Source organism: Methylocystis sp. (assembly GCF_051062815.1).
GTDB lineage: Bacteria > Pseudomonadota > Alphaproteobacteria > Rhizobiales > Beijerinckiaceae > Methylocystis.
In genome coordinates this window covers 1-56,345 of record NZ_JBPFDU010000080.1, presented here as the reverse complement: position 1 = coordinate 56,345, position 56,345 = coordinate 1, and the positions used below count along the sequence as shown (strand labels likewise).

55 protein-coding genes (1 of these 55 running past the window's edge) are annotated in these 56,345 nt (G+C 63.8%); 25 read left to right on the top strand and 30 right to left on the bottom strand.

Annotated elements, in window-relative coordinates; all coding sequences use genetic code 11:
- The 5 genes from ACR65W_RS17075 to ACR65W_RS17055 form a co-directional block, all read right to left on the bottom strand.
- Positions 1–889: the 5' portion of an MFS transporter gene (locus ACR65W_RS17075; RefSeq protein WP_434497922.1), read on the bottom strand. The gene continues 410 nt to the left of window position 1, outside the view; only the first 889 of its 1,299 coding nucleotides appear in the window; it begins with the start codon at positions 887–889; the stop codon falls past the left edge of the window.
- Between the two features lie 59 nt (positions 890–948).
- Positions 949–2,298 (bottom strand): peptide MFS transporter, encoded by a 1,350-nt coding sequence (locus tag ACR65W_RS17070; RefSeq protein ID WP_434497921.1) that lies wholly within the window; start codon positions 2,296–2,298, stop codon positions 949–951.
- 71 nt (positions 2,299–2,369) lie between these two features.
- On the bottom strand, positions 2,370–2,834 hold the full coding sequence (locus tag ACR65W_RS17065; protein WP_434497920.1) for a flavodoxin family protein: 465 nt from the start codon (positions 2,832–2,834) through the stop codon (positions 2,370–2,372).
- An 11-nt stretch (positions 2,835–2,845) separates the two neighbouring features.
- Positions 2,846–3,031 (bottom strand): hypothetical protein, encoded by a 186-nt coding sequence (locus ACR65W_RS17060; RefSeq protein ID WP_123175537.1) that lies wholly within the window; start codon positions 3,029–3,031, stop codon positions 2,846–2,848.
- Positions 3,032–3,108: 77 nt separating this feature from the next.
- Positions 3,109–3,318, bottom strand: coding sequence for a DUF1289 domain-containing protein (locus ACR65W_RS17055; RefSeq protein ID WP_434497919.1), 210 nt, complete (start codon positions 3,316–3,318; stop codon positions 3,109–3,111).
- A gap of 148 nt (positions 3,319–3,466) precedes the next feature.
- Here ACR65W_RS17055 and argC point away from each other — a divergent pair, with 148 nt between their 5' ends.
- Positions 3,467–4,402, top strand: a complete 936-nt coding sequence (gene argC, locus ACR65W_RS17050) for an N-acetyl-gamma-glutamyl-phosphate reductase (RefSeq protein WP_434497918.1) — start codon at positions 3,467–3,469, stop codon at positions 4,400–4,402.
- A gap of 128 nt (positions 4,403–4,530) precedes the next feature.
- Here argC and ACR65W_RS17045 read toward each other — a convergent pair whose 3' ends face one another.
- A complete protein-coding gene (locus ACR65W_RS17045; protein WP_434497917.1) occupies positions 4,531–5,598 on the bottom strand; it encodes a transglycosylase SLT domain-containing protein in 1,068 nt (355 codons plus the stop codon).
- Between the two features lie 249 nt (positions 5,599–5,847).
- Positions 5,848–6,294, bottom strand: a complete 447-nt coding sequence (locus ACR65W_RS17040) for an outer membrane protein assembly factor BamE (RefSeq protein ID WP_434497916.1) — start codon at positions 6,292–6,294, stop codon at positions 5,848–5,850.
- A gap of 177 nt (positions 6,295–6,471) precedes the next feature.
- Between ACR65W_RS17040 and ACR65W_RS17035 the strand changes: the two genes are divergently transcribed.
- The 8 genes from ACR65W_RS17035 (at position 6,472) to ACR65W_RS17000 (ending at position 14,851) form a co-directional block, all read left to right on the top strand.
- Positions 6,472–7,029 (top strand): YceD family protein, encoded by a 558-nt coding sequence (locus ACR65W_RS17035; protein WP_434497915.1) that lies wholly within the window; start codon positions 6,472–6,474, stop codon positions 7,027–7,029.
- A 152-nt stretch (positions 7,030–7,181) separates the two neighbouring features.
- Positions 7,182–8,258, top strand: a complete 1,077-nt coding sequence (plsX, locus tag ACR65W_RS17030; protein WP_434497914.1) for a phosphate acyltransferase PlsX — start codon at positions 7,182–7,184, stop codon at positions 8,256–8,258.
- 8 nt (positions 8,259–8,266) lie between these two features.
- Entirely contained in the window at positions 8,267–9,244 is a 978-nt protein-coding gene (locus ACR65W_RS17025; protein ID WP_434497997.1) for a beta-ketoacyl-ACP synthase III, read from the top strand.
- Between the two features lie 247 nt (positions 9,245–9,491).
- Complete coding sequence (locus ACR65W_RS17020; protein ID WP_434497913.1) at positions 9,492–9,845, top strand: integration host factor subunit alpha; 354 nt, start codon at positions 9,492–9,494, stop codon at positions 9,843–9,845.
- 64 nt (positions 9,846–9,909) lie between these two features.
- The gene (gene radA / locus ACR65W_RS17015) at positions 9,910–11,310 is read left to right on the top strand and encodes a DNA repair protein RadA (protein WP_434497912.1); all 1,401 of its coding nucleotides are present in this window, start codon (positions 9,910–9,912) and stop codon (positions 11,308–11,310) included.
- A gap of 215 nt (positions 11,311–11,525) precedes the next feature.
- Positions 11,526–12,173 carry a CvpA family protein gene (locus ACR65W_RS17010; protein ID WP_434497911.1) on the top strand — a complete coding sequence of 216 codons (648 nt, stop codon included), beginning with the start codon at positions 11,526–11,528 and terminating at the stop codon, positions 12,171–12,173.
- Between the two features lie 96 nt (positions 12,174–12,269).
- Entirely contained in the window at positions 12,270–13,766 is a 1,497-nt protein-coding gene (purF, locus tag ACR65W_RS17005) for an amidophosphoribosyltransferase (protein WP_434497151.1), read from the top strand.
- A gap of 338 nt (positions 13,767–14,104) precedes the next feature.
- Positions 14,105–14,851, top strand: a complete 747-nt coding sequence (locus ACR65W_RS17000) for an SDR family NAD(P)-dependent oxidoreductase (protein WP_434497910.1) — start codon at positions 14,105–14,107, stop codon at positions 14,849–14,851.
- A 20-nt stretch (positions 14,852–14,871) separates the two neighbouring features.
- On the opposite strand, the gene ACR65W_RS16995 is transcribed toward ACR65W_RS17000, so the two are convergent.
- Entirely contained in the window at positions 14,872–15,450 is a 579-nt protein-coding gene (locus ACR65W_RS16995; RefSeq protein ID WP_434497909.1) for a DUF992 domain-containing protein, read from the bottom strand.
- 254 nt (positions 15,451–15,704) lie between these two features.
- Here ACR65W_RS16995 and ACR65W_RS16990 point away from each other — a divergent pair, with 254 nt between their 5' ends.
- Positions 15,705–16,559: an EcsC family protein gene (locus ACR65W_RS16990; protein WP_434497907.1), complete on the top strand. Its 855-nt coding sequence runs from the start codon at positions 15,705–15,707 to the stop codon at positions 16,557–16,559.
- A gap of 15 nt (positions 16,560–16,574) precedes the next feature.
- Here the strand turns inward: ACR65W_RS16990 and ACR65W_RS16985 are convergent, their stop codons facing one another.
- The 3 genes from ACR65W_RS16985 to ACR65W_RS16975 all read right to left on the bottom strand — a co-directional run bounded on the left by ACR65W_RS16985 (position 16,575) and on the right by ACR65W_RS16975 (position 20,012).
- The gene (locus ACR65W_RS16985) at positions 16,575–17,861 is read right to left on the bottom strand and encodes an alginate O-acetyltransferase AlgX-related protein (protein WP_434497906.1); all 1,287 of its coding nucleotides are present in this window, start codon (positions 17,859–17,861) and stop codon (positions 16,575–16,577) included.
- Between the two features lie 24 nt (positions 17,862–17,885).
- On the bottom strand, positions 17,886–19,307 hold the full coding sequence (locus tag ACR65W_RS16980; protein WP_434497905.1) for an MBOAT family O-acyltransferase: 1,422 nt from the start codon (positions 19,305–19,307) through the stop codon (positions 17,886–17,888).
- 324 nt (positions 19,308–19,631) lie between these two features.
- Positions 19,632–20,012 (bottom strand): hypothetical protein, encoded by a 381-nt coding sequence (locus ACR65W_RS16975; protein WP_434497904.1) that lies wholly within the window; start codon positions 20,010–20,012, stop codon positions 19,632–19,634.
- Between the two features lie 66 nt (positions 20,013–20,078).
- Between ACR65W_RS16975 and ACR65W_RS16970 the strand changes: the two genes are divergently transcribed.
- From ACR65W_RS16970 to tyrS, 3 genes are all read left to right on the top strand, one after another.
- Entirely contained in the window at positions 20,079–20,501 is a 423-nt protein-coding gene (locus ACR65W_RS16970) for a helix-turn-helix domain-containing protein (RefSeq protein ID WP_434497903.1), read from the top strand.
- On the top strand, positions 20,498–21,361 hold the full coding sequence (locus tag ACR65W_RS16965; protein WP_434497902.1) for an alpha/beta fold hydrolase: 864 nt from the start codon (positions 20,498–20,500) through the stop codon (positions 21,359–21,361). Before ACR65W_RS16970 ends, ACR65W_RS16965 begins: the two co-directional genes overlap by 4 nt.
- Positions 21,362–21,441: 80 nt before the next feature.
- Entirely contained in the window at positions 21,442–22,710 is a 1,269-nt protein-coding gene (gene tyrS, locus ACR65W_RS16960) for a tyrosine--tRNA ligase (protein ID WP_434497901.1), read from the top strand.
- A 9-nt stretch (positions 22,711–22,719) separates the two neighbouring features.
- Here the strand turns inward: tyrS and ACR65W_RS16955 are convergent, their stop codons facing one another.
- Positions 22,720–26,226 (bottom strand): AsmA-like C-terminal region-containing protein, encoded by a 3,507-nt coding sequence (locus ACR65W_RS16955; protein ID WP_434497900.1) that lies wholly within the window; start codon positions 26,224–26,226, stop codon positions 22,720–22,722.
- A 123-nt stretch (positions 26,227–26,349) separates the two neighbouring features.
- Here ACR65W_RS16955 and ACR65W_RS16950 point away from each other — a divergent pair, with 123 nt between their 5' ends.
- Positions 26,350–26,883, top strand: coding sequence for a peroxiredoxin (locus ACR65W_RS16950; protein WP_434497899.1), 534 nt, complete (start codon positions 26,350–26,352; stop codon positions 26,881–26,883).
- Between the two features lie 23 nt (positions 26,884–26,906).
- Here ACR65W_RS16950 and ACR65W_RS16945 read toward each other — a convergent pair whose 3' ends face one another.
- Positions 26,907–27,857 (bottom strand): tetratricopeptide repeat protein, encoded by a 951-nt coding sequence (locus ACR65W_RS16945; RefSeq protein ID WP_434497898.1) that lies wholly within the window; start codon positions 27,855–27,857, stop codon positions 26,907–26,909.
- A 333-nt stretch (positions 27,858–28,190) separates the two neighbouring features.
- Between ACR65W_RS16945 and rnd the strand changes: the two genes are divergently transcribed.
- Both rnd and ACR65W_RS16935 read left to right on the top strand, forming a co-directional pair.
- Complete coding sequence (gene rnd, locus ACR65W_RS16940) at positions 28,191–29,363, top strand: ribonuclease D (protein WP_434497897.1); 1,173 nt, start codon at positions 28,191–28,193, stop codon at positions 29,361–29,363.
- Between the two features lie 251 nt (positions 29,364–29,614).
- A complete protein-coding gene (locus tag ACR65W_RS16935) occupies positions 29,615–30,001 on the top strand; it encodes a hypothetical protein (protein ID WP_434497896.1) in 387 nt (128 codons plus the stop codon).
- 63 nt (positions 30,002–30,064) lie between these two features.
- Here the strand turns inward: ACR65W_RS16935 and ACR65W_RS16930 are convergent, their stop codons facing one another.
- The 14 genes from ACR65W_RS16930 to ACR65W_RS16865 form a co-directional block, all read right to left on the bottom strand.
- Complete coding sequence (locus ACR65W_RS16930; protein WP_434497136.1) at positions 30,065–31,111, bottom strand: linear amide C-N hydrolase; 1,047 nt, start codon at positions 31,109–31,111, stop codon at positions 30,065–30,067.
- Between the two features lie 50 nt (positions 31,112–31,161).
- Entirely contained in the window at positions 31,162–32,688 is a 1,527-nt protein-coding gene (ppx, locus tag ACR65W_RS16925; protein WP_434497895.1) for an exopolyphosphatase, read from the bottom strand.
- On the bottom strand, positions 32,681–34,915 hold the full coding sequence (locus ACR65W_RS16920; RefSeq protein ID WP_434497894.1) for an RNA degradosome polyphosphate kinase: 2,235 nt from the start codon (positions 34,913–34,915) through the stop codon (positions 32,681–32,683). The genes ppx and ACR65W_RS16920 overlap by 8 nt, the downstream gene beginning before the upstream one ends.
- A gap of 67 nt (positions 34,916–34,982) precedes the next feature.
- Positions 34,983–35,678 carry a hypothetical protein gene (locus ACR65W_RS16915; RefSeq protein WP_434497893.1) on the bottom strand — a complete coding sequence of 232 codons (696 nt, stop codon included), beginning with the start codon at positions 35,676–35,678 and terminating at the stop codon, positions 34,983–34,985.
- Positions 35,675–36,892 (bottom strand): AI-2E family transporter, encoded by a 1,218-nt coding sequence (locus ACR65W_RS16910; RefSeq protein ID WP_434497892.1) that lies wholly within the window; start codon positions 36,890–36,892, stop codon positions 35,675–35,677. Before ACR65W_RS16910 ends, ACR65W_RS16915 begins: the two co-directional genes overlap by 4 nt.
- Position 36,893: 1 nt before the next feature.
- Positions 36,894–37,442 (bottom strand): CDP-alcohol phosphatidyltransferase family protein, encoded by a 549-nt coding sequence (locus ACR65W_RS16905; RefSeq protein WP_434497891.1) that lies wholly within the window; start codon positions 37,440–37,442, stop codon positions 36,894–36,896.
- A complete protein-coding gene (locus ACR65W_RS16900) occupies positions 37,439–38,272 on the bottom strand; it encodes an ABC transporter permease (RefSeq protein WP_434497890.1) in 834 nt (277 codons plus the stop codon). The genes ACR65W_RS16905 and ACR65W_RS16900 overlap by 4 nt, the downstream gene beginning before the upstream one ends.
- Complete coding sequence (locus tag ACR65W_RS16895) at positions 38,269–39,183, bottom strand: ABC transporter permease (RefSeq protein ID WP_434497889.1); 915 nt, start codon at positions 39,181–39,183, stop codon at positions 38,269–38,271. Before ACR65W_RS16895 ends, ACR65W_RS16900 begins: the two co-directional genes overlap by 4 nt.
- A 177-nt stretch (positions 39,184–39,360) precedes the next feature.
- On the bottom strand, positions 39,361–40,413 hold the full coding sequence (locus ACR65W_RS16890) for an ABC transporter ATP-binding protein (RefSeq protein ID WP_434497888.1): 1,053 nt from the start codon (positions 40,411–40,413) through the stop codon (positions 39,361–39,363).
- Positions 40,410–41,183, bottom strand: a complete 774-nt coding sequence (locus ACR65W_RS16885; protein ID WP_434497887.1) for a class I SAM-dependent methyltransferase — start codon at positions 41,181–41,183, stop codon at positions 40,410–40,412. Before ACR65W_RS16885 ends, ACR65W_RS16890 begins: the two co-directional genes overlap by 4 nt.
- Positions 41,184–41,224: 41 nt before the next feature.
- On the bottom strand, positions 41,225–41,704 hold the full coding sequence (locus ACR65W_RS16880) for a DNA polymerase III subunit chi (protein ID WP_434497886.1): 480 nt from the start codon (positions 41,702–41,704) through the stop codon (positions 41,225–41,227).
- An 86-nt stretch (positions 41,705–41,790) separates the two neighbouring features.
- The gene (locus ACR65W_RS16875) at positions 41,791–42,096 is read right to left on the bottom strand and encodes a BON domain-containing protein (protein ID WP_434499031.1); all 306 of its coding nucleotides are present in this window, start codon (positions 42,094–42,096) and stop codon (positions 41,791–41,793) included.
- 58 nt (positions 42,097–42,154) lie between these two features.
- Positions 42,155–42,550, bottom strand: coding sequence for a DUF4383 domain-containing protein (locus ACR65W_RS16870; RefSeq protein WP_175094964.1), 396 nt, complete (start codon positions 42,548–42,550; stop codon positions 42,155–42,157).
- A 332-nt stretch (positions 42,551–42,882) separates the two neighbouring features.
- Positions 42,883–44,439, bottom strand: coding sequence for a leucyl aminopeptidase (locus ACR65W_RS16865; protein ID WP_434499032.1), 1,557 nt, complete (start codon positions 44,437–44,439; stop codon positions 42,883–42,885).
- 390 nt (positions 44,440–44,829) lie between these two features.
- Here ACR65W_RS16865 and lptG point away from each other — a divergent pair, with 390 nt between their 5' ends.
- The 8 genes from lptG (at position 44,830) to aat (ending at position 52,903) form a co-directional block, all read left to right on the top strand.
- Positions 44,830–45,915: an LPS export ABC transporter permease LptG gene (lptG, locus tag ACR65W_RS16860; RefSeq protein WP_434499033.1), complete on the top strand. Its 1,086-nt coding sequence runs from the start codon at positions 44,830–44,832 to the stop codon at positions 45,913–45,915.
- Entirely contained in the window at positions 45,915–48,491 is a 2,577-nt protein-coding gene (locus tag ACR65W_RS16855; protein WP_434499034.1) for an LPS-assembly protein LptD, read from the top strand. The genes lptG and ACR65W_RS16855 overlap by 1 nt, the downstream gene beginning before the upstream one ends.
- Positions 48,492–48,625: 134 nt before the next feature.
- Positions 48,626–49,387 (top strand): DsbA family protein, encoded by a 762-nt coding sequence (locus ACR65W_RS16850; RefSeq protein WP_434499035.1) that lies wholly within the window; start codon positions 48,626–48,628, stop codon positions 49,385–49,387.
- A gap of 91 nt (positions 49,388–49,478) precedes the next feature.
- Entirely contained in the window at positions 49,479–49,922 is a 444-nt protein-coding gene (aroQ, locus tag ACR65W_RS16845) for a type II 3-dehydroquinate dehydratase (protein WP_434499036.1), read from the top strand.
- Between the two features lie 7 nt (positions 49,923–49,929).
- Positions 49,930–50,454, top strand: a complete 525-nt coding sequence (gene accB / locus ACR65W_RS16840) for an acetyl-CoA carboxylase biotin carboxyl carrier protein (RefSeq protein ID WP_434499038.1) — start codon at positions 49,930–49,932, stop codon at positions 50,452–50,454.
- A 13-nt stretch (positions 50,455–50,467) separates the two neighbouring features.
- Positions 50,468–51,826, top strand: coding sequence for an acetyl-CoA carboxylase biotin carboxylase subunit (accC, locus tag ACR65W_RS16835; RefSeq protein ID WP_434499039.1), 1,359 nt, complete (start codon positions 50,468–50,470; stop codon positions 51,824–51,826).
- An 18-nt stretch (positions 51,827–51,844) separates the two neighbouring features.
- Complete coding sequence (locus tag ACR65W_RS16830) at positions 51,845–52,165, top strand: MliC family protein (RefSeq protein ID WP_434499040.1); 321 nt, start codon at positions 51,845–51,847, stop codon at positions 52,163–52,165.
- 69 nt (positions 52,166–52,234) lie between these two features.
- Positions 52,235–52,903 (top strand): leucyl/phenylalanyl-tRNA--protein transferase, encoded by a 669-nt coding sequence (aat, locus tag ACR65W_RS16825; protein ID WP_434499041.1) that lies wholly within the window; start codon positions 52,235–52,237, stop codon positions 52,901–52,903.
- On the opposite strand, the gene ACR65W_RS16820 is transcribed toward aat, so the two are convergent.
- Positions 52,900–53,658 (bottom strand): DUF2155 domain-containing protein, encoded by a 759-nt coding sequence (locus tag ACR65W_RS16820; protein ID WP_434499042.1) that lies wholly within the window; start codon positions 53,656–53,658, stop codon positions 52,900–52,902. The genes aat and ACR65W_RS16820 overlap by 4 nt on opposite strands.
- Before the next feature lie 85 nt (positions 53,659–53,743).
- Positions 53,744–54,151, bottom strand: coding sequence for an NADH:ubiquinone oxidoreductase subunit NDUFA12 (locus ACR65W_RS16815; RefSeq protein WP_123175493.1), 408 nt, complete (start codon positions 54,149–54,151; stop codon positions 53,744–53,746).
- A 134-nt stretch (positions 54,152–54,285) separates the two neighbouring features.
- Between ACR65W_RS16815 and ACR65W_RS16810 the strand changes: the two genes are divergently transcribed.
- Complete coding sequence (locus ACR65W_RS16810) at positions 54,286–55,494, top strand: FAD-dependent oxidoreductase (protein ID WP_434499043.1); 1,209 nt, start codon at positions 54,286–54,288, stop codon at positions 55,492–55,494.
- A 5-nt stretch (positions 55,495–55,499) separates the two neighbouring features.
- Here the strand turns inward: ACR65W_RS16810 and ACR65W_RS16805 are convergent.
- A partial coding sequence (locus ACR65W_RS16805) for a YncE family protein (protein WP_434502884.1) occupies positions 55,500–56,345 on the bottom strand: 846 nt, incomplete at its 5' end.

Genomic DNA, 56,345 nt, shown 5'->3' with positions numbered 1-56,345 from the left:
TCAACGGCGTCAGCGCCATCAGCAGCAGGAGCGCGGGCGCCTGGGCGAGGAAGGATTGTTCAAGCGTCAATCCCATCTCGGTCTTTGCGTAGGTCGGCATATAGACGAGGATCACGTAGAATGAGATGGTCGTGCCGATCGTGGCGACGAAACAGACGAGCAGCCTCTCGCCACGCCGGCGGATCAGATCGACAAACGCCTCCCGCGCGCCGCACGCCCTTGCCGTCGCCTTGAAAGCCGGCGTTTCGTCGAGCTGGCGTCGGACATAGAGTCCGACTGGACCAATCAGCAGGCCCGCGAAAAACGGCAGTCGCCACGCCCATTCATTCACCGCATCGACCGAGAAAACGCTCGTGACAATAATGCCTGCCAGCGTCGCGAGCAGGATCGAAAGCGCCTGCCCGAATACTTGCAGCGAGCCATAGAAACCACGCCGGCCTCGGGGCGCCATTTCGATGAGAAAGCAGGTCGAGCTGGAGTATTCTCCGCCGGTCGCAAATCCCTGCAGCAAGCGGCCGGCGACGATAAGCAGAGGGGCAGAAACCCCGATCTTCGCGTAGGTCGGCGTGAGCGCGATGACAGCCACCGCGGCGGTCATCGCGAACATGACGAGTTGTAGCGCCGCCTTACGGCCCTTGCGATCGGCATAAAATCCGAAGAAGAGCGCGCCGAGCGGCCGCGTGCAGAAGCCGGCGCCAAAGGTCGCGAGCGCCAGCAAGAGAGAAGCCGTGTCATCTCGGCTTGGAAAAAACGCCTGCGCCAGAACGGAAGCAAAAAAGCCATAGACGACGAAATCGTACCATTCCAGCGCATTCCCAATCACGGCGGCCGTGATCTGTTTGGGCGCTGGCGCTCCCGCTTGGCGCACATTTTTTTGGCGCATATCCATGCAAATTCTCGATTGTCCGCGTGTGGCGTCTTCGCGTTCGCAGTCGCACGCCACGGTCGCTAGCGGGAAGACAGGAGGCCGCCAAGCGGTCGCCGCGCAGCCTCAACGATCAGCGCGCCGACGACGCCGAGCGCGCCCATGAGCAGGAAGAAATACACGCTGGGCGCGCTCGACCACAAACTGCCGAGCCATCCCGCCAGGACATTGCCGAGAAACATCGATGTGAACCACACGCCCATCAGCGCCGAGCGCGATCCTTCCGGCGCGACATGCGACACGAGCGACAGGGCGATCGGCGAAAAGTGCAGTTCTGAAACGGTGATGACGCAGAAAAAGACGAGGAGCCAAAGCCAGCTCGCCTTACCGCCGTCGCTCGTCCAGGCCGCGAGCGCCATGACGCCGTAGCTCGCGGCGACGCCGAGACAGCCAAGCGACATTTTACTGATCGTCGAGGGCTCGCGCCCAGCCCGAGAGAGCCGGCTCCAAAAGGAAACGAGCGGCGGCGTGAAGAGAAAGATCATCAGCGGATTGAAGGCCTGAAACCAAGTCACCGGAATTTCGGCGCGCCATCCGAAAACATCGACGCCGCGGTCGGTGGATTGCGCCGCCCAGAGCGCGATCGTGTTGCCCTGCTGCTCAAAGGCCGCCCAGAACAGCGCGGAAGGCGCAAAGAGCAGCATGAGGATGACGAGCGACCGGCGAAACTGCGCGCGCATTTGCGCCGTCGGCGCGCGCCTGACGCCGCGCATCGGCTTGGGCGGCAGGCTCGGAAGGCCGATCACATACGTCGCGAGGCCGATCGCCATGCCGACGCCCGCGCAGGCGAAGCCATAATGCCAGCCGATCGTCTCCCCGACTGTTCCGCAAACCAGCGGCGCGAAGAATGCGCCGATATTGATGCCGACATAGAAAATCGAATAAGCGCGGTCGCGACGGGCATCCGCCCCCGCGTAAAGCTCCCCGACCTGGACGGAGATGTTCGGCTTGAAGCCGCCGCAGCCGAGCGCGATGCAAAGCAGCGCGATCAGAAAGAGGCGATCGTACGCCATCATGAAATGGCCGACGGCCATCAACGCCGCGCCGATCACGATCGTGCGCGCGCGCCCTAACCAGCGGTCTGCGATCGCTCCGCCGAGGATCGGCGCGAGATAAACGAGGCCGGTGTAGAGCCCATAGATTTGCGAGGCGAAAGGTTGCGGACCGAGCGGACCAAAAAGCGTCTCGAGCCCGCGCTTCAAGGCGTCAAGGCCGAGCGCCGTGCTCATGCGCTCCGGCGTCAGCAGGTAGTCGACCATGTAGAGGACGAGCAGCGCCCGCATGCCGTAATAGGAAAACCGCTCCCACATTTCCGAAGCGAAGAGAAAGGCGAGCCCGCGCGGATGGCCGAGAAAATCGTCGCTTCGCTGCATTCGCCCTGCCGGACCATCATTCGCGCCGGCCTGCGGCCCGCGCGGTTGCTATAGACGATGGCTTGATCGGCTCAAATGGCCCCCACGTCGAGGCCCGCCGCCACGAGCATCCCCAGTTCGCGGCATTCATCGACGAAGTCTTCCCGCCATTCGCCCCGGCAGATGAGCGGCTCGCGGATCGCCCGCCAGCGCAGCCCGGTCACGATCGTCTCGACTCCGCGCCGCGTTCCTGTTCCGTCGTGGCTGGCGCGAATGTAAAGCGCGTATGGCAGGCCCTGCGTGCGCTCCAACAAGGGATAGTAGCAACGATCGAAGAAGTCCTTGAGCGCCCCGCTCATGTAGCCGAGATTTTCGGTGGTTCCGAGAATGACCGCCTGCGCGGCGAGAACATGCTCGGGCGTCGCCGCGAAAGGGCTGAGCGTCTCGACGTCAACGCCCTCGATCTCGGGCGCGCGCGCGCCGGCGGCGACCGCGTCCCGCAATCGCTCGGTGTTACGCGAAGGCGCGTGCGCGACGATGAGCAGGCGCTTTGGCAAAATGAGCGCGGCTACCAGGGATGAAATTCTGGCACGTAAATAATTTTCATGAAGATCGCCAGGCCGACGATCGCGAGCAGGACCAGCAGCCCGCTGTAGGCGATCACCGCATAGACCGAGGCGTTGTAGACCGTGTCTAACAGCCGCAGCGCGTATGCTCTCAGCGCGCCGTCTGTTTCCGTTACCTGCTTCGCCATAAGCTCTCCTCCTCAAGGAGGCGGTCAAAACTCATTTCGTATAAATCGATATAGAGCGCGCAATGTCGCCGTCACCACTATTCGCTCGACGCGATAAGAGGTTGGGGTTTGCTTTTGTCGCTGGCGCTCATCGCGCGCTTGCGCTTGTCCGCCCGCTCGACGACCTGGGCCTTTTCCGCATCTGACATCGACATCCAGCCGGCGATCTCGGCGCGCGTGCGGCCGCAGCCGACGCACACGCCGTCCTGATCGAGTTCGCAGATCTTTACGCACGGACTGTCGACCATCGGCTCCCGCTTGCGACTGCGCTGCGCCCGGATTGCGGCGGACGCGTCCCGCCGCGCTATAGGATGGAGCGCCGCGCGCGTCAAAAACGCGTGAAGGTTCTTCGCGACAATCCTTTTTCTCCTTCGCCAAATCGACTAGATGCGGGCCATGACGACAAAAACCAGGATCTTCATCGACGGCGACGCCGGCACTACGGGGCTCGAAATTCGCGAACGGCTCGCCGGACGCGAGGACATTTCGCTCGTCTCGCTCCCACAGGAGACACGCAAGGATGTCGCCGCCAAGCGCGACATTCTCGCTTCCGTGGACATCGCGATTTTGTGTCTGCCGGACGATGCGGCCAGGGAAACCGTCGCGCTCTGCGACGCCCTCGGCGCGGGCGGCCCGCGGTTGCTCGACGCCTCCACGGCGCATCGCGTGGCGGATGGTTGGGTCTACGGCTTTGCGGAGCTTTGCAAGGGACAGGCGGCGGCGATCGCCCGCGGGCGCCGGATCGCGAACGTCGGCTGCTACGCCACGGGCGCGATCGCGCTCATCCGTCCGCTCGTCGACGCCGGGCTTATCCGGTCGGACCAGCCGCTGACGATCAACGCCATCTCGGGCTATTCGGGGGGCGGACGGCAGATGATCGAAGCCTATGAGCGCGACGAAGCGCCGGCGTTCGAGCTCTATGCGCTCAGCCTCGAACACAAACATGTGCCCGAGATCATGGCCTATTCGAAGCTTTCCGAGCGGCCGCTTTTCGTGCCCTCGGTCGGCAATTTCAGGCAGGGCATGCTTGTCTCGATGCCGCTCGCGCTGGACGCGCTGCCCGGCAAGCCCAGAGCCGAGGATTTCGAAGGCGTCTATGCCGGTCACTACGCGGAGGCGAAACATGTCCGGCTGGCGGCCGCGCCGACAAGCGGCAAGCTCGATCCGCTGGCGCTGAACGGAACCGATGACATGGAGGTCTTCGTCATCGCCAATGAGGCGCGCCGCCACGCCCTTCTCGTCGCCCGGCTCGACAATCTCGGCAAGGGCGCGGCCGGCGCGGCGGTGCAAAATCTCGACCTGATGATGGGGAAGACCGCCGTCTCAGGCTAGAGCGCATCCCGATCACATGGAATCATGTGATCGATAAGGAATCGCTCAAAATCAAAATGTTGAGCAGGTTCAAGTCTGTCAACTTTTTCGGAACCTGCTCGAGCGCCGGCGGCGAAGCTTCGGCGCGCCTATTCGGCATAGGCGGTGGCGCCTCCCGGCAGTTTCGCAGCGACGTCCTCATAGCGGCTGGTGCGCTTGTCCATCATCGTCTCGAAGGCTTCATGCACCTCCTGGACCGAGCGAACCTTGAGCCGGCGGCCCTGCTGCTCGTAGAAGATCGGCTTATTGGCGCGCGCCGGCCTCGGCAGTAGCGACGCCGCCGACGTGTGCGGCGCCTCGTCCACGGTCCGCATGAAGCGCTCGGCGTCGTCCGGACCCAGGAAGTGGATGAGGTAGGTTTCGCCGCGGGTCAGAGGACGGCCGATCTTCTCGGCGATCCGGGCGCTGTCCTTTTTAAGCATTTCGGCGGCGAGAACCGCGGAAAGATAGGGATCGTTGCGCAGGCCCAGGATTTGCGCCCGCTTCTGTCCGCTGACGCGCGCCGAATCGTCGCTCGCGATCGCCGCCGCCGTCTCGCCGTGCCCATGGCGCCAACCGAAGGTTTTCATCGCCTTAAGCCAGGTTTTCTCGACGAATTGGAAGAGCCCGCTGGCGGACGACGTCCGCGCCTTCGCGGTGGAGGAGAAATTCGACTCCTTGTCGGCGATGGCCATGAGCAGCGCCGGGTCCATTTCAGTCGTCTGCGCCGCCTTAACGACGCGCTCGACAATCGACTGCTGCACCTTGACGGACCCGAACCGCATCACGCCCGGCGTATCGAAGGCGTCGTCACTCCCCAGCCGATGCGACCAGGTGAGCGCCGCCTGCTCCAATGAAAAGTCCGAGTCGAGCGCCGTATCGTCATCGGCGGATTGCGTCAGCGTCGTCAGCGGAGATGCGGCGACGCGGGCGCGTGCAGCGCGCGCGGTCCGCTCCGGACGACGAGTCTCGTCGCGCTCGGCGGTCATCGCCAGGACAGCCAGCACCGAAAGCAGGGTCGCGACGCAAAGCGCCCGCAACAAAGGCGAACAGGATTGATCAAGCAGTAAGCCCGGCAGGGTCGCGCTGGGCGACGCCTTGGAGTGCCGGCCTGAGCGAGGCGACGCGACCTTCTCGTCTTTTGAAGGCGGCGGGGCGTTCGTCAGCGTGACGGTCATGCTTCGCGGTTTCTCCACAATTACGCAAAGTTTGCGTAAACAGAAGGTTACCTGCGAGGCGGGGCGAAAGATCGGCGGCCGGAGCCATGCTCGCGCCACAATTACGGCCGCGCCACAGACGCGCGGCAGCCGAAAACTCATTCCTTACAATGGCTTACGCAGACAGGCGCGTCGCCGTCGCCACAATGACGCCACTAGTCGAGACGCGAACTTGCTGCGGCCGGCGTCTCGAAACGAGAGCGGGTGTCTCTAAAAGAGATTCGACACCTTGGAGAGCATGCCTTGGAGCAGATGATATTCGGGGCCGGCGGTCGGCGTCGTGCGGGTGATGAAGTCGATCGGCTTGCCGTCCTCCATGCCGTAATCGGCCACGCGCTGAACTTTCTTCGACTTGTCGAAGTAAACCGCATAGACGCGCTGATCGGTAATATTCTGTGGCATGAAGGCGAATTGGCGCTCGATACGCTGGCTGACGTAATACCAGGCGTCGCCGCCGACCGTCGACGTCGTGGAGGGGGTGCCAAGGGTCGCCATCACCTGCTGCGCCGGCATGCCAGGCTTAATTTGCCCGGTGCTGCGCGAATCGAGCACGGCGCCGCGGGTGACGACGCCCTCATACCCGAGACAAGCGGAAAGCGAAGCAGCGAGGCCGGCCACGGCCGCTAAACGAGAAACGACGCGCAAAGCCTGCGCCATGAATGTCTCCGAAATCATCCGCCGCGGCGCGCCTGCGCCCGGTCGATAGTCCTCGCCAAATCCGTAATCTTCGAACGCAGCGAAAGCAAGACGCTCTTCTTGCGCTGCGCAGCGCTGGCGTCCGTGCGCCGACGCACATATTTGATTATCGAACGCGCGCGACCTGGAGACGACGCCATGAACAACACTTTCGACTCGCATCCGCCGCTTTCGCGCCGTCTCGCCCTCTCTGAAGTGCCAACCGAAGGTCTCGACGTCGACATCCGGGCGACGCCGCTCGAATGCGCCGCACTGGCGCAGCACAATGCGCTGCCCGCCGTCCATTCGCTCCAAGCAGAGCTGCGCGCGCGGCAGCGGCGCGGCGACGGATTGGAGATCGAAGGCGAGCTGCGCGCGAGCATTCGGCAAACCTGCGTCACGACGCTCGAGGAGTTCGACTCGGAGCTCATCGAACCCATCCAGATGCGCTTTGCGCCGCCGCCGGACGAGGCGCCGCGCAGCCGAGGGCGATACGAAGAGTTGACTGAAATTACGCTCGATGAGGATCCGCCCGATCCGTTGATCGGCGGCGGCGTCGATCTCGGCGCGATGGTTTCCGAGTTCTTCACGCTGGCGCTTGATCCCTATCCTCGCAAGCCAGGTGCGCATTTCGTCGAACCGCAGCCTGGCGACGGAGCTCAGGCCGTCTCGCCTTTCGCCGCCCTGGGACGGCTCAAGCCGCGCCGCGAGGCTTGAGGCGAGACAGAATAGGCACTTGCGCCTATGGCCAGCAAATGGCAAGTCGCCCGCAAGGGCGGGAGCGCGAACGCGCTTCTCGGACGCGTCACAAAGGCCGGCCAAGAGTTAAGACGGCGAATCCAGGCGCGCAGTCGGGGGAAACGAATTAAATGCCGCAAACTGTTCGGATCGCGCTCGACGCGATGGGCGGCGATTTTGGCCCGAAGGTGACCATCGCGGGCGCGGCCAGCGCGCTCGAACGGCGTCCCAACAGCCGCTTCCTGCTGATCGGCGACGAGCCGGCGATCCGCGCGCAGCTTCAACGCTATCCGCGCCTCGCCGAATGCGCCGACGTGCGCCACTCTTCGGTGTCGATCCGTATGGACGACAGGCCGAGTCAGGCGCTGCGCTACGGGCGGCGGGTCTCGTCGATGTGGCTTGCGATCGAGGCGGTCAAGAAAGGCGACGCGGACGTCGCCGTCTCGGCCGGCAACACCGGCGCGCTGATGGCCATGGCGAAAATTTGCCTGCATACGATGGCGCGCGTCGACCGGCCGGCCCTCGCCTGCCTTTGGCCGACGCTCAGGGGCCAGTCGGTGGTGCTCGACGTCGGCGCCTCGATGGGCGCCAACGCCAGCCACCTTGTCGATCTCGCGATCATGGGCGCGGCGATGGCGCGAGTGATGCTGGGAGTTGAGCGCCCGACCGTCGGCCTGCTCAATGTCGGCGCCGAAGAGATCAAGGGCATCGAAGAGGTGAAGGCCGCCTCGACCATGCTGCGCGATCTCGCCCTGCCCGGTTTCGATTATCGCGGCTTCGTTGAGGGCGACGGGATCGGACAGGGCGCCGTCGACGTTGTCGTCACCGAGGGCTTTACCGGCAATATCGCGCTCAAGACCGCTGAAGGAACCGCCGCGCAGATTACCGCCTATGTCAAAGAGGCGATGGGCGGCACGTTGCTCGCCAAGCTCGGCTATCTTCTCGCGCTCGGGGCCTTCCGCCAACTTCGCGCCAAGATGGACACCAGGGCGACGAATGGCGGCGTGTTTCTTGGGCTCCAGGGAATCGTCATCAAAAGCCACGGCGGCGCCGATTCGGTCGGCTTCGCGCGGGCCGTCGAGATCGGCCATGAGGTGGCCGGCAGCGACCTTCTCAATCGTATTCGCGACACTGTCGCGCTGGCGCACAGCCTCGAAGGCCAGGACGGCGCCGTTTCGACCAGTCCTCCCCGGGAAGCCGCTCAGTGACGACAAGCATGCCTCAACTGCGTTCCGTCGTCCTCGGCGTCGGCGCCTATCTCCCGCAAAAAACCCTCACCAATGACGAGCTCGCCAAGCTCGTCGACACGAGCGACGCGTGGATTGTGCAGCGAACTGGAATCAAGGAGCGCCATATCGCCGCGGAAGGCGAGACGACGTCGATGCTCGGGGAAATGGCCGCGCGCGATGCGCTCGCCAATGCGGGAATTACCGCCGACGACATCGACCTGATCGTCGTGGCGACATCGACGCCGGACTGGACCTTCCCGTCAACCGCGACGCAGATTCAAGCGGCCCTCGGCATTACGCACGGCGTGGCGTTTGATCTGCAGGCCGTCTGCTCGGGATTCGTTTTCGCCGTCGCCACGGCGGAGAAATTTCTACGTTCGGGCTCGCACAAGCGCGCGCTTGTGATCGGCGCCGAGACGTTCTCCCGGATCATCGATTGGACCGACCGCACCACCTGCGTGCTGTTTGGCGACGGCGCCGGCGCGATGGTGCTCGAGGCGCAACCGTCGCAGGGAGGGGCCGACGAGCGCGGCGTGCTGACGACTCATCTGCGCTCTGACGGACGCCATCGCGCGAAACTCCACGTCGACGGCGGCCCGTCCGCGACTCAAACCGTCGGTCATCTGCGTATGGAGGGGAAAGAGGTGTTCCGCTTCGCGGTCGGCCAAGTCACCGACGTCGTCAAGGACGCTTTCGCCGCGACGGGACTGACCCCCGAGGATCTTGATTGGTTCGTGCCGCATCAGGCCAATCGCCGAATCATCGACATGTCGGCGCAAAAACTCGGGATTGCGCCGGAAAAGATCATCGCCACCGTGCATTTACACGGCAACACCTCCGCCGCGTCAGTGCCCCTGGCTTTGGCGGTCGCCTCGGCGGACGGACGAATCAAACGGGGCGATCTCGTCATGCTTGAAGCCGTCGGGGGCGGCTTTACCTGGGGATCGGCGCTGATACGCTGGTAAGCTGGCGTAATACAACAACTATTTCAATGTAAGCAAATATTGGCACGAAATATTACACGCGCGATTACAACCTGCGCTTGATTTCCCGATTCAATTCTGAAAAATTCCGACAATAGCCGGTGGCGAATACCCGCTGTGGGCGGGTTTCGGAGCGATAACGCGCCGCCCCTGATAGCGCCCCGTCGTCCCTCCCGGCGCGCTCCGAACAGCCCACGACCGTCGTTTTTGATGAATTGTAAGGCAGAAGATGGCCAAGGGGGACGCGACCGCTAAGCCGAACGGCGAAGCGAAAGAAAAGCGCATGGCGAGGGGGGGCACCGTGACCCGCTCGGACCTTGCAGACGCAATCCATCGGAAAGTTGGAGTGCCGCGGGCGGAGTCCGCGAAATGCGTCGAAATGGTGCTCGAAGAGATCTTCGAGCGCATCGTCGCGCGCGAAGACGTCAAGCTCTCTTCCTTTGGCGCCTTTACGGTACGCTCCAAGAAGGAGCGGCAGGGACGCAATCCGAAGACTGGCGCAGGCGCCAAGATTTCGGCGCGGCTGGTCGTCTCCTTCAAGCCGTCCAACATCATGCGTGCGAGAATCAACGGCGACGAGTGACGCTTGCGGCTTCGCGCGCGCTTATCCGCTTGACAAGCGTCGGCGCGCCATGCGCCAAGCAGGCATGGCCAAAAGCCGCGCGGTCTACGTCTGTCAGAACTGCGGCGCCGTCGCGTCGCGGTGGCAAGGTCGCTGCGACTCCTGCGGCGAGTGGAACAGCCTCGTTGAAGAGTCGGAGGCCGGCGCGCCCGCCGTTTCCCGCCGCGCCGCGCGCGGCCGCGTCTTCGAACTCGAGGGGCTCGCTGGCGAAGGCCGGCCCGCGCCTAGAATTGCGACGGGAATCGACGAATTCGACCGCGTCACCGGCGGCGGCTTCGTGCCTGGCTCGGTGCTGCTGCTCGGCGGCGAGCCGGGCATCGGCAAATCCACTCTGCTCATCCAGGCCTGCGCAACTCTGGCGCGCCGCGGCGCGCGCGTCGTCTATATTTCGGGCGAGGAGGCCGTCGCCCAGGTGCGCCTGCGCGCGACCAGGCTCAATCTCACCGATGCGCGAGTGGAGCTCGCCGCCGCAACCCAGGTCGAAGACATTCTCGCCACCTGCGCGACAGGCGCCCGCCCGGCGTTGATCGTAATCGATTCGATACAGACGATGCACACCAACATGGCGGAGTCGGCGCCTGGAACGGTGACGCAGGTGCGCGCAAGCGCCCAGGCGCTCCTGCGCCACGCCAAGACGACAGGCTCGACGATCGTTCTCGTCGGCCATGTCACGAAGGACGGGCAGGTCGCAGGTCCGCGCGTGGTCGAACACATGGTCGACGCCGTCCTGTCCTTCGAGGGCGACGGCGCGCATCATTTCCGCATGCTGCGCGCCTCCAAGAACCGATTTGGCGCGACAGGCGAAATCGGCGTCTTCGAGATGACCAGCCTCGGCCTCGCCGAAGTCGCCAATCCATCGGCGCTTTTTCTCGCCGGCCGAGACTCTGGCGCGCCGGGCGCCGCGGTCGTCGCCGGCATGGAGGGGCAGCGTCCGCTGCTGATCGAAATCCAGGCGCTCGTCGCGCCGAGCTCTCTCGGCACGCCGCGACGCGCCGTCGTCGGTTTCGACCAGAATCGGCTCTCCATGATCCTGGCCGTGCTCGAAGCGCATGGCGGGCTGAAGCTTGGCATGCACGACGTCTATCTCAACGTCGCAGGTGGATTTCGGGCCCATGAGCCGGCCGCCGACCTCGCAGCGGCCGCCGCCCTCGTCTCGTCGCTCACCGGCGCCGTCCTGCCGCCCGACATGTGCTTTTTTGGCGAGATCGGGCTCTCCGGCGCCGTGCGGCCTGTCATTCATGCCGGCATGCGACTGCGCGAGTCAGGGAAACTCGGGTTCCATCTCGCCGTCGTCCCACAATCCCAACAAATCTCCGATGACGGGCGCGGCGCCGGCGTGACGATCCGTCCCTGCGCGGACGTCGGCGGCCTCGTCGCGGCCATCGCTCGCATTTCGACGCGCGAAAGAACGATCGCGCGCGGCTAAAGATGTCGCGCATTAGTGTTTCCGGCTGGCCTCAAGATGCGTTAGAAGGCTGCCAGTGCGAAAGCGAGACGCCTGCCGGACCGACGCTTGGCCGCCCGCGGCGGCGCAAAGTTGACACAGGTTCTGGAGAGGGTGGTGCGGATGTCGCCCGGAAGGCGGCCAACAGCCCGTTCAGAAGCGTTCAGAGCTCGGGGCGAACAAGCAAGGGGCTAGCGATGCCGTCATATCTTGATTTGGCTGTGATTACCGTCGTTCTGATTTCGGGGATGCTCGCTCTTTTGCGCGGCTTCACCCGCGAAGTCCTTGCAATCCTGTCCTGGGTTGCGGCGGCGGCGGCGGCGTATTTCTTTTATCCGCTCGCCCTGCCCTACATCAAACCATACGTCAGCAAGGACGAGATCGCTCTCGCGGCTTCCGTCGCCTCCGTATTTTTCGTCGCTTTGATCGCTGTTTCTCTCATCACGGTGAAGCTCTCGGACGTCATCCTCGATTCGAAGGTCGGCGCCCTCGATCGCACGCTCGGTTTCCTGTTCGGCGCCGTTCGCGGCGCGCTGCTCGCCGTCGTCGCCTTCGTCTTTTACAGCTGGCTGGTGCCCGAAACGAATCAGCCCGAATGGATCAAGGACGCGCGCGCTAAACCCTTCCTGACGGCTGGCGGCGAGAAACTGCGGGAAATGCTGCCCGACGACATCGACAGCCTCGTCGCCAAGATCAAGGCGAAGAAGGGCGCTCCGACGAATGAGGAGCCGCCGGCCGACGTCGAGCCGGACAAAATTCAGCCCGCGCCGACCGACGCAAGCTCGGAGGCTCCGGCTGAGGCGCCGGCCGAGGCGGCGCCTCAATCGGGCGACAAGCCTGAATGATGGTCTTGCGGTTGGGCCCCGCCGCTGGCACATATGACGGGAATGCGACGGCCGGGCGCTTGGGAGTGCTGAGCGGCGCGTCACGGGGGACGAAGCATGACGGAGGCCGCCGAGGATCTTCAACGATCCTCATCCCGCGAGATTGACGCGACAGACGATCTCGACGGCGACAGGCTTCGCGAATATTGCGGCGTGTTCGGCGTCTTCGATCTGCCGGACGCCGCAGCGATCGCCGCCTTGGGCTTGCACGCCCTGCAGCATCGCGGCCAAGAGGCCGCCGGCATCGTCAGCTTCGACGGCGGCCGCTTCCATGGCGAGCGCCGACTGGGCCTTGTCGGCGATCACTTTTCTCAGGAAAACACGATCAAGCGCCTGCCCGGCGCCACGGCGATCGGACATGTGCGCTACGCCACCACCGGCGAAACCATGCTGCGCAACGTGCAGCCGCTGTTCGCGGAACTGAACACTGGCGGCTTCGCGGTCGCCCACAACGGCAACCTCACCAATGCCCAGACGCTGCGCCGCGAACTGATCCGCGAAGGCGCGATTTTCCAGTCGACTTCGGACACCGAGGTCATCCTTCATCTCGTGGCGCGCAGCCGCAGGCCGCTGCTCATCGACCGTTTCATTGAAGCGCTTCGCTCGATCGAAGGCGCCTATTCGCTCGTCGCGCTCACCAACAAGAAGCTGATCGGCGCGCGTGATCCGCTCGGCATCCGCCCGCTCGTCATCGGCGAATTCAACGGAAAATATATTCTCGCGTCGGAAACTTGCGCGCTCGACATCATCGGCGCGCGCTTCGTTCGCGACGTGATGAATGGCGAGATCGTCATTATCTCCGAGGACGGAATTCAGAGCTTGCGGCCGTTTCCGCCGCAGCCGATGCGCCCCTGCATCTTCGAATATATCTATTTCGCCCGTCCCGATTCCATCGTCCATGGCCGTCCGGTCTATGAGGTGCGCAAGGCGATGGGCGCCGAGCTCGCGCGCGAGCGCCTGATCGAGGCGGACGTCGTGGTGCCCGTGCCGGACTCCGGCGTGCCAGCGGCGCTCGGCTATTCGCAGCAATCCGGCGTGCCGTTCGAGCTCGGCATTATCCGCAATCACTATGTCGGGCGCACCTTCATCGAGCCGACGCAAATTGCCCGCGATTTCGGCGTACGCATGAAACACAGCGCCAACCGCTGCGTCGTCGCCGGGAAACGCGTGATCCTCATCGACGATTCCGTCGTGCGCGGCACGACGTCGGTGAAAATCGTGCAGATGATGCGCGACGCCGGCGCGACGGAAGTGCATTTCCTGATTTCGTCGCCGCCGATCACCAATCCGGACTACTACGGCATCGATACGCCGCAGAAGGAGAATCTGCTCGCCGCGACGCATACGCTCGATGAAATGCGCGAATATATCGGCTGCGACTCGCTGGGCTTCCTGTCGGTCGACGGCATCTATCGCGCCATGGGCTACGAGCGCCGTGATCCCATCCGGCCGCAGTTCACCGACCACTGCTTCACCGGGGAGTATCCCACGTCGCTGACCGACCTTGTCGGCGAAAACCGCGCGCAACTGTCGCTGTTGGCGGAGGCAAGCTGATACATGACAATCGCGCGCACGAGATCCCCATGGCGAGTGAAGTAAGAGCATCCGCGGTCATGCCCTCCGCCACGCCGACTGAAGCGGAGGTGGAAGCATGGCGGCGGCTGCCGCGAGATGAACAACTGCGCCGGCTGCGCGAAGTTCTCGCAAATTCTGATGGCGCCGCTGCGTCAGAGACGATGATGGACGAAATTTTAGCAGAAGCTCGTCGCCGCGCTGACCAACGTCGTGGCTGAATTCCGTCTTTCTCGTCGCGCGCACGCCGATCTGCTCGACATTTACGCCTTTACCGAAGCGAAGTTCGGATCCTATCAGGCCGAAGCGAATAGATCGTCATGACGCTTCTTCCTTCCGACCGCATCGCCCTCGTCACCGGCGCGTCGCGCGGCATTGGACGCGCGCTCGCCCTGGAACTCGCCCGCGACGGCGCGCATGTCGTGGCCTTGGCGCGCACGCAGGGCGCGCTCGAAGAACTCGACGATGAAATCCGCGCGCAGGGCGGACAAGCGACGCTCGTTCCCTGCGATCTGGCCGACTTCGACGCGCTTGACCGTCTCGGCGCGGCGCTGTTCGAACGCTGGGGCAAGCTCGACGCCTTCGTTGGCAACGCAGGCGTTCTCGGCCCTCTGTCGCCGCTCGCCCACGTCGACCCGAAGGACTGGAATCGCGTCATCGCGATCAACGTCACCGCAAACTGGCGTCTGATCCGTTCCCTTGATCCGCTCTTGCGCGCGTCTGGCGCCGGACGCGTCCTCTTCATCACCTCAGGGGCGGCGCATCGCGCGACAATGAAGCCGTTCTGGGGCGCTTATGCGGTCTCGAAGGCGGCCCTCGAAGCGATGGCCCGCACCTATGCGTCTGAAAGCGCCGGCGATGGCGTGACCGTCATGCTCGCCAATCCGGGTCCGCTGCGCACGCGCATGCGCGCTCAGGCGATGCCGGGCGAAGATCCGATGACGCTCAAAACGCCTGAAGAATTCGCAAAAAAATGCCTCGCGCCGCTGGCGCCGGAATGGCGCGAGAGCGCGAGGCTTTATGATTTCCCCACCGACCGGCTGCTGAGTTTCTCCGCGCCGGTCTGATGCGACTTTAGAGCCGACCCTTAGTGGTGGTGATGGCTCGTGTGATGGTGGGTGTGGCCCTGATGCCCGTGGTGATGATGGTGGACATGGCCGCGGCGCGGCGCGGGCGGCGGAGGCGGCGGGATATAGGCCAGCGTCAAGCTCTCGACGCCGGCCGTCCACCCCACTCCAGAGCCGGCCTGGACGTTGAAGGGCTGCAGCGAGAAGATGTTGTCGGATCCGCCGACGAGCGCCGCGCCTCCGCCCCCGACCCCGAACTTGGCTGAGACTCCCGGGCCGAAATAGGAGCCCGCGAGAGCGCCGGGTCCAAGGTGGTCTGTCGCCGCGACGACGCCCCAGGACAGTTGGCCAGGACCATTGATCGTCACATTTGCGCCGACCTTGGTGAGCGCGCCCGCATAGTGGGCCGGAGCCGCGCCTTCGGCGTCATCGCGATAAATGCAGTCCATCTGCTGATTTTCGACTAGAACGCTGATGCCATTGCCTAGAAGCCGGCACTGCAACATCCCGACGCGGTCGCCCGCGAAGGCGCTCGCGGGCGCCAGCAGGGCCAGAGCGAAAACGCCGCTCAGCGCGCGACCCAAACCAAACTTCAGCATTCAGTTCTCCTCTTCCTGTGGCCGCCAGCACAAAACGAAGCCGGCAACACCCGCCTTGCAGTACAGGACGAGGCCCGAAATGCAATAGCGCCGCTTGAGCTGCAACCGAAGATAGCGCGCCTTCACGGGCGCATCATGTGCGCCGGCGCACGAGCCAGCGTTGCGCATTCGCGTCTCGCCACACCTTTGCCGCGCTTGCAAAGACCTTGGAAGAGTCCGACTTTTAAAAGGTAATCAAAAATCCGAGGCTTTCCGTGTCGAACTCCTATCCGCTGCCCGTTCTCGTGGACCAGGGCTTGTCTCAGTCCGATGTCGAAGCGCTGCGCTCCGCCGTCGCGGCGTTGGAAAGACATAGCTTTGCGACGCGGCTGGCGGGATTGGCGAGCCGGCAGCTCAGTTTTGGCTCGCTGACGCTGCCGCCGCGACTACAGGCGGCGGTCGCCGCCGCGACGCAAAAGGCGCTCGCCACGGCGATGAAGATGGCCTTGGCGAGCCTCGACGCCCAGCCAAGGAAGGACACGGTGCGGATTCACCGTCGTCTCGCGGCGCTCACCGGAGGCGTCGGCGGCGCCGTTGGCCTGGCGAGCCTGCCGCTGGAATTGCCGGTGTCGACGACGATCATGCTGCGCTCGATCGCGGAAATCGCACAGGCGGAGGGAGAGGACTTGCGCCACCCGGGCGCCGCCCTCGCCTGCCTCGAAGTTTTTGCGCTAGGCGGCCATTCCGCCGAGGGAAATGTCCTGGAGGGCGGCTATCTTGCGCTGCGCGCCGTGCTCGCGAAGTCCGTGTCCGACGCCGCGCGCTTTCTGACCGTGCGGCGGGTTTCCAACGAGGCGGCGCCTGCTCTCGCCCGTTTGATCGGCGCGATCGGGGCGCGTTTCGGCATGGTCGTGTCGCAAAAGACCGCGGCGCAGGCCGTCCCGATCATCGGCGCGATCAGCGGCGCGGCGATCAACGTGGCTTTCACCGAACACTTCCAAAGCCTCGCGCGCGGCCATTTCGTCGTGCGACGACTGGAGCGGCTTTACACCCCGGCCGTGGTGCATGCGGAATACGCGAGGATCGCCCGTTCCGAGGGATATTGGGATGATCCGTCGCAGGCGGCGTGAGCGGCCGCGAGCGCGCTACGGCAGACGACGCAGCGCCTCGGCGAGATGCCCAACCTGCTTCGTCGTGGCGATGCTCGATTCATTTTCTTCAAGCAGGACCACGTCGGCGCCGGCGAGGTTTTCATCGAGTTCTTCCGATGTCGCCGCCAGCCGCTCGCCGTTCGAAGCGTCGCCGGGCGCGCGCCGGTAATGACCGAGTTCGATTCCGTTGTCCTCGGTCCGCATATAGAACCAGTAGTCGATTTGCGGCGGACAGGGCGCAAGCGTCGCCGCCGCCAGAACTTCATGCAGGAAGCTCCCGCCAAGCGCGAGCAGCCGCGGCGCCCGCGCGCAATCGCCCTTCTCCCCTGCCCGGCCGATCGCCGCCGTGGGGTAATACGCGTCGGGCCATAAGAGATTGAGCAGATCCAGCAGGTCGCGGTCTGTGCCTAGGGCTTCTGGCGCCGGCGCTGACGTAAAATCCAGAACCCCCACGGGAGAAGCTGGAAGCGCACGCGTCGCGCCACGCATGGCGAGCGCGCCGCCGACGCTGTTCCAATGGGTGCCGCCACGCGGAAACAGCGGTATCGGCTGTCTGGACTTTTCCCTCGCAATGAGCGCCGGGCCGTCCACATAGCGCACGCGAACCGCGTCGAGCGCCGCGCGATAGGGCGCAAGCTTCTCGGGCATCGACGGCGCGCGTAGTGCGCAAGGCGCGGACTTCGGCAGATCTTCCGGGTAGCGCGCCGCCTTGGAGGGCGAAACGAGATAGACGAAGCTCTTGCCGCGGCGTTGCGCCATCTCCTGAATGTCGCGCAGCGTCGAAGACCACGCGCCGAGCCGCGCGGAATCGAACGCGCCGTCGCGGGCGCAAAATTCGTCGATGTAGAACTGCTCATAGAGCTGGCCGTCGCGGCCAATGACGACGCCGGGCGCGGCCGAGCCGCCAAAAAGCGAAAAGACCAGCTGATTTTTCGCGCGAACCGAGATCGGAAAAACCGGCGACATTCGGCCAAGATTTATTGAGACAGCCTTTTGCGTTTCTCCTGACAGGAAGGCGTCGAGAGTCCAGGGCGCGGGCTTTGGCTTCGCGACGCCGGCGAGCGGCCAAGCGCTGCGGATGCGCAACTTCGGCCAATCGCGCTCGACGGCGAAATTCCACAAATTGGCGAGGAACAAAAACGCGATGAAGCCGGCGCAACCGAAAATCGGCAGACGCGCGAGCGTCAGCGACTTCAAAAAGGCGATGACGCCCTCCGCACGAACGCGCGACTGCGACGCCGCTCCAAATTCTGTCTCATGTTTCTCGATGCGCTTATCCATTTCGGCTAAAATCGCTCATCCGATTTAAAACCGGAAGTAGATGAACGGCTTGAAGGGATCGGCAAGTCCCTTCGCCAACGCCGCAAGAAAGAGCATGGACAGCGCGCTGTTCGACGCCAATGCGTAGCGCTGCGCCGCGCGTCCCCAATTGAAGTCCTTGACAGAAAGCGACAGGCGCTGCGCGACGCAGATTGCCGCGGCGATCAGCGCCACAACCACATATTCGGGAGGAATGGCGAGCGGCGCGCTGGCGTGCGCCCATGGAGTCGCCATCAACGCCAGCAGCGCGCCGGCCTGCGACAGAGAGGTTGCGCGAAAGAATGTCCAGCCGACGATCACGATGATCATCGCGATGACGTTAGCGAGCCAGTCCGGCAACCGCTGCAGGCGATTGACGAGAAAGAGCCGATCGAGCACGAGGAACACGCCGTTATAGGCGCCCCAGGCGATATAGGTCCAAGCCGCGCCGTGCCAAATTCCCGAAGCGAAGAAGCAGATCCACAGATTGAGATAGGTGCGCGCTTCGCCGCGCCGATTGCCGCCGAGCGGGAAATATAAATATTCGCGAATCCAGCTGGTGAGAGAAATATGCCAGCGCCGCCAGAAATCGGTGATGCTTGTCGCGACATAGGGCATGTTGAAATTTTCCAGAAGCCGGAAGCCGAACATGCGCGCGAGCCCAATCGCCATGTCGGAGTAGCCCGAGAAATCGAAATAGATCTGGAAGGTGAAGAACAGCACGCCCGCCCAGGCCTCCGCGAAGCCAAGGGAGCTAACGTCATGCGCGAAGATCAGATCCGCGCCGCTGGCAAGCGTATCGGCGAAGAGCAGCTTCTTCACGACGCCGAGCATGAAGCGGGAAAAGCCCACGATAAAGTCGTCGACGTCGGCGTGCGGCATCGCCTCGAACTGGCGCGCGATGTCGTGATATTTGATGATCGGGCCGGCGAGGAGCTTGGGAAAGAAAAAGACGTAAAGCCCGTAAAGCAGCGGTCGGCGCGCCGGCGCCGTGACGCCGCGATAGACGTCGACGAGATAAGTGATCTTTTCAAAGACGATGAAGCTGACGCCGATCGGCAACGCGATCTGCGGGATGTTGATCCCCGGCAGCGTCAACGCCTTGAGCAGCGCGTCGAAATTGAGCGCCAGAAACCCCGTATATTTATAATAGACGAGGATCGCGAGATTGGCGACGACGCCAAGCGCGAGCCAGAGCTTGCGTGGTTTTTGCTCTGACAACGCGGCGATCTTCTGCGCGACGTAAAGGTCGAGCCCGACCGACGCGAAGACAAGGAAGATGAAGACCGGCTCACTCCAGGCGTAAAAGGCCACGCTTGCCGCAAGAAGGATGACAGCCCGCCGCGCGCGGACTTCTCCAAAGAACAGATAGATGAGGTAAACCGCCGGGCCGAACAGAAACAGGAACAGCGGCTCGTAGAAAAGCATGATTGTCCTGCGTTCGACGGCGCGCCGGCGCGAGCGCGAAAGCCTGCGGCTTCTACCAAAAGCCCCGCAGTGGGGCAAGAAAGCAGCCCGCCACGGGGACGGTCTCTATGAATTCTTGGATTCTTTTCAGTAGGCACGGCGGCGCGCTCACCCTTCTCCCGCTTTAGCGGGGGAAGGCGGCGCGAAGCGCCGGAAGGGGGCAGGGATCGCTCCGGCATAAGAATGAAACTCTGGAGCCCCCTCCCCAACCCTCCCCCCCGCTTCGCGGCAGAGGAAATTTTCCGCAATTGATATCATGTCACCGTAAATCGAAAACTTTCGACGTCATTGTTGGAAATAGCGGCGTAGAATCCTTGTCTCGGCATCGAGCGCGGTGGAGCGCGCTTCTGCACCCAATCGTGCGAATTCGGCGGCTGCCTCCACACGCGCATTCATCTCGCCCAGTATCAGCGCATGCACATCTTTTTGAGTGAGCACCCGGCGCTCGCCTTCAGCCGATCCGTCGCTGAAGGCATGACGGTCGACCGATGGACGCTCCTCTCGGAGCGGCGCAGCTTCGGCGTTGTCAAGCGCGGCAACTAGCTCCCGGAGCACTGTCGCCTCATCTTTGTCGCCCCGCTTCATAGCGGCGCGTAGGTCGCGGCGAAGCTGGGCTTTCATCGCCTCGCCCGCGTTCTCAATCGCAGAACTTAGAGAGTTGTCCATAACACCTATTGCTCCCTATTAGTCCCTATTATAGAACCGATAGAGAATATTTGGGAGTCACCCTTCATGTCGAATATGCTTATGACGGTTGAACAGGCCGCCGAAGAGCTGGAACTGCATCCCAAAACCGTCCTCCGGCACATCCGCGAAGGTCGCCTCCAAGCCACGCGGATCGGCAAGGCTTATCGTATCGACCGCGCCAAGCTGGACGCTTTCGCCGGGATTGCGAGTGGGCGCACACGGCCTCCTCGCGATGTCCGCGCGACCGTCATTGTCGAGGTTCCGGCCCTGGCTAGCGAAACGGCCGAGCGCTTGGCGACCTTCCTCGGCGCCGCGGCGCTGGGAGGCGACGCTGAGACCAGACCGCTGCACTTCAACACAGCCTTCGATCCGACCAGCGGCGATCTAAAGATCGTGCTCATCGCCGCTCCGACCGACGCCGCAAGACTGCTCGAACTTATCGAGCTGCAGCTGGGACTGTCGCGATGAGTGACCCCGTCTTTCGCAGCGATGCCGGTGCGGCGGAAGTCATGCGGGAGTACCGCGCGGTCATCGACCACTGGCCTGTGCCGAGGCAAGAGATTGAACTGCCGACGTCTCAAGGCGCGACATTCGTGCTTGTCTGCGGTCCCGAGACAGCGCCTCCGGTGGTGCTGCTCCATGGCGCCCAGGCGAACAGCGCAGCATGGCTGCCAGATATCGCGCTCTGGTCAAGTCGCTTCCGGCTTTATGCGGTCGATATGATCGGCGAGGCGGGACTCAGCGCCCGGGTGAGGCCGCCGCTCATCGGCGACGCCTACGCGACATGGCTCGACGATGTCGTCACCGGACTTGGCCTTGCCGATGCAGCGCTGGTCGGCGCATCACTCGGCGGCTGGCTAGCGCTCGACTATGCCATGCGGCGGCCGTCACGAGCTTCCGCGCTCGCGCTGATTTGCCCCGCGGGGATTGGAAAACAGAAGAACTTTCTCGTCGCTGTCGCACCCTATTTGCTGTTGGGGGCCTGGGGAAAGCGCAAGATTCTTGAAAAGGTGTTCGGGCCGGCGCCGAAGCATTTACCGGCCGATCTTGAGGCGATCTCCCCCCTCATGGAGAGTATCGGCCGTGCGATCAAACCACGCGCAATCAAGATTCCGCAGCTTAGCAATGCAGCGCTGGAGGCGCTCGCGATGCCGCTCCTCGCCATAGTGGGCGGACGTGACGCGCTTATCGATTCTTATGACACACGCCTTCGGCTCGAGTGGCATGTGCCGCATGCCGAAGTCTGTTTCATCGAGGAGGGTTATCACTTCCTGCCAGACCAATCGCAGCGCGTGTTCGATTTTCTTGTCCGCAGAATTACGGAATGACACCAATTCCCCTTTTTCCTAATGGCGAGCCCCCTCCCCCGCCTTGCGCCGCCCGCGCGCAGCGCCTATCACCCAGCCTCATGACTTCCCCGAACGATTTCACCCCAAAATCCGATTTCCTGCGCGCGCTGATCGAGCGCGGCTTCGTTCATCAATGCTCCGATTTCGAGGGCCTGGACGAGAAGGCGCGCTCCGGGACGCTCGCCGCCTATATCGGCTTCGACTGCACGGCGCCCTCGCTTCACGTCGGATCGCTGCTGCCGATCATGATGCTCGCCTGGCTGCAGCGCTCCGGCGGCAAGCCTTTGCCGCTGATGGGCGGCGGCACGACTCGCGTCGGCGATCCTTCCGGCAAGGACGAGAGCCGCAAGCTTTTGACCGTCGAACAGATCGACGCGAACAAGGCGTCGATCCGGACCGTCTTCGAACGCTTCCTCACGTTTGGCGAGGGCGCGAGCGACGCGCTGATGCTCGACAACGCCGATTGGCTGGCGGGTCTAAACTACATCGACTTCCTGCGCGACGTCGGCCGCCACTTCTCCGTCAACCGCATGCTGACCATGGATTCGGTGAAGCTGCGGCTCGAACGCGAGCATGAACTCTCCTTCATCGAGTTCAACTACATGTGCCTGCAGGCGTATGATTTCGTCGAGATCAACAGGCGTTACGGCGCGCTGCTGCAGATGGGCGGCTCGGACCAATGGGGCAATATCGTCACGGGCCTCGATCTCGGACGCCGCATGGGCTGCCCGCAACTCTACGCGCTCACCTCGCCGCTGCTGACGACGTCGTCAGGCGCCAAGATGGGCAAGACCGCCGCCGGCGCCATCTGGCTCAACGCCGATATGCTGTCGCCCTATGACTATTGGCAGTATTGGCGCAATACGGAAGACGCCGACGTCGCCCGCTTCCTAAAACTCTTCACCTTCCTGCCGATGGAAGAGATCGCGCGCCTCTCGGCGCTGCAAGGCGCCGACATCAACGAAGCCAAGAAAACTCTCGCGACGGAGGCGACGGCGCTCATTCACGGTCGCGCGGCGGCGGATGAGGCCGCGGCGACCGCGCGCACGACATTCGAAGAGGGCGCGCTCGCGCTGTCGCTCCCCAAGGTCGCCGTTTCGGCTGAGGAAGTCGCCGCCGGCCTCGGCGTGCTGACGGCCTTCGTCAAAGCCGGTCTCGTCGCGTCGACAGGCGAAGCGCGACGCCAGATCAAGGGCGGCGGGCTGCGCGTCAATGATGCGCCGGTGACGGACGAACGCACCGTCATCGGCGAAGCGGAGTTTGCGAGCGACGGCGTCGTCAAACTCTCGCTCGGCAAGAAGAAGCACGTGCTGCTTGAGCGCGCGTAAGCTCGAAGACTACCGCTGCTGGGGCATGCGCGTCGTGCCGTCGATGACGCCCATGATCTTGCGCATCAACCCGGGCGCGATCGCCGAAAGCGGATTGACGCTGATTGAAGGCGATGGGAGCGCGCCATAGAGGCGATAGCTCAGCGCAAAGACGCCTTCATGCTGTCCGCCGGCGAGCACGACGCCGACCACCGGAATATTCGACAACAGGTTGTTCAACGCATAGGCGGGAACATATGAGCCCACGAGGTCCAGCCGCTCGCGCGGGAAATCAATGTAGCCGTCGAAGGTGAGGCCGATCTCGGGACCCGACAGCACGCCCTCGCGCACGGTAAGCTGTCCGCCCGACCAGCTGAAGTCGCTCTCCAATCTGCCGACGCGAACGAGGTCGGGGTCGAAGCGGTAATTGCCGCGATCGTCCGCGCGCGCCGTTCCGCTTTGCGCCATCAGCTGGCGCACGGTCGGTTCGCCGCGCACGAAGAAGTCGCGAATGCGCAAAGCGCCATCGGCGCGGTTTTGACTAAGCTGCACGGTCGCGGTCAGGGCGCCGCTGTCCATCTTCCGATAGATGTCAAAGAAGGAGAGCAGCGAGCCGCCGTCATTTGTCGAAATTTCAAGTTGCGACTGGTTATCCTGACCGCGCCCCATGCCGACTGTAAGCTGCTCGCGGCCGAAAAAGCCTTTAAGCGCCACCCCGCGGGGCTTGCCGCCGCGACGATCCAATTTCAGTTCCACGTTTGTGAGAATTTGCTTGCCGTAGCCGGTGACGATCGGCGACTTGAAGTCGAGATCGAGGTCGTCGACGCTGCCCTTGCCGCGTTCGGCGCGCAGCAATCCCTGCATGATCGGACGGGCGTCGAAATTCGCGCCGCGCGCGACGATCTTCACCAGCTCGCCGCTACGCTGCACGTCGGCGCGCATGTCGTCTCCGGGCGAGAGCCGCGCCTGCGAGAGACGGGCCGCGCGGAATGCGCCATCTCTACCGAATTCGATGACGCCCTGCGCTTGCGTCGGTCCCGCGTCGAACACAAATTGTTCGAGCGACATCGCCTCGCCGTGGCGCGTCAGCGTGAACGAAGACTTTGCCGGCTTTCCCGCCGGCTTCACCAGGCCCGGGAGCGGATTGTCGAAATTCGTCCGGGTGAGATCGAGTTCGATCTGCGTATCGACGTTCTCAACCGGGATCGGCGTGCGTATCGTCGCCAGAATCGGGCCGCTGACGCCGGCGATGGCGTAGCCGGCGCGCTGGCGCGCCGCATCGTCAAAGGTAAATGCGACCTGCGCCTGTGCGGGACCCTTATCGCCGAAACCGCGGCGCACGTCGAGAGTCGCCGGCGCGCCAAAGAGTCGGCCGGTTCCGTTCACGCGCAGTCCGGCCCGGTCAGCGACGATATGCAGCGCGCCGCTCTCGAGCTTCTCCCGGCCGATCAGCTTATCGATCACGAGGTTCGACGTCGTCGCATCGATGGCGAAAGTCGTCGCCGCGTCGCGCGCGGTCGCCCCTGTCTCGAAATCGACGCGCAGCCGACCTTCGACGGTTCCTTTCAGCGCGCCAGCTTCGACGGGGACAGACGCGTAGTCGGCGATCGCCGGCAAGGAAAGCAGGTCGGACACGGCCTCGACGTCGCCGCCAACAGTGACCTCGACCATCGCGGGCGTCGGGCGCAGCGCGCTGTCGGCGACCAGGAAGCGGCCGGACGACAGCGCGAGGCGTCGACCCGGCCCGGTCTCCATGGCGCCTGAGGTCGCGTCGAAAGACGCCGTCTGTCCGGTGATCCGCAGTCGCCCGTTGATGCCGGCAAGCGGCGCCATGCCCGGCAGGATATCGGAGACTGTCGCATCGACGATGTCGCCCTCGGCGAACAGCGAGCGGTCCGGCGGCGCCTGCTCGTAGCGCATCGCGTTCAGCGCCGCGCCGTCGAAGTCGGCGGCATATTGGGCGCGCTTCAAGACGCCGACCGGCACATGATCGACGAACCAGGCGCGCACGGACGGCGCGACATGCGTGGGCCACAAGCGCGCGAGCGCGCGTATCTGCGTCTCCTCGATGCCCATCTTCAGTATGACGCGGATGTCGTCGCGCCAACTCACTGCGCCGTTGAGGTCGATGTGCGTATCGGGACCGTCAAAGGCGAATTTGTCGAAGACGATCTGGCGTTCGTCGCGAAACAGGCGCGCGTTGAGCAATCCGGCGTCAATGCGGACATTTTTCTCTCCCGCGCGCTCAGGCGCGACCACGGTTGGCGCTTTCAGGCGCAACGCGATCGTCCACGGCCCATCCAGGCGCGCCGCATCGGCAATGGTTCTGGCCCCCTCAGGCGGGCGCGCGTCGCCGACGACGGTCATGTCGAACCCCCCAGCCTTGAACACAAGCGGCGCGATTGCGAGCTTGCGCGCGGCCCTGTCCCAAACCGCGACGCCGGCGATCTTTTCGATCATCACCGGCTCGTGATCCGGCTCGTCGAAGCGGAAATAGCCCCGGCCGATCTCCATTTGACCCGACGCTTCGAGAACCTCGTCGCCCGGACCGAGCGCGAATCTCAGGTCGAAGGAGAGCGGCGCGTCGGTATCGAAGCGGGTCGTGCGGAAGCCGCCGGCAAGCGAAATCTCGTCGATCGAAAAATTACGAAACTGCGCGTTGAAATCGCGCCGTCCTCCCGGCGCGCCCTTTGCGACGGCGACGGCCGTCCAACGCCCCGAGGGGCCATTGGCCGCCGCGGAGAAGCGCATGCCGGCGCCGCCCTTGTCGAGGCTGAGCGTCACGTCTTCATAGCGGATGGCGCGATCGATCGTGCGGTCGTCGATGGTGAGCCGGCCGTGCGCCACGCCGAGACGATCGAGCGCGGCGATTGGACTGTTCGGACTCGTGGCGAAGTCCATGAGCCCGCGCAAAGCCCCCGCCGCGTCGCGCAGCAGAGTCACGCGCTCCGACCCGGCGCCGTTCGCCGGCGCGCCGGGCGCAATCGCTGACGCCGCCGCAGGAACGGGTTGAGCGCCGGCTGAAATCACGACGGCGCCGCCGGGATCGACGGAAAGTCGCAAGTCCAGATCGAGAACCTCGAGCCGGCGTAGCTTTATGCGGCCGATCAACAAGGAGCGAAGGTCGAGCGACAGCTCGGCGCGCGGCGCCGCGACGATGGGACGACCGTCTTTCTTGACAATGAAATTGTCGACGGACAGCGTCGGGCCGTGATCGCCATTGCCGATCGCAGCGGCGCCCAGCGAAAATTCGTATCGGCCGCCCGAGAGTTCGTCGAGCGATTCGACGATGCGCGGCGCGAGCCAAGCAAAGGTGATGGAGCCCTGCGAAAGCAGCAGGAAGAAGCCGCCGAACGTCAGCACGCACAGCAGCGTTGCGGCGAGTCCGCTGAGCATGAGCAGGCGGGGAAGTCCGCCGCGCGGCGCCCAAAAAAACGGCGGCCGCAACGCTGCGCGACAGGCCCGCTGCATCGCGCGCCGCCCCCTATCGACGACGACTCCGGCGCCGCTAGGCTTGCGCCCCGTCCTGTCGGTCAATTGGCCTCGCTCTCGGCTCGATCGCAGCGCGGACGCGGGCAATGACGCCGGTCTTGCCGGCTGGCGCGCAGTCTGCATTCTACAGACTGATTTTAGCTGCAGATGCGACGAAAGGAAGGCGCCATGAGCACGACCGCCGGCAAGGCCGAAGCTACGTTCAAGGAGGGGAAGAAGGAGGGAGGCTTAAAGGAAGGAGGCTTAAAGGAAGGAAGCTTGGCGCCGGCCTTCGATCTCCCAGGGGCCGGCGGCGAAAAGATCTCGCTCGCCGCACTGAAGGGCAAAAAAGTCGTGCTCTACTTCTACCCAAAGGACGACACGTCGGGCTGCACGAAGGAAGCAATCGAATTCAACGCCTTACGCGAGAGTTTCGCGAAGGCCAAGGCCGTGGTCGTCGGCATGTCGCCGGACCCGATCAAGAACCACGACAAATTTCGCGCCAAATATGAATTGTCGCTGCCCCTCGCGTCAGATGAGGGAAAGGACACGCTCGGCGCCTATGGCGTCTGGGTCGAGAAAAGCATGTATGGCCGCAAATATATGGGCGTCGAGCGCACGACGGTGCTCATCGGTCCCGACGGCCGCATCGCCAAGATTTGGCGGAAGGTTAAGGTTCCGGGCCACGCCGAGGAGGTTTTGGCGGCGGCCAAGGCGCTTTAACGCGCCTTCCGCCGCCCGGGGCTTCAATTGTGGTCGTGTTCGGCTTCGGGCGGAGCGGAATCGGCCGGCGTCGCCGCGCCTGAGCCCTTCTTGGCGATGAGCCTGGCCATGTCTTCCGATCCCTTCTTCGCCGCGGCGAGATCAGGCTTGGCGGCCAGCGCCGCGTCATAATCGGCCTTGGCGCGGGCGAAGTCCTTCTTGGCCCGCCAGGCGTTGGCGCGGTTGACAAGCGCGCCGACGTAGCCGGCGTCGATTTTCAGCGCCGCGTCGAAGTCGGCGATCGCCTTATCGAATTCGCCCTTGGCGTAGTGGCAGGCGCCGCGTCCATTGCGCGCCGCGGCGAGTTTGGGATCGCGCTTCGCCGCCTCGGAAAATGCGGCGATGGCGCGGTCATGATCGCCTTTCCCGTGATAGAGAGCGCCCGCCGCGACGTCCGGCGCCGTTGATTTTGGGTCGGCTTTCGCCGCTTCCTCGAGATCGACGAGAGCCTTCTCGACATCGCCTTTGGCGCGCCAAATGTACGCGCGCGACAGAAGCGCGGCGGCGTTCTTTTTGTCGGCGGCGATCGCCTGATTATAGTCGGCGAGCGCGGCGTCGAGATCGCCCTTGGCATGATGCGCGGCGCCGCGCGCGGCCAGAATCACCGATGATTTCGGTTCAAACTCCAGCGCCTTGCCGAAATCCTCGAGCGCGTGCGCGTAGTCGCCCTTCGCCTGATAAGCGCCGGCGCGATTGACATAGGCCGCCACCTTGTTGTGCGGGGTCTCCTTGTCGATCTCCTGAATGACTTGCGTGCAGCCCGCGATGCGCGCGTCGGGGTCAGGCGCGCGGCACTGACTCCACGCGGGGTTGACGCCGTCCTTATGCGCAGCCATGGCGGGCACGCTGACGACGAGAAGTGAAGCGGCGATGACAGCCGTCGAACACAGCGCCCGCGCGGCCGCCCGCGCTGTGAGAGTGAGACGCTCATGCATGAATTGGGTGGCTCCCCGAACAGAGTGGCGGCGGCATGCTACCCCATCGGGCCTCGCCCGCAACTTGGAAATGATGGAATTTCGAGGCCGCAGCTGTCTTTCTACAACGACTTGAGCGGTCCACGCGCATACCCTGCGAAACTGCATCGCCGCCATGTTGCAGCTTTTCGTTCAGCCCAGCGCGGACGTGGCGTGCGATCGTCGGCGAATTCTCGGCAAAACCGTGTATTTTTTAGCTGCGGCCAGCCTCGGAGCGGGCCGAGAGCCGCTGAGACGTCCTAAGTCGCTCGTTAGGACTTCAGACCGAGACCAAAAACGTTTAGAACCAGTTCAATGAGTCTTCTTACCACCAATCCCGAACTGACTGCGGTCTGCGACCGTTTCGCTCGGCATCCCTTTGTCACGGTCGACACCGAATTTTTGCGCGAAACCACGTTCTGGCCGCAGGTCTGCGTGATCCAGCTGGCGTCGCCGGAAGAGGCTGTGGCGATCGACGCCCTTGCCGATGATCTTGATCTTTCGCCGTTTTTTGGCCTCATGGCCAATCCCGACGTCGTCAAGGTGTTCCACGCCGCGCGCCAGGATCTCGAGATCATCTGGCGCCTCGCCCGACTCATACCCGCGCCGATCTTTGATACGCAGGTCGCGGCCATGGTCTGCGGATTCGGCGAACAAGCGTCCTATCTCGAACTGGTGAAGGCGATCACGCGCGCCAGTCTCGACAAATCGTCGCGATTCACCGACTGGTCGCGCCGACCGCTGTCAAACGCCCAGATCGAATACGCCATCGCCGACGTCACGCATCTGCGCGACATTTACATGGCCCTGCGGGCGCGGCTTGAACGTTCCAACCGCCTCGAATGGCTCGTGGACGAGATGCAGACGCTCACCTCGCCCGCGACCTATGAGCAGCATCCCGAAAACGCTTGGGAACGGCTGCGCCATCGCGCGCGCAAGCCGCGCGATCTCGCGGTTCTGATGGAACTGGCCGCCTGGCGCGAGTTCGAAGCGCAAGCGCGCGACGTGCCGCGTTCGCGCGTCCTGAAGGACGACTTGCTCATCGAGATTGCTCAAGCCGCGCCGCGCTCTGTCGAAGCGCTCGGCAATTTGCGGTCCTTTCCAAAAGGTATGGAGCGCTCCCGCGCGGGAACCGACATCATCGCCGCTGTGGAGCGCGGCCTCGCGCGCGATCCCGCCACAGTGCCGCGCATCGAACGCGACCGACGCAACTCAAACGGCGCGACGGTCGAGTTGCTCAAGGTTTTGCTGCGTCAGGTGTCGGAGGAGACGGGCGTCGCCGCCAAGATGATCGCGACGGTCGAAGATCTCGAATCCGTCGCGCATGACGATCATGCCGACGTTCAGGCGCTGAAGGGATGGCGCCGCGCGATCTTCGGCGAGAAGGCTCTGGAATTGAAGCGGGGCCGCCTGGCGCTCTCGGTGGAAAACGGCCGGGTCGTCACCTTTGACTGGCAGGCGGCGGACGAGCCCGCGAACGCCGAGTAAGCGCCTACCGTTGCGCTGCAGCGCAGCAATGATACTGCGCCATTTTTGCGCACGCGCAAGCGGCTGACGAATATTTGTGCGCCATAAAATACCGTTGAATATCTTATAGATAATGCGATATTACGATAATTTATTGCGCTGCAATATTGTCGTGTTGCAATGCAGTAACTACCTTCCGTCCCGAGCGGGGCGCAGTTCGCTGCGACGGTCGTGCGTTACGCCGGCCCTGCTCCGAAACGGAAGGATAAGATATGACTACAGGAAATCGAATTGTCGCGGCGGCGTTCGGCGGAGCGCTGTGTCTTGCAGCAAGCTCGGGCCTGTCCGCAGCTGATGCTTCCCTGACGATGAAGCCGCTTATGGCGGCGAGCTTTGACGCCGGCTCAAAACATGTCGTGAGCTATTTCGTCGGCGGCGCGAACGGCTGCCGTCTCACCATGATGGTCATCGATTCCGCGCTGGACGAGGATCCGACGCCGGCGACCCAGGCGACGCGTCTCGTCGTCACAGTCACGGACGGAAAAGCGGCGTTTTTCGACTCTGCCGTCGGCACATCCCTGCGCTTCAATTGCGCCGCTGGCGCAGAGACCATGCGCGTGGACAAGATCAATCGAGTCGCGCACGCTCCAGCGGAGTAGCATCAGAAAGCGGCGCGTCCTGTGACGCGCCGCATTGCTCGAAAGGACCGGAACGCCCGCGCGTCAGTGCGACAGGAATTTGAACGGCTCGGCGGGAACGAATTTGTCCGAAACTTCGCCCGCCAGAATCGGGCTGCCCGCAAGGTCGAGCTTCGCGGGCTTGGCGCCCGGTTCGAGCTTCAATTTCGTCAGCTCGACCCAGAAAATCGAAGGGTTCAGCGTCGGCTCGAAATAATAGAGCCGATCCTTGATGTCGGTGACCGAACGCCACCGCGTCGAGGCGATGTTCGGCTCCTGCGGTGTGGATATCCCAAGCGGCACCGAGACGTTTCGAATGATCGAAAAGACGCTGGCGATCGCCACGCGCTTGTCGTCGACTTTCGGCGTCGCGTTCAAGTTCCAGCTGGCGCGGGCGAAGCGATCGGACGCGCGATGCGTGCCAGGAAGGAAATTCGACCCGCCGATCTCGACCCAATAGGTGTTAAGGGCGAGCTGCTGATCGAAAGGCGGGGAATTGGTCATCACCGTGTATTTAGGGTTATGATGAATGACGAGCTTGCCGCCGAGATATTCGAGTATCGCGCTGTCGCCAGACTGATCGGCCAGCGCCATATGGCTCGCCGCTTTGACGCCGCCGGGAAGATCGGGCGCGACGATCGCAAAGGGCTCCTTTTGCAGCGCCTTCACCGCATCAGCGACGTTCGCGTAGTTGTCGAGAACATATTGCGCCCAGCCGCCGACGGACAGCAGCGGCTTCTTGGAGGCTTTCGCGTCTCCGTAATCCGCCTCGGCGAGATAGAGAAGATTCACCGCGAGCCCTGCGTCGTTCATGCCTTCAGCCGTGGCCGCGTTGTAAAAGTCGGCGATGAGCGAACCATGTTTTGAGGTCCATTTGATCGACCCCGGACCGACGCCGCCGTCGCGCGCCATGCCGCGCGGGAAGGACCACAAGTTTGTTCGCGGATCGACGTCCCAGTCCATCGTCCGGCCCACAAGATAGTCCTTGTCGCTGGTCCCATAGAGCACGCGCGTGCAGGCCTCGGCGCTCCCGCACATCGATGCAACCGCCACGGCGGCCGCCAGAAGCCCTTTTGCGAATTGCCTGTCCATATCGAATTCCTTTCAAATAAGTTCGTTTGGAGAGTGAACCGCTTTTGTGTTCAGGGCGCCACCTCGATCTGCGCATCGGCGCCCATGAGCTTGCCGAGCGCCTTCAGACGATTGAGCACGCGCTCGCTCGCAAGATCGGCGTAAGCGGCAGGCAAAGTGAGCGTCGCCGCGCGATCGCAGACCCGCAAGCGCGTGCGCGGCAGCACGCCGGGCATCGACGCTGACAACAAATAGGCGACCCGCATGAGCGCCCCGAGAATGCGCGCGCGCGCGAAAAGACGCGTCGTCAACAGGGTGCGCAGATCCGCAAGGCCTTCCGCCCCGTCGAGCCCTTCGTGACGGAAGACGATCGCAAGCGACAGGAAGGCGCGGCCCGGATGATCAATGGCGACGAACGGCCCCTGCGTGACGATGTTCATGGCGCGCTGCGCACGATATTCGGGATGGGCGCGCCAGGCGATGTCGGAGAGCAGACAGGCGGCGTGGCGCAGCCGGCGCTCCTCATCGGTTTCGTCTATGCCGCTCTTTTCCATATAGGCGTCCGTCCAATCGATGAGATCGTCGCCATAGCCCGGCGCGCGCGCGAAAGTCACTTCCAATTCGCGCGTCGCCGCGAGCAAGGGGTCGACGCGACGCTCGGCCGACGACAGGCGCTCATACAACATGCCTTCGCGCACGCCCGCGGCTGAAATGACGATTTCGCGAGGCTTGGCGCGGCGGATGATCTCGTCAAGCACGATCGCGCCATAGGCGAGCAGAGGCCGGCGCGCCGCCGAAACGAAGTCGATGTCTTCGAGCGCCTCGCTGTCGATATGTTCGACAAGCTCAGCGAAGTCGGCGGCCTCGCTCGTCTGGATGCGGTAATGATGCATGACGCCGAGCGCATAGTTGCGCTGACGCATGTGGAGTTTGGCGAGCGATCGCCAGGTGCCGCCGACCGCGTAAAAGGTTCGGCCCTTGAGATGATCGAGCGGCTTCGCGTCGGCGATCGCCTTGCGGGCGATGCGCGTCGCCTCGCGCATGGAGCGCCGCGACGCGTCCATCAAGGCGAGTCCGCCGAGCGGCAGGGTGATCCCCTTGCCGAGCGCTTCCTTGTGGACGTCGATCAATTCGAGCGAGCCGCCGCCGAGATCGCCCACGACGCCGTCCGGCTCATGGATCGCCGAAATGACGCCAAGCGCGGAAAGCTCCGCCTCGCGGCGGCCCGAAAGCAGCGAAATGTCGCGCTGAATGGCGTCGCGCGCCGCGTCCAGAAAAACGTCGCCATTCTTGGCGCCGCGCACCGCTGCGGTGGCGATCACCTCGATGTCGTCGACCCCCATCGTTTCGCAAAGCGTCCGATAGCGGCGCAGCGCCTTCATCGCCTTGTCGACGCCGTCATCAGGAAGTCGGCCTGTCGTGACGACGCCCTTGCCGAGACCGCACATCGCCTTTTCGTTGAAGATCGGGGTCAGCGCGCGCGCGAGCGCCTGATAGGCGACGAGTCGCACCGAATTCGAACCGATGTCGACGATCGCGACGGGTTTCGGCGCGGAGTCGGAGCGCTGCGTCGCGCCGCGCGCCGCCGCCTCAAGCATTTTGGCCGCGCTTTAAGAGCGAGCGCGGCCGCCAATCCTTGAGCGACTTGCCGCGCCCCGAAAGCGAGGGATTGGTCATGAAATATTTGTGCGCGTTGAAACGCTCCTCGCCTTCGGGCGGAACAATGCGCAGCGACGAGCCGTCCGGCAAGACACGATAGCTCTGCTCATTGTCGATGAGATTGGCGAGCATGATCTGATCGAGCACCTGCTGATGCACCGTCGGATTGACGATCGGCATCATCACCTCGACCCTTCGATCGAGATTGCGCTGCATCAGGTCGGCGGAAGAAATGTAAACGTGCGCGCGCGGATGCGGCAGCACATAGCCGCCGCCGAAGGCGTAAACACGCGCGTGTTCGAGAAAGCGGCCGACGATCGACTTCACGCGAATGTTATCGGACAGTCCGGGAACGCCGGGCCGCAGACAGCAGATGCCGCGCACGATGAGTTCGATCGAGACGCCCGCTTGCGACGCCACATAAAGCGCGTCGATGATTTCGGGATCAACAAGCGCGTTGCATTTGCCCCAGATAACGCCAGGCTTGCCGGCCTTCACGAAGGCGATTTCCTGGTCAATATGCTCGAGAAGCTTCTTCTTGAGCGAAATCGGCGACACCGACATGCGCTCAAGCCCGGCCGGCTCGGCATAGCCGGTGATGTAATTGAAGATGCGCGAGATGTCCCGTCCGATCACCGGATCGGCGGTGAATACCGAAATATCCGTGTAGATGCGCGCCGTCACAGGGTGATAATTGCCGGTGCCGACATGGCAGTAGGTGACGAGGCCGCCGCCTTCCCGGCGCACGACGAGCGACAATTTGGCGTGCGTCTTGAGCTCGATGAAGCCGAAGACGACTTGCGCGCCGGCGCGTTCGAGATCGCGCGCCCAGCGAATATTCGCTTCCTCGTCGAAGCGCGCCTTCAGTTCGACGAGCGCGGTGACGGATTTGCCCGCCTCCGCCGCCTCCACAAGCGCGCGCACGATCGGACTGTTGTTGGAGGTGCGATAGAGCGTCTGCTTGATGGCGATGACATTGGGATCGCGCGCCGCCTGTTGCAGGAACTGCACGACGACATCGAAAGATTCGTACGGGTGATGGACCGCGAGATCCTTCTGCTTGATCGCGAGGAAACAGTCGCCGCCATTGTCGCGCACCCGTTCCGGAAAGCGCGGGTTATAGGGCTTGAATTTCAGTTCCGGCCGATCGAGCGCGACGAGTTCGGAAAGATCGTTGAGCGCCAACATGCCGTCGATCTCGAAAGTTTCCGGCTCGTTGACGTCGAGCTCCTCGGCCACGAGCGCGCGCAAGGTCGCCGGCATGTCCGCCGCCACTTCGAGCCGGATCACCGAACCGCGCCGGCGCCGCTTCAACGCGGTCTCAAAAAGAAGCACGAGATCTTCGGCTTCTTCCTCGACTTCGAGATCGCTGTCGCGGATGACCCGGAACAACCCCTGCGCCCGCAGCAAATAGCCGGGAAACAGCCGCTGCGCGTTCATCGCGATCAGCGTTTCGAGCAGCATGAAGCGTTCACGGCCGGCGACGCCCGCCATCGCCGGCAAGCGCACGAAGCGCTCGATCTTCGGCGGCAGGCGAATCAGCGCCTTTAGCGTCTTGCGATCGCCGGGGCGCACCAGTTCGAGCGCCAATGTGAAGCCGAGATTGGGGATGAAAGGAAACGGATGCGCCGGATCGACCGCGAGCGGCGTCAGCACCGGAAACACGCGGCTGAGGAAATATTCCTCAAGCCACTCGCGGTCGGCCTTGGAGACGTCCGCGGGCTCGACGATAACAATGCCGACGTCTTCAATCTCGGCGCGAAGCTCGCGCCAGCGCCGCAATTGCTCGCTCGTCAACAGCGTGACGCGCTCGGTGATCTTCGACAGTTGCTCGGCGGGCGTCAGGCCGTCCTCGGAGCGCGCCGTCACGCCGGAGCGCACCTGCCCGCGAAGGCCGGCGACGCGCACCATGAAGAATTCGTCGAGATTATTGGCCGAGATCGACAGGAAACGCAGTTGCTCAAGCAACGGGTGATTGCGGTTGGAGGCCTCCTCCAGAACCCGGCGATTGAATTCCAGCCAGGAGAGTTCCCGATTGATGAAGCGCTGTGGAGAGGCCGCAAGCTTGGCGGGATCCTCCACGAGAATCTCGTCGGCGCAATCCATCACGGCGATATCGGCGCCCGTGCGCTGGGCGGCGAGTTTATCCTGAATATGCGGCTTCATTTCCACTTCCCGTCCCGGCCATCATGCCACAGGCCTGTGCGGCGGCGAAACCGTTCGGCCAAAATCCTTAAGTAAACTTCTCAATAACCTTGGCCGCGAGCGCCCGTGTGACAGGCCGCCCCTGCGCCAAAGCCTCGCGGTCGAGGGCGGCGACAAAGGCGCGTGCGGCGGCGAGCGAGCGCTCCAGCCTCAGCGCGGCGAAGGCCAGCGCCGGCGGTTCGACGAGGAGCTGCCGATCCGCGAAGAGCTTCACCAGAACCGCGCGCATCAACGCCTCGTCCGGCGCACCGATTTCGACGATCGGGGCGCGGCGCAAACGCGACAACAGGTCGGGAAGCCGCGTGTCTTCCGCCCGCGGCGGGCGGGCCGCGCTCATCAGCAGGAAGGCGCCGTTTTCGTTCACGAAATTCAGCAGATGGAACAGCGTGGTTTCGTCAGCGACGCGGTCGACGTCGTCGATGACGATGGCTCGCGGCGCCTGCGCGACCAGCCCTTCCAGGGTCGGCAGGGCGTCGGGCGCAACGACAAGCGCGCCGGCGCGCGCCGCCCAAATGGCGCAGAGGTGGGATTTGCCCGCGCCGGCGGGCCCGATCAGCGCGAGAACCCGATCCGGCCAATCCGGCCAGCGTTCGATCATCTCGAGCGCCGCCCGGTTCGATGCGGCGGGCAGAAACTCTTCACGTCCGAAGCGCGGCGTCGTCGGCAGGTCGAGCGGCAACTGACGTCCCGGCTCGCATGTCTCCGGCGCGCCGGCCTTTGTCATGCGCGGTCGGGGATCGGGTGCTGATAGAGCGCGCTCCCACGGTAGCGTTTTGCAAGAAAGCGCATGAAGGCGCCGAGCGCCGCCGCGACAGGCACGGCGACGATAAGGCCGGTAAATCCGAAAAGCGCGCCGAAGGCCAGCAAGGCGAACATGATCCAGACCGGATGCAGCCCAACGGAGGCGCCGACGAGCCGCGGCGACAGCACATAGCCGTCCATGATCAATCCGGTCGTCACGATCGCCACCGCCTCGATCGGCAGATGGACGTGCGGCCAGCCCTGAACGATCGCGACGATGATCGATAGAACGAAGGCGGTGACGGAGCCGACGTAGGGGATGAAGCTCAGAAAACCCGCGATGACGCCGATGAGGAACCCGAAGTTCAGCCCAATCGCCGAAAGCCCCCCAGCATACCAGACGCCAAGAAACAGGCAGACAAGCGACTGCCCGCGCACGAAGCCGGCGAGCGCGCGATCGATGTCGCGGGCGAGCGAGCGCACGTCATCGCGATGGCGCGGCGGAATCAGATCGTCGATGATGGCGACCATGTGATCCCAATCGACCAGCATATAGAAGGCGACGACCGGCGTGATCACGATGAGCGAGATCACGTTGATCAGCGCATAGCCCCGCCACAACAGCGATTTCACGAAATCGCCGAGCAACGTCGCGCCCTGGCTCGTGAGGTCGTTTATATATTTTTGCGCATCGAAAGACGCCGCGGCGCCGCCGAGCCCGAATTCCTGCAACCAGCCATTGATAGAATCGCTGGTGACGCGCTCGCTCCATTGCGTCAGGAGGCCATGCAGCGTCTGCAAATAGCCCGGCAGCGAGGTGATGAAGCCCGCAAGCTGATGCGAAAGAATCGGAACCAGAACAACGGCCGCGGTCCCGACGACCAGAAGAAAGACGACGAGCAGAAGACCCGCGGCGCCCAATCTCGACAGGCCCAGCCGCTGCAGCCGGTCGGCCACGGGGTCGAGCAAATAGCCGAGCGCGGTTCCGGCGACAAAGGGCGCAAGCACCGGGCTCAGGAAATACAGCGCTAGGCCAAGCGCCAGAAGCGTCAAGCCCCAGAGCGCGAGCTGCCGTTCGAGGCTCAGCCCCGCCCATTGCAGCTGCCGCATCTCCGCGTCGTCGCCAGCGTCGAGAGGCGGCGGAATGACCGCCGGCTGCGCCGTATCGAAGCCGAGCGTCGGTTTTCTCTGTGACATGTCACAGCCTCATATGCTGGACCCAAAGCCACAGATAGACGCAGGCGGAAGCGACGGTCAATGCGGCGACGGCGACAATGAGCGTCACATTTAGCAGCGGAATATGAACGCCGTAGGCCTGAGCCGCCAGGATGACGCCGGCGAACACCAGTTGCGCGGCGGTGGTCGCCTTGGAAGAAAAGTGTGGATGCACCTTCATCGGCCGGCCCATGAGCCATGACAGCGACACGGCGCCGGTGATCATGACATCGCGAAACACCACCATGATTGCGAGCCACGCCGGCAGCGCGTCAACGATCGCGAGCGTCACGTACATCGAAACGATCAGCGCCTTGTCGGCGATGGGATCGAGAATCGCGCCGAGTTCCGATTGGAGATGGTAGGTCCGGGCCAGCCAACCGTCGAGGGCGTCGGACAGGCCGGCAACGGCGAATAGCAGGAAGGCGGCGATCCATTGCCGCTCGACGATCAAGATGATCGCCGCCGGCGTCAGCACGAGACGGCCAATGGTGATGAAATTCGGGAGAGAAGCGAACCAATTGTGAGTCATGATGCATTATCTGGCGCGCGCGCCAAGCTTGTCACCACTTGGCTATCGCGCCGCGCGCGCCTGGAAGAAACAAGCGCCGCGAGTCCGAGCGCGACGGCGACGAGCGCCAGAAGCAGCGTCGAAATGGCGTTGATCTGCGGCGAAACGCCCAAACGTACTTGTGAGTAGATGCGCATCGGCAGCGTCGTCGCGCCGGGTCCCGTCGCAAAACTGGCGATGACAAGGTCGTCGAGCGAAAGAGTGAACGCCAGGAGATAAGCGGTGACGATCGCCGGCGCGATCTGCGGCAACGCGACGCGGACAAAGGCCCCGAAAGGCGTCGCCCCCAGATCCATCGCCGCTTCTTCGAGCGCCGGATCGCTGTCGCGCAGCGCCGCGAGAATCGCGACCGTCGTGAAACACATTGTCAACGTAACATGACCGATGACCAGTGTGATGAAGCCTCGTCCGACCCCGAACGCGACGAAACAGGTGAGGAGCGCGAGGCCAAGCACGACCTCCGGCAGAACCAGCGGGGCATGAACGGCGCCGAAAAACAGCATGCGCGCGCGAAAGCGGCCGAAACGCGCGAGCGATACGGCGGCCAGAAGGCCCAGCAGAGTTGCGATGGTGGCCGAGGTCAGCGCGGCGACGAGGCTGATCTTCGCCGAATGTAGAAGCTGCTCATTCTCCAGGAGCGCCGCATACCATTTCGTTGAAAATCCGCCCCACACGGAAACCAGACGCGACGCGTTGAAACTCATGACCGCGAGAATGACGATCGGCGCGTAAAGGAAGACAAAGCCTATAAAAAGGGTCGCGCGACGCGCCCAGGAGACGACCGCGCTCATCGGGCGTCGTCCTCATCGGCAAGCCGCGCCCGCTCCCACAGCAGCAGCGGAATCATCAACACAGCGACGAGCGCGATCGCCGCGGCCGAGGCCGCCGGCCAGTCGTGGTTGGAGAAGAAGTCGTTCCATAAGGTTCGCCCGATCATCAGCGTCTCGGAGCCGCCGAGGAGATCGGGAATGACGAATTCACCGACCGCGGGAATGAAGACAAGGAGCGCGCCCGCAACGACGCCTTCACGCGACAGCGGCAGCGTCACGCGCAAGAAAACGTGCGCCGGCGACGCCCCGAGATCCGCCGCCGCCTCGCGAAGACTGGGGTCCTGACGCTCCAGCGCCGCGTAGAGCGGCAACAGCATGAAGGGCAGATAGGAGTAGACGATGCCGACGACGACGGCGCCGGTTGTCGCGAACATTTGCAGCGGCGCGCTAATGAGGCCAAGCGCCATCAGCGCGTTATTGATCAACCCCTCGTCCTTCAAAAGCGCGATCCAGGCGTAGACGCGGATGAGAAAGCTCGTCCAGAAGGGGGCCGCGGCAAGGCCGATGAGCATGGGACGCAGGCGCTCGGGCGCGCGCGCCATGGCGAGCGCGAAAGGATAGGCGATGATCAGCGCGATCAGCGTCGAGACCGCGGCGATGGTGAGCGAGGACAGATAGGATTCGAGATAAAGCGTGTCGCTCATCAGGGCGCGATAGGCGTCAAAACTAAAGGTCTGCGCCTTGGCCCAGATGGCGGCCAAACTGTCGGAAGGCTCGAAAATCGGCCGATAGGGCGGGCGCGCCAGCACCGACTGCGAAACGGAAATCTTGGCGATGAGCACCATCGGCGCAAGGAAAAAGGCGCCGATCCACAGATAAGGCGCCGCGATCACGAGCCGCTCGCCCAGCGAGAGTCTGCGGCGTGCGCTCATGCCTCGGCGCCGCCGTAAGCGCCCTCATCCTGAGGAGCCTGCGCAGCAGGCGTCTCGAAGGACGAGGGCGCGGCTTCTCGCGCGACTGGATTTCCTCGTCCTTCGAGACGGCCTCTCCGAGGCCTCCTCAGGACGAGGAAATCCGCATTGCGCCGCGCATTCATTGTTAACCTCACCCTATCTCTCCTCCGCGAGAAGCGTTCCCGCGCCAGGCGGGAAGCTGAGCCTCACGGAGTCGCCGATCGCGTGGCGTTCGCCATGGCCCGCCGCCGCCCGCAGAACGATGTTGCTGGCGACGCGCACCCGCAGCAGCGTCGTTTCGCCGCGAAACACGAAGTTCTCGACGAAGCCCGCGATTCCCTCGCCCTCGCGCGCAACGCCAATCCGCTCGGGGCGCACGCTGAGCGTCGCCTGCGCGCCATCAGGAAAATTTCCAGGCTCGCAGGGGATTCGTCCAAACTCAGTGATCAGCGCCGCAGCGCCATTGCGCTCCAAGCGCCCCTCGATGAAATTGGTTTCGCCGACGAAGCCGGCGACGAAGCGCGTCGCGGGCCGATCGTAAATCTCCATCGGCCCGGCGACCTGCTCCACCCTGCCCGCCCGCATCACCGCGATGCGGTCGGCGAGCGCCAGCGCCTCGTCCTGGTCATGCGTGACGATGACGAAGCTCGTCTGCGTCAGCCGCTGGATTTCCTTGAGCTGAAACTGCGTCTCTTCGCGCAGCTTGCGATCGAGCGCGGCCAGCGGCTCGTCGAGCAACAGCATTTTCGGACGCGGCGCGAGCGCCCGCGCCAGCGCGACGCGCTGCTTCTGTCCGCCGGACAGCTCGTCGATTCGCCGATGGCCAAAAGCCGAAAGCTGCGTCATCGCAAGCAATTCGTTGACGCGCGCGTCGATGGCGTCTCTCGTCCCCCCTTGCCGTCGCAGACCGAAGGCGATGTTCTCAAAGACATTGAGATGCGGAAACAGCGCATAGGACTGGAACATCATGTTCACGGGTCGCCGATAGGGCGGCACGCCGGAAAGATCGTCGCCATTCAACGCGATCGTTCCAACGTCCGGTGACTCGAAACCCGCGATGCAACGCATCAGCGTGGTTTTGCCGCAGCCCGACGGGCCGAGCAGCGCGAAGAATTCGCCGGCTCCCACGTCGAGCGATACGTTCTCGAGCGCAACGACCGCGCCGAATTTTTTGCTGACGCTTTTAATCGACAGCAGCGGCGCGCTCACCCGCCAGCCTCGTCGCGACGAAACTCGGCGCGCCAATGGCGCGCGAGGCCGCCGCTTGCCGGAAGATCTTCCAGTGAAACAAGCCGAAGACCGTCGACGGCGAACGCCTCGATGTCCCTCCGCGCGAGCGGCCATGGCGGGCCGCCAAGATCTTCGCCATTGTCGCGCGCCCGCGAGATGACGAGCAGCGTTCCGCCCCGCGCGACAAAGGCGGCGAGCGCCCGCGCGGCGTCGGGCAGAAGCGTCTCGGGAAGCGCCTGCAGCGTATAAAGCTCGTGCACGAGATCGAAGGCGCCGCGCCATTCCGATGGCGCATCGAAGAGATCGGCGACGCGATAGTCGACCGCGCTCTTCGGAAATCGCTCGCGCGCCCATTGCACGGCCCGTTCGACGAGATCGAAGGCGACGACATGCGCGCCGGCGCGCGCCAGCGCTTCGGCGTTGTCGCCCAGTCCGCAGCCGACGTCGAGCGCGCGAAGGCCGACGAGCGAGCGCGCGGCCAGCCAATCTTCAAGCAGCGGGCGCGGCTCAAGATGCGCCCAGGGCACGGCCGCCGGATCGTCTTCGGCAAGAGCGTAGACCGCCTCGAACCATTCCTGGCGCTTGGGATCGGCCTCGATCCCGCCGGGACGCTTATGCGGATCAACGGCGTCGAGCCTTTCGCGCGCCCGAGCGCGGCGCTCGGCGAAATCTTCGCTTAGAGCGCGCTGCGAAAAAGTGGAATCCGGTTTTTCGCGTGGAGCGCGCTCTAAGCCTTTGGAATCGATCACGTCATCCGCATCTGGGCGATCCCGCCCAGATGCGGCGTGATCTACGCTTTCGGTTCGCGCGCCTTCTCTTCCCATCCGCCGCTCTCGCTCTGCTGGTGATAGACGAGGCTATAGCCCAGATCGCGCAGTTCTTTCCATTGCGCGCGCGCGTCGGCAAGTTCGGCGTCGTCGCGCCCGTCGAAAACTAGCGCGGCGCGTTCGCGCGGCGCGCCAGAGCCGGCGAGCACGGGGGCGATGCGCGCGCCCTCGATGAAAAACCGCACCTCGGCGTCATTGGGATTGTCGTTCTCGCAGGTGAGATAGATCGGCTGCGCCTGCGGCGCGTCGTCCACCTTCGTTCCGTGCGGGAGAAAGCTTTCCGGACGGTACGACCAGAGATCGGCGTCGAGCCGCTGGAGGCGCGTTTCGCTCGTCGCCTGCACGGTGGCGCGCCAGCCGCGCGCGCGTGAACGCTCGAGGAGCGTTGGCAGCGTCTGCTCCACCGTGGCGCGAGTGAGATGATAGAAGGCGATCTCGGGCATGGCGGGCGCCTTTCGCCCCCGCCTATGTCGGAACTCTCCGCCTCGCGCAAGTTTTATGGCTGGCCGCTCTCCCTACGGGACGCCTATCACCCCGGCGTCCAGGAGGGCGGATCGCTTGCCGGAAAGGATTCGACCCCGGCCTGGTAGACGTCGTCTTGGGGCGCCTCCCAAATCACGCTGATGGTCAGGGCGTTTTTGACTTTGAGGGGCGAAGAGGCCGTTGAAGCGGCGTATTCCGCCTCCATCCATTCGGCCGCCGAGGCGACGGAGCCCTTCAGCACGACTTCTCCGTCGACGATCTCGACCGAGATCGACTTGGCGTCCGCCAGAGGGCTTTTGTCGAGAGCCTCGCGGACGGCGTCGCGAAGCCCTGCTGTGTCCATACCGGTCATCGCAGCCTCGGCCCAAAGCGCCGCAGCCCGAAGGCTGCGGCGCGGCGCTTTACAGCTCTTACATATGGGCCGTGGTGACCGATCGTTCCATGGGCTTGGTAAAACCGATCGCGAGCAGGACGACAGCCAGCACTGCATGCAGCCAGTGGTCGGCGTGGTTCATCGCGACCAGCCCGCCGAACTCGGCGACGTTCGGCGCAATGAAGCCCAGGATGGCGATCGCTGCATAGAGGATGGCCACTGTGCGAATCATGAGGACCGGGACGCCGAAATAGGGGCTGAGCAGCAAGAGCGCTCCGGTGATGAGGTGCACGAAGTTATGGGCTGCGTTCACATGGAAGTAGCCGCCGTCATAGACGATCGGATTGGGGACGAACCCCAGCAGGCCGACCGCCACGAACACAACGCCGAGTATGGTCGCGATGAAATCGGCGTTCCATCGAGATTCGATCATGATGCGTTCCTTTCAGTCCAGGACCAACTGAACTGAGCATCAGATTGGGCGGCGCAAGCTCATTTCCATTAAAAAGCGGACAGAATAACGTATTTAAGCATGTAGGCTGAAGCTTTAGCAGCAACTCCTGGCGTCAATGCGGCAAGCTTTATTTAATCTCTCCTCAACCTGTTTCTTGACGCCATTTATAAAAAAGGCGCGTCATCCTACGGCAGCGCCCAATCTTCTGCTCTGCAGCAGAGAATCGAGAGCCAAACAACAGAAGAACTCCAGAGTTTGGGCTGAATTGACTGACACAGCCTATTGCTCCCGCCCAGACGAGCGATCGTCAGCTAGCCCTCATAATAATCCCGCACCAGCCGGTCGAGCAGCCGCACGCCCCAGCCGGCGCCCCAGCTCTGGTTGGTGTCGCTCATCGGCGAGCCCATGCCCGTGCCTGCGATGTCGAGATGCGCCCAGGGCGTCTTGCCGACGAAGCGCTGTATGAAATGCGCGGCGGTGATCGAGCCGGCGTGCCGGCCGCCAGTGTTCTTCATATCGGCGAACTTCGAGTCGATCAGCTTGTCGTAAGCCGGACCCATCGGCATGCGCCACAGCTTTTCGCCGACGTGGTTCCCGGCTTTGGTCAGGCGATCGGCAAGCTCGTCATTGTTCGAGAACAACCCGCCATATTCCTGTCCCAAGGCGACGAGAATGGCGCCGGTGAGCGTCGCCAGATCGATGACCGCGGCGGGCTTATGGTTCTCGATGACGTATGTCAGCGCGTCGGCGAGGACGAGCCGACCTTCGGCGTCGGTGTTCACGATCTCGATCGTTTGACCCGACATGGATTTGACGATGTCGCCCGGCCGCTGCGCCTTGCCGTCCGGCATGTTCTCGACGAGGCCGAGCACGCCGACGACATTGGCCTTCGCCTTGCGCGCGGCGATCGCGTACATGGCGCCGGTCACCGCGGCGGCGCCGGCCATGTCGCCCTTCATATCCTCCATCGAGGCGGCCGGCTTGATGGAAATGCCGCCCGAGTCGAAAACGACGCCCTTGCCGACGAAGGCGATCGGCGCCGCGCCCGCGGCGCCGCCGCTCCAGCGCAGCACGACGAGCCGGATCCCCGCCTCGGACCCCTGCCCGACGCCGAGCAGCGCCCGCATCCCGAGTTCGGACATCGCCTTCTCGTCGAGGACCTCGACCTCGACGCCGAGCTTCATCAGCTCCGACGCGCGGCGGGCGAATTCCGGCGGAGTCAGGACGTTCGCCGGCTCATTGACGAGAGTCCTTGCGAGCATGACGGCGTCCGCCAAATGGCCGCCATCCGACATCGCGGCGCTATGGCCGTCCGGATCGGCCAGGCCGACGACGACCTCCATCGGTCCTTCGCGCTCGGCCTCGTCCTTCTTCTTTGTCTTGTAATGGTCGAATTTGTAGGCGCGCAGCCAGCCGCCGAGCGCGAATTGGCCGACCGAGTCGTGAGCGGCGGAAACCCCTTCCGGCAGGTCGAACAGCACGACCGCCCGCGCCCCCGGACCCATTTTCGCCGCGGTTTGTCCGCCAAGCGCGAAAAAGTCATCGAAGGGCTTGGCGGCTTCGCCGCCCTCTGCCCCGGTCTCGTCCCCGGCGCCGACGCCCATCAGTATCACTCTGCTGGCGGGCGCGCCGGGCGCCGCCAGAATCTCGAGCGACGTTCCCGACTTGCCCTTGAATTTCGCCGCCGCGGCGGCGCGCGAAAGATGCGCGGCCGCATCCTTGAGCACGCTGGCGGCGCGCTCGCCCATGGCGAGATCGCGGCCGACAAAAGCGACGAGCGTTCGCGGATGCCCGGCGTCCTCGGGCTGGCGCAGCAGCGCTTCAACGGCGTCGAATGGCTGGAGTTCATATTTGGCGTTGACGAGCATCAGGGCCTCTTGCCTCCTCCGCCGAAGCGGAAGCCGTTCCGGCGCGAATGCGTCGGTTTTTGAGAAAGTTAGCGCCGGCGGCGCGCCAGACGCGCGATTTGACGGGAGCGGTCCGTAATATCTTCCGGCGGGCGGCGGCGGTCAATCGCGGGTCCGGTCATTTTTTGAACTATTCCAGATTCTCGTCCCGCCGCGGAATCGCCGCGATCTTTACGCAGAAATCCGACGTGGCGCAAAAGCAACGCTCGCGAATTGAATATGTCGGGGCGGCTCAGAGGAGCCGCGCAACGCTTGCGCGCAAAGATGCGAGCGTCTAGCGATCGTTAACTGGGCCTTAACTGCTCCCGCCTGGGGCGGCGCGCCAAAACACAAAGGAGGACAGCCGCAGCCATGATCGGGGCGACGATCACGCGCTATTTTGCGCTGCGGTTTATGCGCACGATTCTGGCGATCTTTTTTACGATTTTCTGCCTGATGTTCGTCGTGGTTTTCGTCGAGATGCTGCGGCGCGCCAGCGACAATCCGCAGGCCGGCGCGGCGACCGTCGCGCTGATGACGGCGATGCGGGTGCCGGCGGCCGCCGAGATGATCCTGCCCTTCGCCGTTCTCTTCGGATCGATGGCGACCTTCGTCGACCTCACCAGGAAGCTTGAATTGATCGTCGCCCGCGCCGCCGGCATGTCGGTTTGGCAGTTCATTGCGCCGCCGGCGCTCACCGCCCTGCTCATCGGGGTTGTGTCCGTGGCGATTTACAACCCCCTCTCGGCTTCGATGAAACAGCGCTCCGAACAAATGGAATGGGATCTTTTCGGCGTGCCCGGCAGTCTGCGCATCGACCACGGCGTCTGGCTCCGCCAGCACGGAGTCGACGGCCTCGCCATCATGCACGCCATGAACTCCTCGCATGGCGGCTCGGAGCTCGCGGAGGTCAGCGTCAACATTTACGCGGCGCGCGGCGGTTTCCTGGAGCGGGTCGAAGCGCGTCACGCGCGACTCGAGCCCGGAGTCTGGGTGCTCGAAAACGCCCAGGTCAGCCTGCCCGGAGAGCCGGCGCGCAGCGTCGGTTCTTACATGCTCGCCACCGACCTGACTCCCGAGCAGGTGGCGGCGGCGACGACGCCGCCACAAGGCACGCCGTTCTGGTCGCTGCCGGAAATGACGGCGCGCACCGCCGAAGCGGGTCTCGACGCGACCGGCTATCGGCTGCAGTTTCAGACGCTTCTTGCGCGACCGCTGCTGCTCGTCGCGATGGTTCTCGTCGCCGCTTCCTTTTCATTAAGATTCTTTCGATTTGGCGGGGTCGCAAAAGCCCTTTCGGGTGGCGTGGCCGCAGGCTTCGTGCTTTACATCGTTACTAAAGTCCTCTCGGATCTCGGCGGCGCAGGCATGATCAGCCCTGTGGTGGCCGCATGGTCGCCTGCGCTAGTCGGGAGCATGTTGGGCACGGTCATTTTGCTCTATTCGGAGGACGGCTGATGGCGCTCACCAGCTCCTCCCGGCGCCTATCCATTCTTGCGGCCGCGCTCGCGCTCTTCGAAGCGGCTTTCGCCACGCACTCCGCCGCTGCGGCGCCGCCGGCCGCGGGCGCCGACGCGCGCATGGTCGTCGAGGCCAAGGAGCTCGTCTATGACGAGAAAAGCAACACCGTCACGGCGCGCGGGGCCGTCCAGATCTATTACAAGGGCCGGCTGCTCGAAGCCGACCGCGTCACCTATGACCGCAACACGTCGCGCGTCTTCGCCGAGGGCCACGCCACGCTGACCGAAACCGACGGCTCGATCGCCAGGGCCGAGCGTTTCGACTTTACGGACGATTTCAAGAACGGGTTCATCGACAGCCTGCAGGTCGACACCGTCAACAACACGCATTTCACCTCGCCGCGCGCCGAGCGGACCGGCGAGACGACGACCTTCGAAATGGGCACCTACACCGCCTGCGAGGCCTGTCGAGACGATCCCGCAAAACCGCGCACATGGTCGGTTCGCGCCAAACGGATCATTCACGACAACGTCGAGAAGATGATCTATTACGAGGATGCGTCCTTCGAACTTCTTGGCGTGCCTGTCGCCTATGTGCCGTTCTGGTCGTCGGCAGACCCATCGGTGAAGCGCAAGTCCGGTTTTCTATCTCCGGTTTTCATCTATCGCCAGCAGCTCGGCGCCGGCGTGGGCGTGCCTTACTTCTGGGCGATTGCGCCGGATTACGACCTGACCGTAACGCCGGTTTATTTTTCCCGGCAGGGCCCGTTCGTCACGGCCGAATTCCGTCAACGCTTTGACAATGGCGGCTATACGATCCGTGGTCAGGGCACGCATGTGGGAGACACAGGCGCCTTCGCGCAAGCCCCGCTCGGCGCCGGCGGCAAGCAGTGGCGCGGCGCCATCCAGTCTTTGGGCGAATTCTGGCTCAACGACCGTTGGCGCGCTGGCTGGGACATCACGGCGCTGTCCGATCGCTACTTCCTGCAGGACTACCAGCAATACAATTATCTCCTGCAGAACTATTTCTTCCGCGAAGCGTCGTCGACGATCTATCTGACCGGCCAAGGACCGCGCAGCTATTTCGACATGCGCGGTTACTATTTCCAGCTGCTGTCGCCCAATGACGTGCAGGCGCAGCAGCCCGTCGTCCATCCGGTGATCGACTATAACCGCGTCTTCGACATTGATCCTGCGGCGACGGCAGGCGTTGGCGGACAGATTGAACTCGACGCCAATGTGACGAGCACTTCCGCCAACGTCGCGAACTTCGAGTCCATCCAGCCGCGAACGCTCGACCGCATCTATAGCCTGTACAACGTTTGCCAGATTTACGGGCGGGCGACCAACCCGGCGCAGAGCGGCTGTCTGTTGCGCGGCGTCGGCGGCGATTACCAGCACGCGACGATCAGCGGCGCCTGGAAGCGTAAAATCATCGATCCGGTCGGCGGCGTGTGGACCCCGTTCGCGTTCGCGCGTTTCGTCGGAAGCTATCTCGATTACGACCGGCAAGGCTTGTTCCCGATCTATAACCAAAGTCTGTCGGCGATCCCCAATGCCGCGCAGGGCCAGTTCTTCAACGGCGCCGACAACCGCTTCCGCGGCCAGGCGCTCCCGGGCTTCGGCGCCGAATGGCGATACCCGATCCTTGCCAGAAGCTTTATCGGCGACATCGTCTTCGAACCGATCGCGCAGGTCGTCGCGCGCCCCAATCAGACTTCGATTCCGTCGCTGGTGAACATCGACGCGCAAAGCCTCGTCTTCGACGATTCGACGCTGTTCGAATGGAGCAAATTCTCCGGCTATGACCGGTTCGAGACAGGCACACGCCTCAACTATGGCGGCCAGGCCACCCTGTCGTTGCCCAATGGCGGCTTCATCAACGCGATGATCGGCCAGTCGCGCCAGATCGCCGGCGCCAACTCCTATGCGCAGGCCGACGCGGCGAATGTCGGCCTCGATTCCGGCCTCAACTCGCGCGCATCGGACATCGTCGGCCGCTTCGCGTTTGCGCCTTCGTCCGTTCTCAGCCTCACCGCCAAGGGCCGCTTCGACAAGGGGAGCTTGCGCGCGCGGCGAGTCGACGTGTTCGCGACAATGAATCTGGATCCGATCTCGCTCCAGCTCCAATACGCGAATTACGCCTCACAGCCGGCGATCGGCTTTGACGTACGTCGCCAGGGACTCTCCGCGACCGGAAAATACGACATCACCAAAAACTATTTCCTGACGGGCACCGTCACCTTCGATATGAGCCGCTACCTCTATAACTCCCTCACCAATCCGACGTCCGTCTCATATGCGACGACGCTTACCGGCGTAAATCTCATCGGCTCGGCGCCCCTGTTCTCGGTCGCAACGCTCGGCGGCGGCATCGGCTATCACGACGAATGCACGACGCTGTCGATCAATTATTCGCAGATCTATCAGCCGCAGTCCTACACGGGCCTGCCGGCGCGCAGCCAGACGATAATGGTCACGCTCCAGCTGCGCACCCTGGGTGAAGCCAAGTTCAACTACGGCGTCGGTTCGGTGCTGGTGAACGACGGCGTTCGGACCAATCAGTCGCGCTAAGCCATTCGCGTGAAAGGCGCCGACCTCGTGAAAGGCGCCAACCTTACGTCAGGAGGACGCCCGCCGTCCTCCATGCTAAAAGCGCCGACGAACGGACCCCGACACGAACGCGCTGTCGCGCAAAGGAGAATGCAATGAGCTTTTTTATCTCGCTCGCCGCCGGCGCATGTCTCGCTCTAGGCGTCGCGACGCCGCTCTTCGCCGAGGAGCTTTCAGGCAAGCAGAAGGTTGAGATCGAGAAGGTCGTACACGACTATCTCATTGCGAACCCGGAGGTGGTCCGGGAAGCAATTGACGAACTTGGAAAGCGCGAAAAGGTCGCCGAGGCCGCCACACGGGAAAAGGCCGTCGGCCAGCACGGCGACAAAATCGTGAACTCGCCCAACCAGGCCGTCGTGGGCAATCCGAGCGGCGACGTCACACTCGTCGAATTCTTCGACTATAACTGCGGCTACTGCAAGCAGGCGATGGCTTCGGTCGCCAAGTTGATCGAGGCGGATCCCAAGCTGCGGGTGGTGCTCAAGGACTTCCCGATTCTGGGGCCCGACTCCGTCGAGGCGGCGCAGATCGCGACCGCTGCGCGCATGCAGCTCGACAGCCAGAAGTTCTGGGATTTCCATCGCAAGCTGCTCTCGACTCGCGGCCACATCGGCAAGCAGCAGGCGCTGGCGGCGGCGAAGGAGGTGGGCGCCGATATGCCCCGTCTCGAGAAGGACATGTCGAGCGCGGAGACAAAGGCCGCGCTGAAGGAAGTCGCTAAGCTGGCCGATGAGCTGCGGTTCGATGGAACGCCCGCCTGGGTGATCGGCAAAGAGGCGATCATCGGCGGCGTGCCCTACGCGCAACTGAAGGCCAAGATCGAAAACATGCGCAAATGCGGCAAGACCGCCTGCTAGCGCGGCGACGGGCTTTCTTTGCGGCGACAACAAGGCTAAGAGAGACGGCCTGCCGCCTTGAGATTTTTCGGGGAACGTTTTCGGAAGCGCTATGTCAGCCGTCCACGTGCTTAACGGTCCCAATCTCAATCTTCTCGGCAAGCGGGAGCCCGCGATATACGGAACGGCGTCGCTCGACGATATCCGCGCGACGCTGGAGAAGCGTTGCGCCGAACGCGGCGTATCGCTGGTTTTCCGGCAGTCCAACCACGAGGGCGATCTCGTCGACTGGATCCAGGAAGCCGGCGGCGCGGGCGCGCCGGTCATTTTGAACGCTGGCGCGCTGACGCACACATCCATCGCGCTCTATGACGCGATCAAGGGCGCGGAAGCTGTCGTCATCGAAGTGCATCTGTCCAATGTGCACGCACGCGAGAGCTTTCGGAGCCATTCCTTCATCTCGCCCGCAGCGCGCGGCGTGATCGCGGGATTCGGCCCGCTCTCATACGTTCTTGCCCTTGACGCCGTCTTTGAAAACGAACTGAGAAAGAGCTGAAACACTTATGGCGCGCAAAGCTCAACCGCCTCGCACCGCTTCCTCCCGCAAGCCGGCGTCGGTCACCGCGCCCGCGCCCGCCATCGACGCGGATCTGCTGCGCACGATTGCGGAGCTCGTCGCAAACAGCAATTTGACCGAATTTGAGGTGGAGAAGGGCGATTTGCGTATCCGCGCGGCGCGCGCGCCTGCCGCGGCGATCGCGAGCATCGGCGCCGCGCCGCCAGTCCAGCCCCCGCCGCCGCCGATGGCAAAGCCGGCCACGTCCCCTACTCCCGTCACGGAGCCCGCCGAATACCTGGACGCGGTGAAGTCGCCCATGGTCGGCACCGCCTATCTTCGGCCAAACCCCGACGCAAAGCCCTTCGTCGAGATCGGCGCGCGCGTTTCGCTCGGCGACAAGCTCTTGCTGATCGAAGCGATGAAGACCTTCAACGACATCGTCGCCACCAAATCCGGCGTTGTGACCGCCATACTGGTCGAGGACGGCCAGCCTGTGGAATACGGCGAACCTCTCCTCGTGATCGAGTAGGCGGCGGTAAGAGATGTTCGACAAAATCCTTATCGCCAACCGCGGCGAAATCGCGCTGCGCATCCTGCGCGCGGCCAAGGAATTGGGCGTCGCGACGGTCGCCGTGCATTCGACCGCCGACGCCGACGCCATGCATGTCAAGCTCGCCGACGAGTCCGTCTGCATCGGGCCGGCGCCCGCCCGCGATTCCTATCTCAATATCCCCGCCCTGCTCTCCGCCTGCGAAATCACCGGCGCGGACGCCGTGCATCCGGGCTACGGTTTCCTTTCGGAGAACGCGCGCTTCGCCGAGATTCTCGAAGAACATAACATCACCTTCATCGGCCCGAAATCCGAGCACATCCGCCTGATGGGCGACAAGATCGAAGCCAAGGCGACAGCAAAGAAGCTCGGCATTCCCTGCGTGCCTGGCTCAGACGGGCCGATCCTGAGCGAAAAGGAAGCGCTGAAGATCGCCGAGAGGATCGGCTTTCCCGTTCTGGTGAAGGCGGCGTCCGGTGGCGGCGGCCGCGGCATGAAGGTCGCGCGCGACGCGTATGACCTTCCCATCGCCATCGCCACCGCGCGCACCGAAGCAAAGGCCGCGTTCGGCGACGATACGGTCTACCTCGAGAAATTTCTCGAAAAACCGCGTCATATCGAGTTTCAGATTTTCGGCGACGGCAAGGGCCAGGCGGTTCACCTCGGCGAGCGCGACTGCTCGCTCCAGCGCCGACACCAGAAGATCTGGGAGGAAAGCCCCTCGCCCGCGCTCAACGACGCCCAGCGTATGGAGATCGGCGAGATCTGCTCGCGCGCCATGCGCGACATGCAATACGCCGGCGCCGGCACGATCGAGTTTCTCTACGAGAACGGCGAATTCTATTTCATCGAGATGAATACGCGCATTCAGGTCGAGCATCCGGTGACGGAGGCGATCACCGGGGTCGATCTCGTCTGTGAACAGATCCGGGTCGCGGCGGGCTCGCCGCTCTCCCTGCGACAGGAAGACATGTGGTTCTACGGCCACGCCATCGAATGCCGCGTAAACGCCGAGCACCCCACGAGCTTCAGGCCCTCGCCCGGGCGCATCGCTTATTACCACCCGCCCGGCGGCGTCGGGGTTCGCGTCGATTCAGCGGTCTATCAGGGCTATACGATCCCCTCCAACTACGATTCGCTCATCGGAAAACTGATCGTTCACGGGCGCAACCGAACGGAAGCGCTGATGCGGCTGCGTCGCGCGCTGGACGAATTTATCGTCGACGGCATCGATACGACGCTTCCGCTGTTTCGCACGCTCGTGCGCAACGCCGACGTTCAAAACGGCATTTACGACATTCATTGGCTGGAGCATTTTTTGGCGACGGGCGGCATCGAGCCCGATTTTTAGAGCGAAGGGTGGAACAAGATGCATCGATCGTCGGTCATCGTCGCGGTGGTTCTGGCGGCAGCTGCGCCGGTCGCGTCCGCCCACGCAAAAACCCCTCTGCGCGGTCCCTTCGTCTTCACATGTTCGGGCGATCCCAACGCCGCTCTGACGGTCACTTTCCTCGGCGCGAACGCCGATCGCGCGAAACTCGTCTTTAAGGGCGAGACCGTGATGGCCAAACAGGCGATGGCGGCGAGCGGGGCGCGCTATGTCGCCAAAGACATCGAGTTTTGGAACAAGGGCGACGACGCCATGGTCGAGTGGCGGGGCGCGAAGCTCAACTGCACGACGCGCAATTAATTCGACTTTCTTTAAAGAAACTCGCCGCCGAGGGTGGCGCGGCGTTCTCGCGCCGCTATCCTTGAATAGATGTCGCGCCTCAACGCCCCCTATGCGATCACCCCGCATCTTTTGCTCCGAGCCTATTCCATCGGGCTTTTCCCGATGGCCGAGAGCGCTGACGACGATCAGCTTTATTGGGTCGATCCGGAGCGGCGCGCGATCTTTCCCCTCGACGACTTCGTCGTGTCGCGCTCCCTGGCCAAGACGGTAAGGTCCGATCGTTTCGAGGTCGTCGTCGATCGCGATTTTGACGCGGTGATCGACGCCTGCGCCGCTCCCGCGTTTCGACGCGAGCGGACCTGGATCAACGCCGAAATCCACCGGCTTTATCGCGAGTTGTTCGATATTGGCTTTGCCCATACGGTCGAATGCCGCCTCGATGGGCGTCTCGTCGGCGGGCTCTACGGCGTCGCACTCGGGAGCGCCTTTTTCGGCGAGAGCATGTTCCATCTGGAGCGCGACGCCTCAAAGGTCGCGCTTGTCCACCTCATCGGGCGGTTACGGGCGGGCGGCTTCCAGCTGCTCGACACGCAATTCATTACGCCGCATCTCGCCTCGCTCGGCGCGATCGAGATTTCGCGCGAAGAATATCATCGCGCGCTCGAACGGGCGCTCCCGGAGAAAGCCAACTTCAGCGTCTGGCCCAAGACCGCGCCCGTGAGCGGCGTTCAGGCGCTGGCCGCGCTTGCCGATTAGAAGGGGAAAAGCGGGCTGTTCGCTGGAGGCGGCGCCGCAGCGGGGTTGGCCTGTTCGGCGCGCCGCTTCTTCTTCTTGCGCCCGCCTGTCGGCGAGGCGGCAGGATCTTCCGCTGGCGCAGGAGCCGCCTCAGGCTCGACGGGCGCCGGGGCCGCCTGATCGGTGGGGCCGATCGGCTGATTTTCCATCGGCGGCGGCGCCGTCGGTTCGACTCTCCGCGAGCGGCGCTTCTTGCCGCTGCCGCCTTCTGGCGTGACCGTCGCCTCGGCCTCGGCGGGCGGAGCCGCCGGCGCGGCCGCCTCGGCGGGCTGCGCAACCGTCTCCTTGCCGCCTTTGCAGTCGACCAGCCAGACGTCGTAGACGGGATGCTCGACCCCGTGGAGACCGGGACTCGCGGCGAACATCCAGCCCGAGAAGATGCGCTTCGCCTCTTGTTTGGCGTCGGTCTTGACCGTTTCGGGCTTGGGGTCGCCCCGATGTTCCGGCTTGAGGATGAGTTCGTCCACCTCGACGAAGCTCGTCGTCTGCGGGGTTTCGGTCTGCGGCCTCGTGTTGCATACGCGCGGCGTCACCTGAAGGGCGCCGAACTGAACGGTTTCATCGATCGCGACGTCGAAATTGATGATGCGGCCCGTGGTCTTGTCGAGGCCGGCGAAGATCGCCGTCGGATGGCGGATCGGCTCGGCTGACGCGGCGACCGCAAAAAAAACCCACGCGCCGACAACCGCTGGCGTCAGGGATAAGGGCAACTTCATCCGATCACCGCAGGATTCTCCGCCCGCCTCAAAAACAAGCCGGGGACGAAAGCAGGCAAGAAAGGCCTTTCCAAGGAGAGCGCGCTCAGCCTTCAGGCCGCCAAGGGGCGTAGTCGCCGCCGGCGGGCGGCCGCTCGCCCAGCGCGAGCTGAGAGCCCGGCGGCCGATAGGCCTGCGGCGTTCCGGTCAAATTGGCCTGATGCGGAAGCTCCCAGGAGCGCGGCCGATAGGTCTCGTCGGTCGGCGGCGTGTCCACCGTATGATGCAGCCAGCCGTACCAGCCGGGCGGCGTCGCCGAACCCTCGCAATAGCCGTTATAGATCACCCAGCGCCGTTCAAACCCTAGCGCCGCATCAATCTTGCCGCCGCGCCGACGGTAATAGACGTTGCCGAATTCGTCTTCGCCGACGCGCTCGCCGTAAAGCAACGTCCACAAGCCGGTGCTGAGCGTGGCGCGGTTCCACCAGGTGAAGAAACGAACGATATAGGACATGTATCTGGCGTCCTCGAATTTTGTGGCCCCTTATTGCGTCTGATGGCGCCAATGTCCAGCCTTGCCGCAGCCCCGCGACGATTCGGATTCGAAGCCGCTCGCGCTTCCGCTTGCGCCCAGAAATGGAGGACTGCATGGCCGCGATCTTCTCCGCCCAATGCTGCGTCGTCGGCGGCGGCCCCGCCGGGCTCATGGCCGGATTTCTGCTGGCGCGCGCCGGCGTCGATGTGATCGTCCTCGAAAAACACGCCGATTTTCTGCGCGATTTTCGCGGCGACACGATTCACCCGTCGACGCTGCGCATCATGGACGAGCTCGGCCTTCTCGACCAATTCCTGCGGCTGCCCCACCACAAGACCTATGAGCTCTCAGCCTGGATCGGGGAGCGTCAATACAAGGTCGCCGACTTCTCGAAGCTCCCTGGCAAGTGCAATTTCATCGCCTTCATGCCGCAATGGGATTTCCTCGACTTTATCGCCGAACATGCGCGCGCCCTGCCCAACTTCCGCCTTCTGATGCAGACTGCCGGCGAGCGCCTCCTGTTAGACGGCGACCGCGTCTGCGGCGTTTCGGCGACAGGGCCGGAAGGAGAGCTGAAGATCGAGGCCAAGCTCGTCATCGCCGCCGACGGGCGGAGCTCACGGATACGCGAGGACGCGGAGCTCCCCGTTGAGGATTTCGGCGCGCCGATGGACGTGCTGTGGTTCAAGCTGCCGCGCAAGGAGAGCGATCCCGACGAAAGCTTCGGCCGCGTCGCGCCGGGACGCATGCTGGCGATGATCGATCGCGGCTCCTACTGGCAGTGCGGCTGCGTCATCCCCAAGGGCGACGCCGAAAAATTACGCGAGAAAGGCATCGAGACGTTTCGCGATTCGATCGCCGGCTTAACGCCGTTCCTTACCGATCGCGTCGACACTCTCAAGGACTGGACCGGCGTCAGCCTGCTGACCGTTCAGGTCAACCGCCTCAAGATTTGGAGCCGCCCCGGATTGCTGTGCATCGGCGACGCCGCGCACGCCATGTCGCCGGTTGGCGGAGTCGGCGTGAACCTGGCGATCCAGGACGCCGTCGCCGCCGCCAATCTCCTTGCCGCGAAGCTGCGCGATGATGCGCTCAGCGACGATGATCTTGCCGCCGTGCAGCGCCGGCGGGAGTTTCCGACCCGCGTGACGCAGGCCATTCAGCTCGCCATCCAAAATCGCGTGGTGCGTAGCGTGCTCTCCGCGGAGAAGCCCTTCGATGCGCCGCTGGCGCTGCGACTCCTCAACGCCGTGCCGCTGCTGCGTCGATTGCCGGCGCGGCTCATCGGGCTTGGCGTGCGGCCCGAGCATATCCAAACGTAAGCCCGTCAATCGGCATCGCGAATAAAGGCCCCGAAAGCGCGCGGGCCGTCGCCGGTCTCCGCTTTCCCGAGAACTTTCAGCGTCTGCGCGTCGACCGCCCAGAGTTCGTTCGAGAACCAATTGGCGACATAGACGCGCGCGCCGTCGCCGCTGACCGAGAGGCCTTCCGGATATTCGCCGACCTTTATCGTTTCGAGCGGCGCCAAGCTTTCAGCGTCGAAGACGCTGACGCTGTCGCCATGCTGATTGGCGACGAAGACGCGGCCCTTGGCGAGCGCCACAGTATAGGGCCGGCTGCCGCATTTGAGCGTCGCGACGACTTTGCGGGAAGCGAGGTCGATGACGCTGACATCGTCGGATTCCACATTGGCCGAATAGGCGCGCGCGCTGGAAGCGTCGATCGTCACGCCGAAAGGATGCCTGCCGACCGGTATGGTCGCGGCGCGTGAAAACGTCGCCGCGTCGATGAGGGACAGCGCATTGTCGTCGCGGTCGGCGACGATGATCGTCTTGCCGTCCGGCGCCACAGCGACGCCCGACGCCATTGCGCCGACGCCGACGCTGCGCTGCGCGCCGCCTGCGAGAACAATCTCGACGAGGCGCCGGCCATAGAGATCGGCGACATAGACGCGCTTGCCGTCGGGGCTCGCGGCGACGCCGAGCGGCCCGCCTTCGACCGGAATGCGCTTTTCGATGGTGCGGGTCGCCGCGTCGATGACGGTGAGAAACTTGCCTTCGGGGCTGGTGATGAAGGCGCGCGCGCCGTCGCGCGACACCGCGACTCCCGCCGGCTTGCCGCCGATGGGCAGCGTCGCGACGGTCTGCATCTTGGAAAGATCGACGATCGAGAG

Coding starts and splice junctions, on each gene's coding strand:
- ACR65W_RS17025 (WP_434497997.1), top strand. CDS start 8,267: ATGCCTCAACTGCGTTCCGTCGTCCTCGGCGTCGGCGCCTATCTCCCG.
- radA (WP_434497912.1), top strand. CDS start 9,910: ATGGCCAAAAGCCGCGCGGTCTACGTCTGTCAGAACTGCGGCGCCGTC.
- ACR65W_RS17070 (WP_434497921.1), bottom strand. CDS start 2,298: ATGCAGCGAAGCGACGATTTTCTCGGCCATCCGCGCGGGCTCGCCTTT.
- aat (WP_434499041.1), top strand. CDS start 52,235: ATGTCGCGCCTCAACGCCCCCTATGCGATCACCCCGCATCTTTTGCTC.
- argC (WP_434497918.1), top strand. CDS start 3,467: ATGACGACAAAAACCAGGATCTTCATCGACGGCGACGCCGGCACTACG.
- ACR65W_RS16895 (WP_434497889.1), bottom strand. CDS start 39,183: ATGAGCGCACGCCGCAGACTCTCGCTGGGCGAGCGGCTCGTGATCGCG.
- ACR65W_RS16975 (WP_434497904.1), bottom strand. CDS start 20,012: ATGGACAACTCTCTAAGTTCTGCGATTGAGAACGCGGGCGAGGCGATG.
- plsX (WP_434497914.1), top strand. CDS start 7,182: ATGCCGCAAACTGTTCGGATCGCGCTCGACGCGATGGGCGGCGATTTT.
- ACR65W_RS16950 (WP_434497899.1), top strand. CDS start 26,350: ATGAGCACGACCGCCGGCAAGGCCGAAGCTACGTTCAAGGAGGGGAAG.
- ACR65W_RS16850 (WP_434499035.1), top strand. CDS start 48,626: ATGAGCTTTTTTATCTCGCTCGCCGCCGGCGCATGTCTCGCTCTAGGC.
- ACR65W_RS16815 (WP_123175493.1), bottom strand. CDS start 54,151: ATGTCCTATATCGTTCGTTTCTTCACCTGGTGGAACCGCGCCACGCTC.
- tyrS (WP_434497901.1), top strand. CDS start 21,442: ATGACTTCCCCGAACGATTTCACCCCAAAATCCGATTTCCTGCGCGCG.
- lptG (WP_434499033.1), top strand. CDS start 44,830: ATGATCGGGGCGACGATCACGCGCTATTTTGCGCTGCGGTTTATGCGC.
- ACR65W_RS16830 (WP_434499040.1), top strand. CDS start 51,845: ATGCATCGATCGTCGGTCATCGTCGCGGTGGTTCTGGCGGCAGCTGCG.
- ACR65W_RS16970 (WP_434497903.1), top strand. CDS start 20,079: ATGTCGAATATGCTTATGACGGTTGAACAGGCCGCCGAAGAGCTGGAA.
- ACR65W_RS16965 (WP_434497902.1), top strand. CDS start 20,498: ATGAGTGACCCCGTCTTTCGCAGCGATGCCGGTGCGGCGGAAGTCATG.
- aroQ (WP_434499036.1), top strand. CDS start 49,479: ATGTCAGCCGTCCACGTGCTTAACGGTCCCAATCTCAATCTTCTCGGC.
- ACR65W_RS16920 (WP_434497894.1), bottom strand. CDS start 34,915: ATGAAGCCGCATATTCAGGATAAACTCGCCGCCCAGCGCACGGGCGCC.
- rnd (WP_434497897.1), top strand. CDS start 28,191: ATGAGTCTTCTTACCACCAATCCCGAACTGACTGCGGTCTGCGACCGT.
- accB (WP_434499038.1), top strand. CDS start 49,930: ATGGCGCGCAAAGCTCAACCGCCTCGCACCGCTTCCTCCCGCAAGCCG.
- ACR65W_RS16980 (WP_434497905.1), bottom strand. CDS start 19,307: ATGCTTTTCTACGAGCCGCTGTTCCTGTTTCTGTTCGGCCCGGCGGTT.
- ACR65W_RS16910 (WP_434497892.1), bottom strand. CDS start 36,892: ATGTCACAGAGAAAACCGACGCTCGGCTTCGATACGGCGCAGCCGGCG.
- ACR65W_RS16810 (WP_434499043.1), top strand. CDS start 54,286: ATGGCCGCGATCTTCTCCGCCCAATGCTGCGTCGTCGGCGGCGGCCCC.
- ACR65W_RS16915 (WP_434497893.1), bottom strand. CDS start 35,678: ATGACAAAGGCCGGCGCGCCGGAGACATGCGAGCCGGGACGTCAGTTG.
- ACR65W_RS17035 (WP_434497915.1), top strand. CDS start 6,472: ATGAACAACACTTTCGACTCGCATCCGCCGCTTTCGCGCCGTCTCGCC.
- ACR65W_RS16935 (WP_434497896.1), top strand. CDS start 29,615: ATGACTACAGGAAATCGAATTGTCGCGGCGGCGTTCGGCGGAGCGCTG.
- ACR65W_RS16985 (WP_434497906.1), bottom strand. CDS start 17,861: ATGGATAAGCGCATCGAGAAACATGAGACAGAATTTGGAGCGGCGTCG.
- ACR65W_RS17020 (WP_434497913.1), top strand. CDS start 9,492: ATGGCCAAGGGGGACGCGACCGCTAAGCCGAACGGCGAAGCGAAAGAA.
- ACR65W_RS16945 (WP_434497898.1), bottom strand. CDS start 27,857: ATGCATGAGCGTCTCACTCTCACAGCGCGGGCGGCCGCGCGGGCGCTG.
- ACR65W_RS17055 (WP_434497919.1), bottom strand. CDS start 3,318: ATGGTCGACAGTCCGTGCGTAAAGATCTGCGAACTCGATCAGGACGGC.
- ACR65W_RS17040 (WP_434497916.1), bottom strand. CDS start 6,294: ATGGCGCAGGCTTTGCGCGTCGTTTCTCGTTTAGCGGCCGTGGCCGGC.
- ACR65W_RS16870 (WP_175094964.1), bottom strand. CDS start 42,550: ATGATCGAATCTCGATGGAACGCCGATTTCATCGCGACCATACTCGGC.
- purF (WP_434497151.1), top strand. CDS start 12,270: ATGACGGAGGCCGCCGAGGATCTTCAACGATCCTCATCCCGCGAGATT.
- ACR65W_RS16865 (WP_434499032.1), bottom strand. CDS start 44,439: ATGCTCGTCAACGCCAAATATGAACTCCAGCCATTCGACGCCGTTGAA.
- ACR65W_RS16900 (WP_434497890.1), bottom strand. CDS start 38,272: ATGAGCGCGGTCGTCTCCTGGGCGCGTCGCGCGACCCTTTTTATAGGC.
- ACR65W_RS16820 (WP_434499042.1), bottom strand. CDS start 53,658: ATGAAGTTGCCCTTATCCCTGACGCCAGCGGTTGTCGGCGCGTGGGTT.
- ppx (WP_434497895.1), bottom strand. CDS start 32,688: ATGCTTGAGGCGGCGGCGCGCGGCGCGACGCAGCGCTCCGACTCCGCG.
- ACR65W_RS17010 (WP_434497911.1), top strand. CDS start 11,526: ATGCCGTCATATCTTGATTTGGCTGTGATTACCGTCGTTCTGATTTCG.
- ACR65W_RS16880 (WP_434497886.1), bottom strand. CDS start 41,704: ATGCCCGAGATCGCCTTCTATCATCTCACTCGCGCCACGGTGGAGCAG.
- ACR65W_RS16905 (WP_434497891.1), bottom strand. CDS start 37,442: ATGACTCACAATTGGTTCGCTTCTCTCCCGAATTTCATCACCATTGGC.
- ACR65W_RS16875 (WP_434499031.1), bottom strand. CDS start 42,096: ATGACCGGTATGGACACAGCAGGGCTTCGCGACGCCGTCCGCGAGGCT.
- ACR65W_RS17060 (WP_123175537.1), bottom strand. CDS start 3,031: ATGGCGAAGCAGGTAACGGAAACAGACGGCGCGCTGAGAGCATACGCG.
- ACR65W_RS17000 (WP_434497910.1), top strand. CDS start 14,105: ATGACGCTTCTTCCTTCCGACCGCATCGCCCTCGTCACCGGCGCGTCG.
- ACR65W_RS16995 (WP_434497909.1), bottom strand. CDS start 15,450: ATGCTGAAGTTTGGTTTGGGTCGCGCGCTGAGCGGCGTTTTCGCTCTG.
- accC (WP_434499039.1), top strand. CDS start 50,468: ATGTTCGACAAAATCCTTATCGCCAACCGCGGCGAAATCGCGCTGCGC.
- ACR65W_RS16855 (WP_434499034.1), top strand. CDS start 45,915: ATGGCGCTCACCAGCTCCTCCCGGCGCCTATCCATTCTTGCGGCCGCG.
- ACR65W_RS17045 (WP_434497917.1), bottom strand. CDS start 5,598: ATGACCGTCACGCTGACGAACGCCCCGCCGCCTTCAAAAGACGAGAAG.
- ACR65W_RS16930 (WP_434497136.1), bottom strand. CDS start 31,111: ATGGACAGGCAATTCGCAAAAGGGCTTCTGGCGGCCGCCGTGGCGGTT.